The organism is Flavobacterium fragile, assembly GCF_023634865.1.
In the GTDB taxonomy this organism is placed as follows: domain Bacteria; phylum Bacteroidota; class Bacteroidia; order Flavobacteriales; family Flavobacteriaceae; genus Flavobacterium; species Flavobacterium fragile.
Map to the genome: position 1 here is coordinate 1 of NZ_JAMLJN010000009.1, position 57,671 is coordinate 57,671.

The window sequence follows — 57,671 nt, forward strand, 5'->3', positions numbered from 1 at the left end:
ATTATGTTACAGGTTTAACCTATAACTTTACACCAGTAGGACCAACTGTTGATTCAACAGGATTAATTTCAGGAATGACTTTTGGCACTTCTTATGTAGTTTCAGCAAATAATGGAAGTTGTTCTTCAACTGATTCTTCTTCATTTGTTGTTAGTCCTATTTTACCATCTCCAACTTTAGTAAGTATAGTTTCTAATAATGTAATTTGCGAAGGAACTACAGGTTCTCTTACCATTACAGCAACTCCTAATACTATTGTTACTTATAATATTGATGGAGGTGTAAATCAAACGGTTAATATTGACTCTTCAGGATTTACAACGATTACAACTCCAGTTTTATTTGCTGATAGTGTTTATAATGTAATCTATATAGAGTCTACAATAGCTCCTTTCTGTGGTCAATCGCAAACAGGTTCAGCAATAGTTGATGTTAATCCTATACCTAGTGTTACAATAATTCCTGCATTAACTACAATTTGTTCTGGTACTTCAACAAGCATTAATTTGTCAAGTACTGTTTCAAGTACAACTTTTTCATGGGTTGTTTTAAATCAAGTAAATGTTACAGGAGCTTCAGCTTCATCTGGAAATATTATATCGCAAGTATTAACAGCTACATCTGGTACTGTTAGTTATGTTGAATATTCTGTTACTCCAACAGCTAATGGATGTGTTGGACCTGCTCAAACAGTTAGAATTGATGTTTCACCATTGCCGACAGTTGTTCCAAACAATAATAATGCTTCTTTCTGTACAGGAGGTACAACTAATATTCAATTGTCAAGTAATGTTGCAGAAGCAACTTTCTACTGGACGGTTACAGGTGGAAATGTTCAAGGTGCCTCAGGTGGATCTGGTAATTTGATAAATCAAACTTTGACAGTAACACCAGGTACAACTTCTACTGTAGAAGTTGTGTATACCATTATAGCAGAAGCCAATGGTTGTTCAGGAACTCCTGTGGTAGTTAGAGTTAATGTAACTCCAATACCGAATGTTATTGTAGCAAATGATCCAACACCAATATGTTCAGGTGAATCTACTGATATATCTTTTACAGGAGCAGTACCTGGAACAACTTTTAATTGGGTTGTTGTTAGTGGAACTGGTGTTATGGGGGCTACCAATGGTTCAGGAAATGCAATTCAACAAGTTTTAATTGCAACTGGATTAATGCAGGGGTCTGTTACTTATCAAGTAACTCCTACTTTTAATGGTTGTACGGGAACTTCTGAAACAGTTACTATTTTAGTTAATCCAACTCCAGAATTATTTGCTGATCCAATTCATCCTGATCTTTGTAGTGGGATAAATTCTACCAATATTTTCTTAGAAACATTCAATCCTAATACTATTTTTGAATGGACAGTTAGTGAAGTTGGAGTAGATGGAGCTTCAGATGGTTCTAATGCAGGTTTATCGACGGTAATTCAACAAGTATTAACAACAACTGGGGATACCCGTGGTTATGTAGATTATTATATTACTCCACGTTTAGACGATTGTAGAGGACAAACTATAGTGGTCAGAGTTTATGTTAATCCAATTCCACAACCAACCTTAATTGATGGTGTTATTTGTGTTGATGCTTCAGGAAATCCATTTCAAACATTTGTACTAGATTCTGGATTAAGTAGTACTACTCATGACTTTGTATGGTATTTTAATAATAATCCAATTCCAAATTCTAACAATGCTACATATACGGCTGACGAAGTGGGGACCTATGGTGTTATGGCAACTGTTAGAAGTACTAACTGTAGTTCTCAAATAGTTACAGCTACTATTACTTCTTCAACGCCATCAGATGGAATTACTGTTGAACAAAGTAATTACTTTAGTGGAAATGCTACATTAGTAGTAACTGTTACTGGCGGAACAGGAGTTTTAGAATATCAATTGGATAATGGAGCACTTCAATCTTCTAATGTTTTTACAAATGTGAGTTCAGGACCACACACAATTACGGTAGTAGATACTCAAGGATGTACTCATTTAACTTATGATGTTTATGTGATAGAATATCCTCAATATTTTACACCAAATGGTGATGGTTATAATGATACATGGTTCATTGCGGGATTACAAACTACAGATAAAATCAATATATTTGACCGTTATGGTAAATTTATCAAACAATTAAATGGAGAAGAAGGTTGGGACGGAACTTACAACCAAGAACAATTACCTTCGACAGACTATTGGTTTACTGTTGATTTTTCTGAGAATGATACACAAAAACAATTCAAAGCCCATTTCTCTTTAAAACGATAATTGGGAATTCATAATAAAAAAGGCGGAAATTTAAATTTCCGCCTTTTTTATTATTATATATATAGAATCTGGAAAGAATCTGTTTATACTTTTTTACTTCACCTAAAGTTTATTGTAAACTTCTATGGCACTTTTAAGTATTTGTACTGATTTTATTAGATCTTCTTTCTTTAAAACATAAGCAATTCTAACTTCATCTAAACCTACGTTAGGAGTAGAATAGAATCCTGCTGCTGGCGCCACCATAACGGTTTCTCCATTCAAATCATAAGATTCTAGTAGCCATTGTGCAAATTTATCTGCGTTATCTACAGGTAATTTTGCTATGCAATAAAAAGCGCCTTTAGGTTTCGCTACTATAACACCTTCAATTTTATTTAATTCAGTAATTAATGTATCTCTTCGATCTTTGTATTCTGTAATTACATCGTTAAAATAACTTTGAGGAGTATCTAATGCTGCTTCACTTGCAATTTGAGCGTAGGTAGGAGGGCTTAAACGTGCTTGTGCAAATTTCATGGCAGTAGCCATTACTTCTTTGTTCTTAGAAACGATACAACCAATTCTAGCTCCACACATACTGTAACGTTTAGAAACAGAGTCTATCATAATGGCATGGTCTTCTAAACCTGGGACATTCATTACCGAGAAGTGTTTGTCTCCATCGTATGTGAATTCACGATATACTTCATCAGCAATTAAGAACAAATCATGTTTCTTAACAATTTCAGCCAATTTTAAAATTTCTTCTTGTGAATATAAATAACCAGTTGGGTTTCCTGGATTACAAATTAATATTGCCTTAGTTTTAGAAGTAATTAATTTTTCAAATGCTTCAATAGGGGGTAATGCGAAACCAGTTTCAATACCTGAGATAACAGGAACAACTTTTACTCCAGAAGCAGTAGAAAATCCATTGTAATTAGCATAAAAAGGTTCAGGAATAATAATTTCATCACCTGCATCCATAGTGCTTCCCATAGCAAAAAGTAAAGCTTCAGAACCACCAGTTGTGATGATGATATCTTGAGTTTCTATTGGTAAACCATGATTTTTATAATATTGTGAAAGTTTATTTCTATAACTTTCAAATCCAGCAGAATGACTATATTCTAAAACTGATATATCCGCATTTTTTATTGCTTGTAAAGCTACTTCGGGGGTTTTAATATCAGGTTGTCCAATGTTTAAATGATAAACTTTATGTCCTTTTTTCTTTGCAATTTCAGCATATGGGACCAATTTTCTAATTGGAGATTCAGGCATTTGTTGCCCTTTGACAGAAACTTTTGGCATGATTTAGTTTTTTATGATGTGCAAAATTGCGATTTTTTTTTGTGATATTCATAAAACAACCTTTTAAAAAATGTTAAACCAATAATTTGTATTTCTGTTTTTGCTAACTTTAAAGAAAAAATGAAAAAAGTATTACAAGTAACATTATTACTTTTAACTTTACTAACTCAGGCTCAAAATACAACAATTTGGAATTCTAAAAGGGATAAGATTAAGATTCCTTTCCAAATGGCAAACAACTTAATAATTGTAAATGTAATTTTTAACGGAATACATTTAAAAATGATTGCTGATACGGGTGCTTCTAAAAGTATTATTTTTAGTGTTCCACAAAATGATTCAATTGAAATTAAAAAAGCCAAATTAATTACAATTTCTGGTCCAGGTATTAACGAAAAAGTGCAAGGTTATTTATCTCATCAGAATCAATTACAAGTTGGTAATTATATCGATAAAAATTTTGAGGCTATATTTGTTTTCGATCGTGAAATCAATTTTGTAAATCGATTAGGAATACCTGTGAACGGAATTTTAGGAAGTTCTTTTTTTAAAAATTACTTAGTTGAAATTGATTATGAAAGAAGAAAAATTATTCTACATAAAACCAAAAAAATACTAAGAAATACAGATAGATTTGATAAAACAAATGTTGATTTTATAAATGAAAGACCCTACATTAATATTAATTCAAACTTAAACTCTGATGAAATTAATTTGAAACTTTTATTTGATACTGGCTTAAGTGATGGTTTGTGGTTATTTGAAAACGATAACATTAAATGTGGTCCTCAATACATAGAAGATTTTTTAGGAAAAGCAATTTCGGGAGATGTTTATGGTAAAAAATCTAGGGTAAAATCACTAGCTTTTAAAAAAAACATTTTAGAAAACGCTTTGGTTTCTTATCCCGTTGTAAGTTTTTTTGATAAAACTAATTTAGCAGAAAACAGAAATGGAACCCTTGGAGGAGAAGTAATTAAAAGATTTAATTGGATTTTAGATTATGAAAGTAAGATATTTTATTTTGTAAAAAATAAATTTTATGATTTACCTTTCAATTATAACATGTCAGGAATAGAAGTGCAACATAGTGGATTTCAACTTGTACAAGAAAAAGTAGAACAAGCTTTTACGACTAATGTTATAAATGTTAATAAAGATGTTTCAGCAGGAAATCAATCTGAGTTTTATAAATTTGAATTAAAGCCAAACTTTGAAATTTATGCCTTGAGAAAAAATTCACCAGCCGAAAAAGCAGGTTTGTTAATTGGAGATGTAATAGTGAAAATTAACAACAAACCATCTTATAAATTAACTATTCAGAGTGTTGTAGATTTATTCCAATCTCAAGAGGGAAAACAAATTACCCTTTTGGTTGAAAGAAAAGGAAAATACTTTACTTATAAATTTCAATTAGAAAAAGTGTTGTAAATAAAAAAAGTCCCAATTTTGTTGGGACTTTTGCTTATAAATTTGGAAATGTTTTCTTTTTAACTAAAGGGCTAACTTCTTCTTTAACAATTACCGTACCTTTAATTCGTAACGGAATCATACCACTTTCTTTATTAACCGCATTACTTTCAATGGTAATGGTTTTGCTAATCGGACCTGGATTCATATTGTATTGCACTTTGATTTGGCCTTTTCCTCCGGGAGCAATTGGCTCTTTTGGCCATTCTGGAACCGTACAACCACAACTTGATTTCGCATTTTTGATTAATAAAGGAGCATCTCCTGTATTTGTAAATTCAAAAACTCGAATTCCATCATCTTTTCCTTTTTCTACTTCACCATAGTTAATGGTTTCTTCTTTAAATTCAATCTTTGGACCCGTTTGAGCTAAAGAAGTCATCCCAATTAAGACAGTTAAATAAACAAGTAATTTTTTCATCATCTTATAAATTAATAGATTATTGTAAAATTAATTAAATATGAGCAACCAACAAACTACTCCTAACATTTTTTTTATTTTCGTTATATAGTTACTTTTGCAATAAGTAAAACAAAAAGCATACCAAAGTAAGTTTTGGAATGTTAAAACGAACGATTCAACCGTTCAATGATTCAACAATTAAACAAGAAAAAATATAATGATTCCTGCACAATTCAACGCTAAAGAAGTAGAACAAAAGTGGTACGACTACTGGATGAAAAACGATTATTTTACCTCCAAACCCGACCACAGAACGCCGTACACTATTGTAATTCCGCCACCAAATGTAACTGGAGTCTTACATATGGGACATATGTTGAATAATACCATTCAAGATGTATTAATTCGTCGTGCGCGTTTAAAAGGATTCAACGCTTGTTGGGTACCAGGAACCGATCATGCTTCTATTGCAACCGAAGCAAAAGTTGTAGCGAAGTTAAAAGAACAAGGCATCAATAAAAACGATTTAACACGCGAAGAATTCCTAAAACACGCTTGGGACTGGACCGAAAAATACGGAGGAACCATCTTAGAGCAATTAAAACAATTAGGTTGTTCTTGCGATTGGAGTCGTACTAAGTTTACGATGGATGACGATATGTCAGCATCGGTAATTCATTCGTTTGTAGATTTATACAATAAAGGTTTGATTTACCGCGGTTACCGAATGGTAAACTGGGATCCAGAAGCAAAAACTACGTTATCTGACGAAGAAGTAATCTTTGAAGAACGTCAAGGGAAATTATATTTCATCAAATATAAAATTGAAGGTTCGGAAGATTTCTTAACTGTTGCTACTACTCGTCCTGAAACTATTTTTGGTGATACTGCTATTTGTATCAATCCAAATGACGAACGTTTTTCGCATTTAAAAGGGAAGAAAGCTATTGTTCCAATTTGTGGTAGAGTAGTGCCAATTATCGAAGACGAATATGTAGATGTAGAATTTGGTACAGGTTGTTTAAAAGTTACGCCTGCTCACGATACCAATGATAAAACGTTAGGTGATAAACATAATTTAGAAATCATCGATATTTTCAATGAAGATGCGACTTTGAATTCATACGGATTGCATTATCAAGGAAAAGATAGATTCGTAGTTCGTGAAGAAATTGCGAAAGAATTAGAAACGATTGGAGCCTTAGCAAAAACCGAAACGCATTTGAATAAAGTAGGAACTTCTGAAAGAACGAAAGCGGTAATCGAACCAAGATTATCCGACCAATGGTTCTTAAAAATGGAAGATTTAGTAAAACCTGCAATCAAAGCCGTTTTAGAATCAGACGAAATCAAATTATATCCAAGTCGTTTTAATAATACGTATGCACATTGGTTAAACAACATTCGCGATTGGAATATTTCGCGTCAATTGTGGTGGGGACAACAAATTCCGGCTTACTATTTTGGCGATGGAAAAGAAGATTTCGTAGTAGCTGAAAACATCGAAAAAGCACTTGAGCTAGCAAAAGAAAAAACTGGCAACTCAACACTGACCACAGCTGACTTACGTCAGGACGCTGACGCCTTAGATACTTGGTTCTCTTCATGGTTATGGCCAATGGCTGTTTTTGGTGGAGTTTTAAATCCAGAAAGTGAAGATTTTAAATATTATTATCCTACCAATGATTTAGTTACGGGCCCTGATATTTTATTCTTCTGGGTAGCACGTATGATTATTGCAGGTTATGAATATGCAGGTGAAAAACCATTTTCAAACGTATATTTAACCGGATTAGTTCGTGATAAGCAAGGTCGTAAAATGTCGAAATCTTTAGGGAATTCGCCAGAACCGCTAGGACTAATTGAAAAATTTGGTGCTGATGGTGTTCGTGTAGGATTATTATTGAGTGCTTCGGCAGGAAATGATATTTTATTCGATGAAGAATTATGCAACCAAGGAAAAGGTTTCTCTAATAAAATTTGGAATGCTTTCAAACTAATCAAAGGTTGGGAAGTTGCGGATATTGCACAACCAGAAGCTTCAAAAGTAGCGATTGAATGGTACGAAGCGAAGTTGCAACAAACCTTAGCCGAAATCGAAGATAATTTTGATAAATACAGATTGTCAGACGCTTTAATGGCGATTTACAAACTGGTTTGGGACGATTTTTGTTCGTGGTTCTTAGAAATGATCAAGCCAGGTTACCAACAGCCTATCGACCGCGCTACGTTTGAAAAAGCAATTGAAATGTTAGAAAACAACTTGAAATTGTTACATCCGTTTATGCCGTTTTTAACAGAGGAAATTTGGCAACACATTACCGAAAGAACGCCAGAACAAGCGTTAATCGTTTCAGAATGGCCAAAAGCGAAAGCGTTTGATGCAAAATTAATTGCTGATTTTGATTTCGCAACGGAAGTTATTTCTGGAATTAGAACGATTCGTAAAGACAAAAATATTCCGTTTAAAGATACGATGGAATTAAAAGTGGTGAACAACGAAAAAGCTTCAACGTATTTTGATTCGGTGATTCAGAAGTTAGGAAATGTTACGACTTTAGAATACGTTTCAGATAAAGTAGAGGGTGCGTTATCGTATCGTGTGAAATCGAATGAATATTTTATTCCAATTACAGGAAATATTGATGTAGAAGCAGAAATTGCAAAATTAACCGAAGAGTTAAACTACATCAAAGGATTCTTACGCTCGGTGCAAGGGAAATTGTCTAACGAGAAATTTGTAGCCGGCGCACCGGAACAAGTAATTGCCAACGAACGCAAAAAAGAAGCCGACGCTTTAGCTAAAATTGCGACATTGGAACAAAGTTTAGCGAGTTTGAAATAGTATGTTGTCATTCTGAACTTGATTCAGAATCTAAATAATGAATCCCGAGTGTGAGCTCGGGATTTTTTTGTTTTGTGATGGAGTGTTATCTTATTATTCTGGTACTTTGGTATTAATTTAGCTAATCATAAACTTATCATAAAGTTACTATATAGTTATTATAAACTTACTACAAAATAATTTTTTGACCCACTAATTAATTAAGGGATAAAAAGATTGCACATGATTTTTTGGCTTTTCTTGTCTATTTTATTTGGCAATAGTTCTAAAACAAGGGAAGTACTTAGCTTTTATAAATCAATAGTTACACACTTCAAAACCTCGATTATAAGCCAACTAAATTTTATGATTTTGAACTACATCTAAAAAATAAACCTCTCTTAAATTACTTTAAAAGAGGTTGAGTTTTATGTTTTTTGTGACGAAACTTCGGGAACTTTTTAAAAAATGGGAGTTGTGCAACAGTTACCGCTGTTAGCGGTAGTTTAATTTTTTATAAATTTTCTTTCGATACTTTGATTTTTATCATTTGTAATTTTAATAATGTATGTGCCAGTGGCTAGGTCATCTATATTTAGATTGTTTTTTAACTCTGAATTAATCAATAATTGTCCATTAATCGAATAAACTGCTAATACACTATTTTCGTATGCTTTTGGAACTGTGAGGTATAATTCATTTTTGCTTGGATTAGGGTAGAGTGAAAAATCATCTCTGTTGAAATCATCGGTACTTAAATTAGAACTACTTATTTTAATAAACATTATGTCTTGATAACCTTGTGATGTTAAATTCAAAGTATCTAATGAATTATTAATGTATGCATTCCCGTAAAAATCACCAATGTTAAAATAATTTCCAAATGAATCAGCAACAACGGAATTACCAATATCATCTTGATTACTACCTATACATTTTACCCAATTAAAATTTCCAGAGTTAGTGTATTCTGCAATAAAAATGTCAGAACCACCTAGGGTACTATTTATAGCAGTACTATTTCCGCTACTAAAATCACAGGTATTATTAAATTTTCCAGTTATGCATATATTTCCATTAGGATTTATTGTAACAGATGAACCATAGCCATTCCCAATTAGATGTTTTGCCCAAATGAAATCGCCATTTGAATTTAGTTTTAATAGAAAGGGATTATATCCACTATTTGGAGGACAAGTTAAAAAATAGTTATTGATACCCGGATCAAAATCAATAGTTCCAGAAAAATAACCAGTTATGGTTAAGTTGTTTGATTGATCTAGGGCAATACTTTTAGCTGAATTTGGAGCTGAACCCCCCATATTTTTAGCCCATACAAAATTACCATCATTATCTAACTTTAGTACAAAAATATCCGTTGAACCCAATGTATGGGGTGTCATAAAAAATGTGCCAGAGGTACTAGGGTCAAAATCAGTAGTTTCATGAAAGTTTCCACATAAGTATATATTTCCGTTGGAATCTGTTATCATGCTTTCTGAACGTTGCATAATAGAACCAGAACCAATTTGTTTTGCCCATAGCAAATTTCCATTACTATTCCATTTAGCAATAAACATATCATAAATATTATCTTGGCCAACAGTTGGGATAAGTGAAACTGTGTCAGAAAAAAAAGTTTCTTTGTTGAAATATCCGGAAAGATAGATATCACCATTTGAATCTACTTTGAAGCCCGAGGGATCTTTAACACCAAGTCCGCCGATTTTTTTTGCATAGACAAAGTTGCCATTTGAATCGAGCTTTGATAAGTAAATGTCTGAGATTGAATAAGGACCAGGAGTAGCAGTTAAATTAAAAATTCCTGCCCCTGGATTAAAATCTATGGTGTTGAAAAATTTTCCAACTGAATATACATTCCCATTTGCGTCTGTGCCTATATTATAACCGCTACTGTCAAGAGTTCCCGAAAATTTAACCCCCCATAAAATATTTCCATTATTATTGTATTTAGCTAAGAACGCGTCGCTCCCTGAAGTTCCAGTAATAGGGTAATTACCCGCTCCAATATCTAAATCTATATTTGATTGATACCCCCCAGTTATGTAAAGGTTACCACTTTGGTCTACACTTAAGCCCTGTGCACTGTCAAAATAATTACCTCCAATTCTTCCAGCCCATTGTACAGTTGGTGTTTGAGAAAATAATTTTATAAAACTCAGCAAAAATACTATTGTAATTTTTTTCATATAATTATTTTTTATTTAGAAGATGTGTAATAATTGAAATGGTTGCTTTATCTTATAAATTTTTCTGGTTTGTTGATAAATTACCGCTAACTCGTTTATACGCGCTATAAAATAGCGCCAATCTACCCGTTTTTGGGTGTATATATGCTGTAAACTAGCGTTTTCTAAAAATAAAAAAAATTCCTACAAATTAACAAACACTATATTAGTTTGCAATAACTTATAAACAAAAAAATCCCGAGCCTAAACTCGGGATTCTTTATTTTTAATGTTCTTTAATTTTATCTAAAGTGGTATCTAAAACACGTTGTATTTTTTCTAACGCTTCAAAAAAGGCTTTTTCTGGGCTATCGGCTGTTGCGGTAACAGCAATGGGTTGTTTTTTTTCTACTTTGGCTTCAATAACACATTTTTTATCGTTTGGAGTGGATTTATTTCCATTTTCGTCGGATACGTGTACTTCTATTCGGGTTACGATTTCGTCAAATCTTGCTAATTCATTTTTAATTTCGTTGCTAAAGAATTCTGCAAATCGGCTTCCGCCTTCAATGTTTTTGTCGGTGTGAATTTGAACTAACATAGTTGTAAGGATTATAATTAATAATACTTAAAATTACGAATATTCTTTCATTTTTGCAACTTCTTAAAAGTTAAAAATGTTATAATTATTTCTTAGCAGTTCCTCCGTTTATAATTCTAGAAACTAATCCTTTGTCTGAGGTTAGTTCGGCAATTAATATACCTCCAAAGTGCAAAATCATGAATCCTAGCAAATAATACAACGAAAGTTCGTGAATTTCTTCCATAGGTTTTTTGTACTCTTTTGGCCCCAGTTCAATTATCAAACCAGTGATTAATGAAATCGCAGTACAAACATAAAATATCAAATATACCCAATATTGAAATTTCGTTTTAGCATCTAATCCTGCTTTGAAAGGAGAAGCGAATTTCATTTCGCCAAAAAATGGTACCGCTAATCGAATGCAATACAAACCGGTTAGGACATAACCTAAGTAAATATGCCAATCCCACATAGGTTTTCTGATTTTTTTAGCCAACAAAATAGCGTCATCTTCTGGTAAAGCTGCATATCCTTTATCTGCTAAAAATGCTTGAATGATTTCGGCTACGTGATTTTTCTCCATCCAAGTTTTGCGAAGAAAAATAGTAACTAATAACAAGATGAACGAAAAAGCAATCAACCAGTGTAATATTCTATATACTTTTGAATAGTTTCGGGTTCTCATAATTTGTAGTTTTAGTAACTCAAATGTAAGAATAAGTTTTCAGTTAATAAATGGAAACCTAACATAAATTGAAGTTTTGAATTATTTAATCACCAAATCATATTTCTTTAACAAGCCAGCTAAATTTTCAGTTGAAAAAATAGCGCGTTTTAGTTTGTTCTTTTCGGGGTCGATGATGAAATCATAACTAGTTGAAAAATCGGTTTTATTGGCGGTGGTTCCAATGAAAACAGCGTGTCGTAAATTACAGTTGTCGAATAATGCTTCTGTTAAATCACTTTCCATAAAATCAACGGCAATCATGCTACAATTTATGAATTGCATTTTTTTGAGTTTCAAACTGTAGAATTGCGCATAATCCAGTAAGCTATCTTTGAAGTGAAATTCATATAAAATTTGGTCTGTCATCGCAAAATTTACCGAGGTGAAATCACATTTGGTAAACCAAACATCTCGTAACGAAACATGATTGATTTTAGTTCCTTTGAAATTGCAATCCAAGAAATTACAATCGATAAAAGCCACAGCAACAAAAAAGCACGAAGTGAAATCGCAACTCGTAAACGTGCAATTTTCGTATTCTTTGTATTTGATATCGTTTTCGGAAAAGGTAATGTCGTTAAAACTTTGATCGGTAATATAGTCTGCGTGCATGGTAAAATTTTAGAATTGTAAAGCTACTTTAATTTTTTTTGAATAAAAAAGAAATCAAAATATTAAAAAAAAATATTATATTCGTTGAAAGATTGGGGGATTAGCTCATTTGGCTAGAGCGCTACGCTGGCAGCGTAGAGGCGACCGGTTCGAATCCGGTATTCTCCACTAGAATCCTGTTTCGGCAGGATTTTTGTTTTAAAATCCTTCAAAAACGCCTAGTCCAAATAAGGCAAAATCGTATTTTACAGGATCGTTAGGGTCTAATTTTCTTAAATTTTCGTCTAGTTCTGCTAAAGCTTTAGCATCGTTTTGTTTGCGCGTTAACAATTCTAATTTTCGTGCTACATTTCCCGAATGCACATCTAATGGACAAGAGAGTAGCGCAGGAGAGATGCTGTTCCAAATTCCTAAATCTACTCCTTTGTTGTCTTTTCGAACCATCCATCTCAAGTACATGTTTATTCTTTTTGCCGCGGAGCCATTCAACGGATCTGAAATGTGTTTCTCCGTTCGAGCTAAATGAGGAATCTCAAAAAATAATTGTTTGAATTCTGAAATTGTGTGTTGCATGGTTGGATTTTCTTTCGAGAAAACGGCTTCTAATCCGTTATGATTTTGGTAAATATGTTGCAAACCTTTTACAAATCCCACAAAATCTTGTCCGTTAAAAGTACGATGAACGAAATTTTCTAAGGCTTCTAATTGCGCTTCCGAATGATTCATGACAAAATCGTAAGGTGCATTTCCCATCAAATCCATCATTTTCTTGGCGTTGTTGATTATCATTTTACGATTTCCCCAAGCAATTGTTGCTGCCAAAAATCCAGCAATTTCAATGTCTTCTTTCAAAGAATACAAATGCGGAATTTGAATTGGATCACTTTCAATGAAATTCGGATTGTTGTACAACTCGACTTTTTCGTCTAGAAATTCTTTTAACTCGGATTGTGTCATTTTTAATTTAACATATAAGTCATATAAGTTTCTATTTGTAAAGCTTAATTCATTGAAAGTACTTAATGAGTGCATTTAAGCTTATTTGACTTATATGGTTATCGATTTAAATAGTTACGATATTCCCATCTACCATTGTCAGTTTTCGGTCTGCCATGTTGGCTAATTCTTCGTTATGGGTAACGATTACAAAGGTTTGCCCAAATTCATCTCGCAATTTGAAGAACAATTCGTGTAAGTTTTCGGCGGTATGGGTATCTAAATTTCCTGAAGGTTCATCGGCAAAAATAACAGCTGGTTTGTTGATTAAAGCTCTGGCTACCGCAACACGTTGTTGTTCTCCGCCTGAAAGTTCGCTGGGTTTGTGATGCGTTCTTTCGGATAAGCCTAAATAGGAAAGTAGTTTTTTAGCTTCGATTTCTACTTCTTTTTTATCGCGATTGGCTATAAATCCTGGAATGCAAACATTTTCTAAAGCGGTGAATTCTGGAAGTAATTGGTGAAATTGAAAAATGAATCCCAAATGTTGGTTACGAAATTTTGAAAGTTCTTTATCTTTTAAATTCAAAACTGATGAACCATTGATTTCTAAAACAGTATTATTTTGTTTCGCAGGTTCGTCTAAAGTGCCTAAAATTTGAAGTAAAGTCGTTTTTCCAGCGCCCGAAGCACCCACAATAGAAACGATTTCTCCTTTTTTAATGTGTAAATCCACTCCTTTTAGAACATGAAGCGAATCGTAATATTTATGTACATTTTTAGCTGTAATCATAACCTAACATTTTTACAAAGAAACAAAGATTTTTGGCTAATAAAAAAACTATTGCGCATCTATTCGCGTATTTGAAATAATAAAGTTTCGTTAAAATAGAATTTGTGTTTAATTAATTTGTAGTTTTGTTAAACAAAATAACCGAATAGCATTTATGAAAAATACGATCAAAGGGTTATCATTAATTTTGAGTTTTATTTTTAGTTCGTGTACGGCTAAAGAAAAACCTATTGTAAAAGAAGAATTTAAAGAACCTGTAAAAGTAAAAGTGAAAGAAGGTATGGAAGTTGCAACATTTGCCGGAGGCTGTTTTTGGTGCACCGAAGCGGTTTTCTTAGAAATAAAAGGTGTAGAAAAAGTAGTTTCGGGATATATTGGTGGAAAAACGATTAACCCAACGTATAAAGAAATTTGTACAGGAGAAACTGGTCATGCTGAAGCCATTCAAATTACGTTTAATCCCAATGAAGTAGCGTATGAAGATTTGTTGGAAATTTTCTTTGGAACACACGACCCAACCACATTAAATCGTCAAGGGGCTGATGTGGGAACGCAATATAGAAGTGCCATTTTCTATCATTCGGAAGCTCAAAAAACAAAAGCGGAAAACTACATTCAGTTATTAGAAAAAGAAAAGTTGTACGATAAAAAGATTGTGACTAAAGTTTCGTCGGCTACCGAATTTTATCCTGCGGAAGAGTATCATCAAAATTATTACAATCAAAATTCAAGTCAAGGCTATTGCCAAATGGTGATTGCACCGAAATTAGAAAAATTGCGCAACTATTATAAAACGAAATTAAAATAGAAGAGAAAAATTGCTATGAACACTACTATTGAAAAAGAAATATTCGACATTATTGGGGATAATCACCAAATGACATCGGTTGAAACACCTTTACGACCAGATGCTTTTTTTAAATCAGATGCAGAAAAAATGGAAGTGATTGAACACCATTTTGAAATTATCATGAAAGAATTAGGTTTGGATTTAACTGATGACAGTTTACAGGGAACGCCTCATCGTGTGGCTAAAATGTTTGTGCAAGAGATTTTTTCGGGATTGAATCCAGCGAATAAGCCAAAGGTTTCTGTTTTTGATAATTCGTATCAGTATGATAAAATGTTGGTAGAGGCGAATATCAGCTTCAATTCTACTTGTGAGCATCATTTTTTGCCGATTGTTGGAAAAGCACACATTGGTTACGTTTCTTCTGGAAAAGTAATTGGTTTATCAAAATTGAATCGCATTGTAGATTATTATGCAAGACGTCCACAAGTGCAAGAACGTATGATCATGCAAATTTTCAATGAATTGAAATCGGTTTTAGAAACGGACAATGTGATTGTGGTGATGGAAGCAACGCATTTGTGTGTATCGAGTCGTGGTATAAAAGATGAAAGTAGTTATACTTCAACCTTACAATATGGTGGTGTTTTTAACCAGAAAGAATTCCGCGATGATTTTTACAAAATGATTCACAAGGAATAGGTGTAAGAAGTGATATTTGTTTTGTATATTCGTTAGTGAATTTACAAAATTGAAAATGACACCAGAACCAAAAACATCAGAAACTATTCCTCAAAAAAATAACAGAGGTACTATGTTACTTTTGAGTTTGTTGTTTGATGCAGTAGGAATGATGTCTTACATAGTTCCTGTTTTTTCTGAAATTACTGATATTTTTTGGGCACCGGTTTCAGCATTGATCTTAATCTTAATGTACAAGGGGCCTATTGGTAAATTGGCTGGTATTTTTGGTTTAGTAGAAGAGCTTTTGCCAATGGTTGATATGATTCCTACTTTTACTATAACGTGGTTTTATACCTACGTAATTAGAGGATGTAAAGAACAAGAATAAAAAATGGAGCATTTGCTCCATTTTTTATTTTTCTTTTTTATACAAAGTAGTATTGTTAGTGAATTTGTTAATCACAATTTTCGGTTCTCCTAAAAGTTCTATTTCTGATTTTCCTGAAGCGTCTAACGTGAAAGTGCCGCTTACATTAATTGCACTATTTGAATAACTCTCGGCACTTAATTGCATATTAGTAATCAATAATTTCTTTGCAGTTAAACTTGCATAATTATCTAATCGTAATTTTGCTGTACTACTGGTTCCTTCTATAGTTGCCTGACTTTTTTGATACATATCTAATTTAAGATCTGTAGCGGTTATTAGGGCTTTTAATTTTGTGTTTTTACTTAATTCTAATGATGTGTTAGTTGCTTTTGAATTAATTTCAGCTTCCGATTTATCATTTAAAACTAGCGCAAAGTAATTTGATTTGACATTTAAAAATGATTTGGAGTCATCGTAATTTTTAATTGTGATGTTTTCTAATTCTAAATCGGCCAAAGCTTTTATTGCACTTTCATTTTTTGCTGTGATAAGCTTTAATTCATCGGTATAATTGATTCGGATAGCAAATTTTTTCATACCAAAGGCTTCTCGTAAAGAAGAAATTCTTAAGGTTCCACCAGCAACATCATAATTAATAATTTCATGAAGATTGTCATCGGCTTCTATTTCTAAAGAAGGTTTGTCTGATTTTACTAGGAACACTTCGAAATTATCATTAATCTCAATGTTTTCAAAAGTAGGAATTTCTTTAACTGAAACGGTTACAATTTTAGACCCTTTTATTTTTTCTTTTTTTTGAGCAACAGACAGAGTAGTTATCAATAAAAAGGTTAATAGGAAAGATAATTTTTTTGTCATTTTTAATAAATTGATATCGCAAACATACACAAAATTTGTGCTAAATTTTGTTTTTAGTAGCATTAGCAATATAAAATTTTTAAAATTTAGAAAAAAAGCACCAGTTAAACTGATGCTTTCTATTTATATGATTGAATCGACTAAGTTTACTATTATTGTAAAAATAAAGTCTACAACTTGTATTATTAATTTAATCATGAGAGTTGAATTTTAGTTTGTTAATGTAAATTTATAAAATGCATGAAATTTAGTTGTTAATTATTTACTAATTGTTTGTTAATTAGTTAAGTTTCACACTTCCTCCAGAAGCTTCTTCTTTTATTATCTTTCTTGGTTCTTTAACGTAATCAATAGCGCTACCACCAGTAGCTTTTGCATTTAGTAAAACAATTGGGCTTACTGTTATACTACTACCGCTTGAGGATTGAGCTGTAATTTCATTTGAAGCTAATTTTTCAGCATCAATATTACTACCACTAGATGAGCTGGTTGTTAACTTTAATGCTTTACCGCTAATTTTAATTTCACTTCCGCTAGATGATTCACAACTAACACTCTCATATTCTAGCTCGGCTTCAACTTTGCTCCCGCTACTTGTTTTTAAAGATAAGTTAGTTCCAGTTAATTTTTTTAAAGCTTTGATACTAGCTCCACTTGACGCTTCTAATCCTTCAATTGTATTGGTTTTTACACGAACGATTACGTCTTCCATGGTGATAATGTTGTTTTCAATTTTTACCTTTAAAGTTCCGTTTTCAACTTTTGTGATGATGTGTTTCATTACATTATCATCTGCTTCAACTTCAATTTCATATGGAGAACCTTGTTCTACAATTACTTCAATGCCTACACTAGCTTCTATTTTGGTAAAAGAACCATCAATGCTTCTTTTTTCAGTTATGACATTTCCGCTTCCTTCAATTCCGTTAATCAAATTCCAGTTGCCATTACATGATGTTAAGGACAAAGCGAATAGGGAAACGATTAATTTTAGAGATGTTTTCATGTTATTTTTTCTTAGTATTATTCGTCTCGATTAAGACTTCTTTTTTGATACTGTCCAGTTTTGCTTTTTTTGTAGTAGCTGTTTTTTCTTCCGTAGTTTTAACTACACCATTGGTCTCTTTATTAACTACCTTTTTCACTAGGACTCCATTTTCATCATAATAAATAGAAGTAGCAGCATCATCTGTCTCAATTTCGATACTTAAGTCGTTGTTGTTTTCAGATGCTAAACAATTTAAACAATTAATTTCATAAGTATCTACCTGAAAAACAGGGTTTTTAGTATCATACTTGTCTAAATCAAAAAAATCGTCATCACTATTGTCGTAGTTGTTGAAGTTTTCGTCAGTTTGGAAGATAGTTCCTTTTGGTACATACAAATAAATTTCTACTTCTTGACCTCTGAATTTATTCTCCACAGCGGTTAATAGATAATTATCAAGAACAATTGTGTTACCTTCAATTTTGTAATTATAATTAATTTTCTCTGCTCTTTTCTTTGCTATTGAAGCCGATTTTCCTTTGGCTAACTTTTCAATTAACAGATAAGGAACTGTTTCATCGGTGTATTTAATTTCGATAGAAACATTATTCGAATAGATAATTTCGTTATCACTTTCGTTTTGTGTTATTTTGAAATCGTGATTTTTGTGATTGTTTTTTGAGTAAAAATCATTGTTTTTAAATTTGATTTTCAATGTATCGGTTGGAGCAATCGCAATCATTTCTTTTTGAACCGATTTTCCATCAAAAGCTAATTGTGAAGCTTCGTTAATTCCTAACGAAATTATGATTGCAACAGTGATTAACCATACCGCTAACAAACTATATTTTATGTAATTGCCTAAAGATTTTAAGTTGTTAACTATTAGTTTTAATCCTAAAATTAGCAAGAAAAACAACGGAATTCCAAATCCTAGTAAAAATAAGATTCCTTGTGCCCAAAGAGGAGTTTCGAGTCCGATCGGGGTTTCAATATGATTCAAAATATAATTATTAGGCATAGTTGACGAAAACAGCATAATTATACTCGTTACAACAATTGCTAATAAGGCAATTCCTGAAAAGAATACAATAAATGCGCCTATTATTTTGGCAAATACTTTAAAGATAGTTGTGATAACTTCTTCAATAGTAGAACCAATTCTAGTAGCTCCAGATTTAGCTGTGTTAGCGATTTTCTCATGATCGATATTACTAAACTTAGAAGTAATGTCGTCAAAACCTTCCTTTACTTTTTTTTCGATGTTTGAAATGGTTATCGGTTCGCCTTTCATTTCTAGTTTCTGAGTAGTGGTAACTGCTTCAGGGATTAATATCCATAACACAATGTACACAAAAAATCCTGTACCAAAACCAAAGAATAAAATTACCATTATGATTCTTAACCATAGAGCGTCTATTCCAAGATAATGTCCTAATCCAGCCATAACGCCACCAAGCATACCACTTTCTTTGTCGCGATATAATCTTTTTGTTGGATAATAATAATTTGTTGAAGTAGTATTAGATTGATATGATGTGTTTTCATCATCAATTTTGTAATCCTCTGGTTGGCCCATGATGGAAATTACTTCTTCAATTTCAGATAAACCAACTACTTGTTTGTCGCTTTTTATGCGTTCTTGAAAAAGTTCGGCGATGCGACTTTCAATATCTTTCATGATTTCGTCTCTTCCATCAGGTGAAAGTGAACTTTTCACCGCATCAAAATAACGCGATAATTTTTGATAGGCATCTTCATCGATGTGAAAGAAAAAACCTCCTAAATTTATACTTATTGTTTTGTTCATGACCTTTAGTTTTGACTTGTTATTATGTTTACAGCATCTGATAATTCTTTCCAGGTGCCATTCAATTCTTTTAAAAATTCTTTCCCTTCATCGGTTAATCCGTAATATTTTCTTGGTGGACCCGATGTTGATTCTTCCCAACGATAATTTAATAATCCATCGTTTTTAAGTCTAGTTAGTAGTGGGTAAACGGTACCTTCTACCACCAGTAATTTAGCATTTTTTAGCGTGTCCAATATTTCAGAAGTATACGCATCTTTTTCTTTTAATACGGATAAGATACAGAATTCTAAAACACCTTTACGCATTTGTGCTTTTGTGTTTTCAATGTTCATAATTCCACTTGTTTTTTTTAATTAGACTGTTCATTTTTTGATTCTTTTGCTTTCGCATTGATTGATTTGATGATTGAAAAATAGATTACCTATTATTTTCTTATACAAAGATAAGTCTAAAAGCAGGTATTGTGTTACGCATAGTACTAATATTTAACAAATTATTAACATTTAAAAAAATAGTAGGAATGCATAGTATTTTTTGTATTTTTACAACAAAATCAATAGAATATGCAGTTTACACCATCAAAATTAAATGCTTTTATGTTTTTTAAATTGCCTTCTGCTTTTTGGAGTGGGGTAAGAGTAAAATCTATTTCGCCAGAAGTCTGTGAGGTTACCGTGAAGCATCGTTGGTTCAATCAGAATCCATTTAACTCGATGTACTTTGCTGTACAAGCCATGGCGGCAGAGTTTACAACAGGAGTTTTAGTGATGCTTCAAATCCATGAAAGCGGGAAAAGCATTTCTATGTTGGTTGCTCAAAATAAAAGTGTCTTCACTAAAAAGGCTACGGGAAGAATAACTTTTACATGTAATCAAGGGAATTTGATTAAAGAGACCATTCAAAGAGCAATTGCAACTAAAGAAGGGCAAACCATTTGGTTAACTTCAGTAGGTAAAAATGAAAAAGGAGAACAAGTGTCTGAAATGCAATTTGAGTGGACTATAAAAGTCAGAAGTTAACAAATTTAGATTCAATTTTCATCATAAAACTAATCCTAAACATAAGTTAATTAACTTTCATTACTGAATTTTTGATATTAATTTTGAGGCAAAAGGAATAAAAATGACAGTTTTAATTACAGGGGCTACGGGATTGGTTGGTAAAGAATTAGTAAAATTGTTACTTCAAAATGGTTTTACAGTTCATTATTTATCTACTTCAAAATCAAAGTTAGTTTCTCAAAATAATTACAAAGGTTTCTATTGGAATCCTAAAACCTCTGATATTGATTTAAATGCTTTAACAGATGTTGAGGTGATTGTACATTTAGCAGGTGCAACAGTAGCTAAAAAATGGACACCATCTTACAAACAAGAAATTATTGAAAGTAGAGTCCTTTCTACAAGATTGTTATATAAAACGCTTCAAAAAAATGTTCATCATGTAAAACAAATTGTTTCAGCATCTGCCATTGGAATTTACCCAGACGATTTAAACTACATTTATCATGAAACGGATAATCAGGTAGATAATTCTTTTTTAGGTAATGTTGTGCAACAGTGGGAGGAAGAGGTAAATCAATTTGAAAAATTGAATATTAAAGTAGCTAAAATTAGAATTGGAATTGTTTTGGCTAAAAATGGAGGAGCGCTACAAGAAATGGCTAAGCCTATTAAGTTGGGAGTTGGTGCTGCTTTCGGAACAGGAAAGCATTATCAATCTTGGATTCATATTGAGGATTTGGTAGCTATTTTCCAATTTATAATTCAAAATCAACTTTCTGGAGTTTACAATGGTGTTGCACCTTATCCTGTTACGAATACGGAATTAACTAAAGCAATTGCTAAGACCTTAGGCAAACCGTTGTTATTACCAAATATTCCAAAGTTTATGATGAAAATAATTTTAGGTGAAATGCATGAAATGTTATTCTCAAGTCAACACGTAAGTTGCAAAAAGCTTCTCGATTTGAAATTTCAATTCAAATTTGCCTCTTTAGACAAGTCCTTACAAGATTTATTAAAATAAAAAAACCGCCAATTAAATTGGCGGTTTTGCTTTATTATTTTGTTGCTTTTAATTTTACAACTAATTCTATTTCATCATTTACAAACTTGTCTTTTAAATCATCAAAGATAGATTTTGAAGCATAGTTTACATTCCAATGTGTTCTGTTGATTTGGAACGAATCAGAAGTTAATGTCATATTATTTCCCTCATAAGCAACTGTTGCAGGAAATGTAACAGGTTTTGTAATCCCTTTTAGTGTTAAGTTACCGTTTACTGTAGTTTTTCCATTTTCAGACGTTATTGAAGTGATTTCAAACATTCCTTCTGGAAATTTACCTACGTTAAAGAAATGATCTTCTCCTTCTTTGTCTCCGGTTCCTTTTAAGTGAGCCTCTAAATCTTCTTTTCCATCACCTGGTTTTAAATCGGTAACCACAATCGAATTCATATCGATGACAAACTTACCGCTTTGAATGCTGTCGTTTTTAACGGCAACTTCACCTGATTTTAAATTAATGGTTCCATTGTGTTTTCCAGCTGGTTTAGAACCTACCCACTCGATAACTGAAGTTTGCGTATCTACTTTATAAGTAGTGCTTTCTGCTGTTGCAGTTGCAACTTCTCCAGCTTCTCCAGTTTCATTTTTTTCTCCTTTACAAGCTACATTCATCGTAATTGTAGCTAAAACGAATAAACTTAAAATGCTTTTTTTCATATTATAATTTTTTTTGTTTATCACAAACATAATTCTAAATTTTATAAAACTCTCTTAAGAAGTTATTAAAATTTAACTTTCAATAAATTTGCTGACAATTTGACATTTTTTAACTTTTGGCAATACATTTGCAATCTCAATTACTAAAGTAAAAATGTTTAAAAAAATTTTTAAAAATATGAGTCAAGAAAGTACTGAAAACATCGAGAAGGAAAACATTAATACTGAGAATGTTTCAGAAAATCAAGAAATAAATGCTCCTGAACAAACGGTTGAAGAGCAACTACAAGAGGAATTAGCGAAAGAAAAAGATAAATTTTTGAGACTTTTTGCTGAATTTGAAAATTATAAAAAACGCACTACTAAAGAGCGTATCGATTTATTTAAAACAGCAAATCAAGAAGTTTTACAAGCAATGTTACCTGTTTTAGATGATTTTGATAGAGCTTGGGCTCAAATTTCTAAATCACAAGAACAAGCCTTAGTAACCGGAGTACAATTGATTCACGATAAATTAAAATCAACTTTAGTGTCTAAAGGATTAGAAGAAGTGGAAGTGAAAGCAGGAGATGCTTTTGATGCTGATTATGCTGAAGCCATTACACAAATTCCAGCACCTTCAGATGATTTAAAAGGTAAAGTGGTGGACGTGATTGAAAAAGGTTACAAATTGGGTGATAAGATTATTCGTTATCCAAAAGTTGTAGTAGGGCAATAATCCCATTGTAGAGTCAAGTTCTAGCTTGTCTTTACGCTATATTTTATAATAAAAAATAGAATGAAAAAAGATTTTTACGAAATATTAGGCATCACAAAAAGTGCTACTCCTGAAGAAATTAAGAAAGCGTATCGCAAGAAAGCTATCGAATTTCATCCTGATAAAAACCCAGGAAATAAAGAAGCAGAAGAAAATTTTAAATTGGCAGCCGAAGCCTATGAAGTATTGAGCGACCCTGACAAAAAGGCTCGTTATGATCAATACGGACATCAAGCGTTTGAAAACGGTGGTTTTGGCGGAGGTCATCATATGAATATGGATGATATTTTCAATCAGTTTGGAGATATTTTTGGAGGGGCTTTTGGAGGTGGCGGTTTCTCTGGCTTCGGAGGTGGCTTTGGTGGCGGTGGTCAACGTAGAGTTAAAGGAAGTAATCTACGTATCAAAGTAAAATTAACTTTGGAAGAGATTGCTAATGGAGTTGAAAAGAAAGTAAAAGTTAAACGTAAAGTTCAAGCTAACGGGGTTACTTACAGAACATGTCCAACTTGTAATGGTTCTGGGCAAATTATGAAAGTGACCAATACCATTTTGGGTAGAATGCAAACGGCAACTACGTGTCATGTTTGTAGCGGTTCTGGTCAAATTTTAGATCAAAAACCTGCTGGAGCCGATGCACAAGGAATGTTGTTAGAGGACGATACCGTATCAATCAAAATTCCAGCTGGAGTAGTAGATGGTATGCAATTAAAAGTTGCTGGAAAAGGTAACGAAGCGCCAGGAACAAATAGTGTTCCAGGTGATTTAATTGTGGCTATCGAAGAAATTGAGCATGAATTTTTAAAGCGTGAAGGCGAAAATTTACATTACGATTTATACATCAGTTTTGCTGAAGCCGCTTTAGGTGTTTCTAAAGAAATTGATACAGTTTCTGGAAAAGTAAGAATTAAATTAGAAGAAGGAATTCAATCGGGTAAAATTCTTCGATTGAAAGGAAAAGGTATTCCAAGCTTAAATTCTTACGGAAATGGCGATTTATTAGTTCATGTAAATGTTTGGACACCAAAAACTTTAAACAAAGAACAAAAGCAGTTTTTTGAGAAAATGCTTACAGATGAAAACTTTATTCCGAAACCAGAAAAGTCAGATAAATCTTTTTTTGAAAAAGTTAAAGATATGTTTTCATAATTAAATAAATATTAATACATTTGAAACTCACTTTCTTAGGAAGGTGAGTTTTTCTTTTTCATAGCAATTTTTCCCATCCTTTAGCAATAAAGGGTGGGTTTTTTTTGTAACAAAATCAGTATATTTACTACTTACTAATAATACAAATTCATACATTCTATATATGAGCAACATTCTCGAAGTACAAAATGTAGTGAAACAATATGGCGATTATACCGCTTTAAATAATGTGTCACTTCAAGTTCCAAAAGGTAGTATTTACGGACTTTTAGGTCCAAATGGTGCAGGAAAGACATCACTAATTCGAATTATCAACCAAATTACAATGCCTGACAGTGGGGTTGTTTTCTTAGATGGTGAAAAGTTAAATCCAGAACATGTAAAACACATTGGATACATGCCTGAAGAACGTGGTTTGTACAAAACGATGAAAGTGGGCGAGCAATGTTTGTACTTAGCTCAATTAAAAGGTATGCCAGAGGCAGAAGCAAAAAAGCAATTAAAATATTGGTTTGAAAAGTTTGAAATTCAAGGTTGGTGGGACAAGAAAATTCAAGAACTTTCCAAAGGAATGGCGCAAAAAATCCAATTTATTGTAACGGTTTTACATCAACCTAAATTACTGATTCTAGACGAACCTTTTTCCGGTTTTGACCCGGTTAATGCGAATTTAATTAAGGACGAAATTATTGAATTGAATAAAAAAGGAACTTCTGTAATTTTTTCAACGCATCGAATGGAATCGGTAGAGGAAATGTGCGATTATATTGCGTTGATTCACAAATCTAACAAATTAATTGAAGGAAAATTAGATGATGTAAAACGTCAACATCGAACAAATATCTATCAAGTTGGTATCATTACCAATAATATTGAAGGATTAATGGTTAGTTTAACTCAAAAATTTACCATTGGGCAAACCAACTTCAAATCTTTAAATGATGATTTGAAATTGGAAGTACACTTAGAAAATCATTCCTCAAATGAACTGATTTCTATGCTGACGCAATTTGGTCAAGTAACCCATTTTATGGAAAAAATTCCTACCGTTAACGATATATTCATTCAAACCGTAAGTCAATAATCATGAGCGTATTATCTTTAATCATAAAAAGAGAATTTATTGCCAAAGTGCGCAATAAATCATTTATCGTAATGACTTTTTTAGGTCCGTTATTGATTGTAGGAATGACGTTTTTAATTGCTTATTTGTCGAGTGTGAACAAAGGAGATATTAAAATTGTGGGAGTTCATGACAGAGCCAATATCTTTATAAATGATTTTAAAAATTCGGAAGATATAAAATATGTAGATCTTTCCAATTTGCCATTTGATAAAGCAAAAGACTCTGCAAGTAATGCTTTTGAAGGTTTGATTTACGTGCCTCAAGTTGCCAATGTTGATGAGTTAGCCACAAAAACAACCTATATTTCAGATGATAGTCCGAAAATGGATTTCTTAATGAATTTACAAAAGATTATCGATACCAAATTAAACAAAGAGAATCTTAAAAAATTGGGTTTTGATGCTGAAAAGATTGAAAATGCCAAAATTAAATCGGAGGTACAATTTGCAAAGTTTTCAGGTGAAGATGGGTTGAAATTTTTAAATGAAATTAAAATTGGAATTGGTTTTGCTTTCGGCTATTTAATTATGATGTTTATTATCATCTACGGAAATATGGTCATGCGAAGTGTGATCGAAGAAAAAACAAATCGTATTATTGAAATCATCATTTCTTCTGTAAAGCCATTTCAATTGATGATGGGAAAAATCATCGGAACTTCATTAGCTGGAATTTTACAATTCTTAATTTGGATTGTTTTGGGCGTTATTTTAATTTTTTCTTTGTCTGCTGTTTTGGGAGGGCAACAAGAAGCTGTTACTACCGCTCAAGTTTCGGTAGAACAAGCTGAAGTAGCTATGAGTTTTGTAGAAAAATTACAATTGTATATTAATGAAATCCCTGTGTTTACGATAGTTATTTCCTTTGTGATTTTCTTTATTGGAGGTTACTTTTTATATAGTTCGTTCTACGCTGCCATTGGAGCTGCAGTAGATTCTGAAACCGATTCGCAACAGTTTTTAATGCCGATTATCATGCCGTTAATGTTGGCGGTTTATGTTGGTTTTTTAACTGTTATGAATGATCCGAACGGAACAGTAGCAGTGATTTTTTCTTTAGTACCATTGACTTCACCAATTGTAATGTTAATGCGAATTCCATTTGGAGTTCCTTTATGGCAAATTGCGCTTTCTGTGGTTTTATTGTACGGAACGTTTATCTTTGTAGTTTGGTTTGCAGCAAAAATCTACCGAGTAGGTATTTTAATGTACGGAAAAAAACCAAGTTGGAAAGAATTATACAAGTGGTTAAAATATTAAAAGAGGTTAAGAGTTTAAATGTTTATAAGTTTAAGAGTTTTTTCCTTTTAAACTTTTAAACTCTCACCTTTTAAACTAAAAAGAATGAGTAAAATCCTTATCATAGAAGACGAAGCAGCAATTCGTAGAGTATTAACAAAAATACTTTCCGAAGAAAATGATTCGTATAAAGTTGAAGAAGCAGAAGATGGTTTACAAGGAGTTGAAAAAGTCAAAAATGAAGATTATGACTTGATTCTTTGCGACATCAAAATGCCAAAAATGGATGGTGTTGAGGTATTAGAAGCCGTTAAAAAAATCAAACCCGAAATTCCAATGGTGATGATTTCAGGTCATGGTGATTTGGAAACTGCGATTAATACCATGCGTTTAGGAGCATTTGACTACATTTCAAAACCGCCCGATTTGAATCGTTTATTAAATACGGTTCGAAATGCGTTAGACAAAAAACAACTAGTTGTAGAGAACAAAAACTTGAAAAAGAAAGTCTCTAAAAACTACGAAATGATAGGAAATAGCGAAGCCATCAATCACATAAAAACGATGATTGAAAAAGTAGCTCCAACGGATGCCCGAGTTTTAATTACAGGACCAAACGGAACAGGAAAAGAATTGGTTGCGCATCAATTACATGAAAAAAGTCAGCGTTCATCTGCTCCTTTAATTGAAGTGAATTGTGCGGCTATCCCTTCCGAATTAATCGAAAGTGAATTGTTTGGTCATGTAAAAGGGGCTTTTACTTCGGCTGTTAAAGACAGAGCTGGAAAATTTGAAGCTGCCGATGGCGGAACGATTTTCTTAGATGAAATTGGCGATATGAGTTTGTCGGCTCAAGCCAAAGTTTTACGTGCTTTGCAAGAGAATTTAATTCAACGCGTTGGTGCCGATAAAGACATAAAAGTGAATGTTCGTGTGGTAGCAGCTACGAATAAAGATTTGAAAAAAGAAATTGAAGAAGGTAGATTCAGAGAAGATTTGTATCACAGATTGGCTGTTATTTTAATTAAAGTTCCAGCTTTGAATGATAGGAGAGAAGATATCCCAGAATTGATTGAGCATTTTGCTGCTAAGATTGCTTCGGAACAAGGAACTTCTCCAAAATCATTTTCAAAATCAGCCATCAAATTATTACAAGAATACGATTGGACAGGAAATATCCGTGAATTACGAAATGTAGTAGAACGCTTAATTATTTTAGGAGGAAATGAAATTTCAGAACAAGATGTAAAACTGTTTGCGAGTAAATAAATTTGGTAATAGGTAAAAGGTCATGGGTAAAAGGTTACCTATTGCCTTTTACCTTTTACCCTTTACCTAAGAAAAAATGCAATTAAAAAAAATAAATCCCAACCTTCAGAAAGCACTCATAGAAAACGATTTGATTGAAGCAAATGAGTTGCAACAAGAGACATTTTCAACCATTAAAAGTGGAGTCGATGCAGTTGTTCAAGCTCCTAAGAATTCAGGCAAAACAACGACTATTTTGTTGAATGTGATTCAGAAAATGGAAAAGCCTGTTGGAGAAAGTACGAGAGCTTTGATTTTAGTTCAAGACAAAGAAAAAGTATTGGAAGCAGTTGAGCAATTCAAAAAGATGAATCATTACAATAATTTGAGAGTTATCGGAGTCCATGAAAAAGGCGATATCGATTATGATAAGAATGTAATTTCTGCTGGAATGGATGTGTTGATAGGAACTCCCATTCGTATTAACGAGATGTTTTCGTCTGCTGGATTTAACATGACAACCATTAAAATGTTTGTAGTTGATGATGTGGATGAAATGCTTCGTAAGCGTGAAGACGCCATTATTTTGAGACTTTCCATGAGTGCCGAGAAAACCCAACGATTGTTTTTCTGTTCACAAATTACCGAAAGAGTTGAAATTTTAGCGGATAAGATTATGATTGAACCTCTGTTTTTTGAAATGGAAGATTAAGAAATAACAAAAACGCCTGAATTACTTCAGGCGTTTTTTTGTTGTTATTTTACTTGGTCTAAACCTCTTTTTCTAAGTAATGGTGCTGTGCTTGGTTCAGCGCCTCGGAAACTTTTGTAAAGTTCCATTGGATCTTCAGTCCCTCCTTTTTCTAATACATTTTTTCGGAATGATTTAGCGTAATCTTGATTGAATAAGCCGTTTATTTTGAATACTTCAAACGCATCGGTATCTAAAACTCCTGACCAAATATAACTGTAATATCCAGCTGAATAACCACCAGCAAAAATGTGGTTGAAATAGGTACTTCTGTACCTAGGAATGATAGTGCTTGGTAAATTCATTTTGTTCATTGCTGTTTTTTCAAACGTTTCAGCATCAACCGTAATATTGCCTTTTTGAGTGTGATATTGCATGTCTAAAAGAGAAGCTGCTAAATATTCGGTAGTAGCAAATCCTTGATCAAAAGTTCCTGCTTTTTGCATTTTTTCAATTAACGCATCCGGAATAACTTCACCAGATTTATAGTGTTTTGCATACATTTTCATTACTTCTGGTTCGGCAGCCCAGTTTTCCATAATTTGAGATGGTAATTCTACGAAATCTCTTGGGACACTTGTGCCAGCGATGCTTTCATAAGTTACGTTTGATAATAATCCGTGTAAAGCGTGTCCAAATTCATGGAAAAACGTGCTTACTTCATCAAAAGTTAATAAAGCTGGTGCGTTTTCTGTTGGTTTTGTAAAATTACAAACTATAGAAACTACAGGAGCAATTCGTTTTCCGTTCTCCATTTTTTGAGTTCTGTAGGATGTCATCCATGCTCCACCTCTTTTTGATGCTCTTGGGTGGAAATCCATGTATAAGATTCCGACGTGATTTCCGTTAGCTTCTGTAACTTCCCAAACGGTTACGTCTTCGTGGTATTTTGGTACATTGTTTAATTGTTTGAATTGTAAGCCATATAAATTTTTACAAACCGTAAAAACACCTTCTCTTGTTTTTTCTAAACTGAAATAGGGTTTCATTTCTTGTTCGTCCAAATCAAAACGCTCTTTTCTTATTTTTTCAGCGTAATATCTCCAATCGTAAGGTTGAACTTCATCTTTAATTCCGTCTTTTAACATCATTTCTTTGATGTCAGCTGCTTCTTTGTTCGCCATGTTTAAAGCTGGAGTCCATAAATCCATTAATAATTTAGTAGCGGTTTCAGGATTTTTAGCCATTGACTTTTCCAAAACATAATCTGCATGAGTAGCGTATCCTAAAAGTTTTGCTTTTTCACTTCTTAAGTTTGCAATTTGGATCGCTAATGCTTTGTTGTCTTTGTCATTGTTATTGTTTGCTCTCATTTGGTAAGCATTCCAAATTTCCTGACGTAATTTTCTATTCGAACTGTATTGTAAGAAAGGCATCACGCTGGAATTTGATAACGTAAATACCCATTTTCCAGCTTTTCCTTTTGCTTTAGCATCAGAAGCAGCCGTTTCTATAAGTTCGTTTGGTAATCCAGTTAAATCATTTTTATCTGAAATTACTAATTCATACGAATTGGTTTCGGCTAAAATATTTTGTCCGTATTTTAAAGTAGCAACTGCCATTTCAGAGTTGATTTCTCTTAATCGTTTCTTGTTTTCTTCTGATAAGTTGGCACCGCTTCTCACAAAGTTTTTATAAAGATTCTCAAGAATTTTAGCTTGCTCTTTGTTTAATTTGAAGTCTTTTTGGTTGTCCCAAATAGTTTTAACTCTCTTGAATAAAGCATCATTTAAATAAATATTATCATTATGAGCTGATAATTTTGGTGCTAATTCTTTTGCAATTGCCTGAATTTCTTCATTTGTATTCGCACTATTAAGATTGTAGAACACTGTACTAGCTTTAGAAAGTAACTTTCCTGAGTTTTCCATTGCAAGGATTGTATTCTCAAACGTTGGTTTTTTCTTGTTAGATACAATAGCATTGATTTCAATTTCATGTTTTTTGATTCCTTCTAAAATTGCAGGTTTAAAGTGCTCATTTTTAATTAAGTGAAAAGGAGGAACCTCATAAGGTGTAGTGTACTTTTCAAAAAACGGATTCATTGTACTTTGTTTTTTGTCTTGTGCATTAACTGACATGGCAGTAGTTAGTGCCGAGAATAATAGTATAGTTTTTATTTTCATTTTGGGTAATTTTTAAAATGTAAAAATAGAAGTTTTTGTACTGAAAGACTAATACTTAACTATATTTTATGAAATCAGAAAGTTGTTTTCTAAAATCAGAATTTAAAATCTATCTTTGCGCCTTCAAAAATTTAAGGAATTACTTAACCTTATCTACCTTAAAATTTTAAACTTACATTATGATAACAGTTAATGATGTTGCCGTAGAATTTGGCGGAACGACTCTTTTTAGTGAAATTACTTTTGCTATTAATGAAAATGATAAAATTGCCTTAATGGGTAAAAATGGAGCTGGAAAATCTACATTATTAAAGATTGTAGCAGGAGTGAACAAGCCTACAAGAGGGGGAATTTCAGCTCCAAGTGATGCCGTAATTGCGTATTTGCCACAGCATTTATTAACTACTGATAATTGTACCGTAATGGAAGAAACTTCAAAAGCTTTTTCTGAAGTTTTGGACATGAAAAAAGAAATTGATGCTATCAACGAACAATTAACGGTTCGTACTGATTACGAGAGTGATGATTACATGAAGTTAATCGAACGTGTTTCAGAGCTTTCAGAAAAATATTATTCGATTGAAGAAGTTAATTATGAGGCGGAAGTAGAAAAGGTTTTAAAAGGTTTGGGTTTTGAAAGAGAAGATTTTACTCGATTAACTTCTGAATTTTCTGGAGGTTGGAGAATGCGTATTGAACTAGCTAAAATCCTTTTGAAAAAACCTGATTTGATTCTTTTAGATGAGCCAACGAACCATTTGGATATGGAGAGTATTCAATGGTTAGAAGAATTTTTGATGAATCAAGCTAAAGCGGTAATGGTAATTTCTCACGATAGAGCGTTTGTAGATAACATCACCAATCGAACTATTGAAGTTACGATGGGCAGAATTTACGATTACAAAGCGAAATATTCCGATTATTTAGTGTTGCGTCAAGATAGACGTATTCATCAACAAAAAGCTTACGATGAGCAACAAAAATTCATTGCTGAAAATCAGGCTTTTATTGAGCGATTTAAAGGAACATATTCTAAAACAGAGCAAGTACAATCGCGCGTTCGAATGCTAGAAAAATTAGTTCTTGTGGAAGTGGATGAAGTAGATACATCGGCTTTGAAGCTCAAATTTCCTCCATCGCCACGTTCAGGTCAATATCCTGTGGTGGTGAGCGAACTTACAAAAAAATATGGAGATCATGTGGTTTTCAATAATGCGAATTTGGTGATTGAGAGAGGTCAGAAAGTGGCATTTGTTGGAAAAAATGGAGAAGGAAAATCTACCATGATTAAAGCAATTATGGGTGAAATTGATTATGATGGTGGAAAAGTAGAAATTGGTCACAATGTACAAATTGGCTATTTCGCTCAAAATCAAGCCGCTCTATTGGATGGAGAATTAACCGTTTTTGATACGATAGATCGCATTGCTGTAGGTGATATTCGTACGAAAATTAAAGATATGTTAGGCGCTTTCATGTTTAAAGGGGACGATATTCAGAAGAAAGTAAAAGTACTTTCTGGAGGTGAGAAAACACGTTTGGCCATGATTAAATTATTGTTAGAACCTGTGAATGTTTTAATTTTGGATGAGCCTACGAATCACTTGGATATGAAAACAAAAGATATTATCAAAGATGCCCTTCGTGATTTTGATGGAACCTTAATTTTAGTTTCTCACGACCGTGATTTCTTGGATGGATTAGCGGAAAAAGTATTTGAATTTGGACACAAACGAGTAAAAGAACATTTCGAAGATATCAAAGGATTCCTAGCATATAAAAAAATGGAGTCCTTAAAAGAGATTGAAAAATAATTAAACAATAGTTAAAAGCTCCGATAGGAGCTTTTTAATTTTTCATTACAATCGGTAAATGAATATATTTGTTATTCTAAAGTTTATAAAAATGAAATATAGTTGTTTACTGATAGTTTTTGCTTTTTTATCGTGTTCTAAAAATATAACATCTGACAGAACTTGGATGCCCTATGACGAAACTGCCCAGATAGAAAGTTTAGCCAATACTAAAAACGAAAGAATGCGATTTAAACTCATTCAATCTAAAAATTTAGATAAAAATGAAATGTTTAAGTCTATTCAGAGTCAACTTGGAAATTTTAATGAACAGGATTATATCCAAATGCTTCCTTATATTTTGGATAAAGATATTTTAAGCCTTCAGAAAAGCATAGACGAGAAAAAGTTGAATTATGAGCAATTGACAAAATGGTATTTGTATCGAATTCTGAAATTTGAAAGTAATCAAGAAACCTTTTTGAATGCGATACTTACCATTAATAAAAATGCAGTTCAAGAAGCCAAGTTATGTGATAAAAGAAGAACTAAAAGTAAATCACATCCAATTTATGGTATGCCTATTTTATTAAAAGATAACATCAATACTGATGGAATGCCCACGACAGCAGGAGCTGTGGCTTTAAAAGATAATAAAACAAATGATGCTTTTGTTGTTAAGCAATTAAAAGCCAAAGGTGCTATCATTTTAGGAAAAGCTAATTTGAGTGAATGGGCATATTTTCTATGTGATGGTTGCCCAAGTGGTTATAGCGCTCTAGGAGGACAGACTTTAAATCCTTATGGAAGAACTATTTTTGATACAGGAGGTTCAAGTTCGGGTAGTGGTGTTTCAGTGGCAGCAAATTATGCTGTTGCAGCTGTTGGTTCTGAGACTTCGGGTTCAATTATATCACCTTCGAGTCAAAATTCTATAGTGGGACTAAAACCAACTATTGGTAAAGTTAGTAGAACAGGAATTATTCCTATTTCATCTACTTTAGATACTGCTGGTCCAATGGCAAAAAATGTAACTGACACCGCAATTTTGTTGTCGGTAATTATGGGATACGATGGTGAAGATAGTACCACCATCAAATCAGAAGCGAATTATGTTTGGACTACATTTTCTGATAACGAGTTAAAAGGGAAACGTTTCGGAGTTTTTAAATCCTATTTGAGTAACACAATTTACCAAAAGACAATCGAAAATTTAAAGTCGCACGGAGTTGAAATTATTGAAATTGAACCACAAAATGTCAATTTTAATGGTTTCGTCACTTTTTTAAATGCGGACATGAAAGTAGATTTACCAAAATACTTAAAATCGCATTCTTCCGTTTATGATTTGTTTCAAACTGTTGATGATATTGTAGTATTCAATAAAAAAGAGGCTGCTTTACGAATTCCTTATGGTCAAGCTTTGTTTGAAGGAATTGTGGCTGAAACTATTTCTGAAGAGGACTTTGCAAAATTGAAGGGAACCTTTTATAGTGAAGCTGTTTCCTTTTTCGAAACTCCTATGAAAACTCATAATTTAGATGCTATAGTGTCGATAAATAATTACAATTCGGGTCATGCTGCTATGGCAAAATATCCTTGTTTGGGTGTTCCTATGGGCTACAGTGAAACTGGAGAGCCAGTTGGGATTACTTTTATTGCAAGACCTTTTGAAGAAGAAAAGTTATTACGAATAGGATTTGCGTTTGAAAAGATACATCCCGTTAGAAAAGCTCCAAAAGGATATAATTGATTTATTTGTTGTTACGATTTTTCCATTTTTCAAATCCTAAAATACTAGGTCTAATTTCTTTTTGCCATTGCTTTCCATAGGTTTTATTCAAAAATTCAAAAACCAATTCATTTTTAGCTTCATATTCATCAAAATTTATCGGTGGAATGCAACCAAAATCATGAAATTTAACATTGTATTTTTTCGCGAAAGCCAAATCATCTTTAGTGATTACAGATGCAATTCCGCCTAACACATAAATAGTTTTTGTATTCGAATTGATTTCAATTTTGATGCTATCGTTTTGTTTCTTCTCTTGAGCATGAAGAGTTAAGCTGAGAAAAAAAGCAATGATGATTAGTCTATAGTTCATCTTTATATTCGTTGTAGATTTTTATTAGATTTTCTTTTGAGATATTTTTAGTAATAATAATGATTACACCAAATTTTCCTTTTTCACCATATAATGATTTAGCTTTTTCATCTTTCCAAACGGTTATAGATTCAATGTCATTAGGATTTAAATATTCTATAACTTCATATTTTAAAATGGAATCATTTACTACAATTAGAGGTTTATCTCTCTTAACTATGTTTGTGGACTTTTTTGGTTGATTCATTATGGTATCTTGACTGAAACTTAAATGAGAAGTCAAAAAAGATAGAAATAAGAATAGGATTAATTGTCTTTTCATAATTTGAATTTTAAATTGTTATTGCTATTTCTTAATCGAAATAATCACCACACCTTTTTCTCCTTTTTTACCATAAATTTTTACGGCATCTGAAGGTTTGATGACTTCAATTTTTTCAATTTTTTGTTTACTTAAAGGCGCATACGGACTCGTGGGTTTTTCTCCAAACAAGGATTCTTCTGAATATTCCACACCGTTGATAAAATAAATAGGTTCTTTTAGTTCGATAATCGATTCAATTTCTTCTGGATTGATATTGTCTAGTGATTTTTCACTCATTTTACCATCAATCAAAAGTAAATCGTCGTTGGTTGTTTTTTTATCTTTATTCTGATTAGTTTTGGCTAAATTCATTGTGAAATCATAACGCTTCCCTTTTGCTAAATTTCCCGAATCATTTGTAGAAGCCGAATTCAAAATGGTATTGTTATATGTTGGAACCAAACTCGTTTTTGCCATTTCTTGAACTTCTTCCTTAACAATAAATTTTGGAATCATCATTTCTTTTTTTGATGCGTAATTGAAGGTATCGTTAATTACAATATTGTTTTGAATTACAATTTGTTGTTGTAAAATTTGTTCCGCTTCTTTTTTAATTTCAGGAGTTGTATTTACAAATCCATTAGCCGATTCTGGTGTTGGAATCACGTTTTTTGATGAATCAATAGTAGTAACTGTGTTTTCAGGAACAATTATAGTTTCTTTTTCTTGTAGTAAGAAAAAAGTTAACGTTCCTACCAAAACTATTGATGCTGCAACCGCTAATTTTTTCCACAAATGTTTCTCCTTTTGAAGCGTTTGGGTTTCTAATTTGTCTTCCACGCGCGCCCAAATCTTCTCCATGCCTGGAAAGTCTTTTTGCTCGGCGTTTTCGGCAGCTTGTTGTATTTTTTTATATAATTTTTCTTCTGTTCCCATGACTATTTTGCTTTTTGATAATAAAAAGTTCTTACCAATTCTTTTAATTTACTTTTCGCCGCATTCAATTGCGATTTCGATGTTCCTTCACTAATGCCAAGTTGTTCTGCAATTTCTTTGTGTGAATAACCTTCAATCACAAATAAATTAAAAATCGTTTGGCATCCATCAGGAATATACTGGAGTAAATTGAGCAAATCTTCTTCTTCTAAATCGGTGACTTCATCTGCTAAGGGTTGCGAATTGTAGCTTACATCTTCTAAATACAAATTAAAGTTGATGTTTTTTTTAATTTGTAAAAGGCAATTATTTACCGTTATTTTTCGCGCCCAAGCTTCAAAAGCCAAATCCTCTTTTAGTTGTTCGATTTTTGTAAATAGGGTAAAAAAAGCATCGGCCAATACTTCTTCAATTTCTTCCTCCTTTTTTAAATACCGTTTACACAAACGATAGAGTTTTGGTGCCATAATTTCATACACCATGCGTTGCGCTTCGCGGTGTTGTTTTCGGCAGCCTTGTATGTGTTTTACATCCATTGGTAAACTTGCTTTTTTATATAGAGCAGAAAAGTTGGGAAAAGGTTGGGAAGGAAGTAAAAAAAATTATTTTTTCAATGTTAATTGGTAAATTGTAGTTTCTAAAGTCTCCGTATCATTGTCTTCGCATAATAAAAACTTAATTTCAGTTTCTGATTCTTTGTAAAGCGTAATACCTTCAAATTTCTGATGTTTCGATAATAATTGCACATTAATAATTTCAAATGTCGGTGCATGCATGATTCCTAAAACGGTTCCTAAGACTTCGCCATCTTCATAAGTAGATTCGGTGTTTTCGGCGCAAGCCAAGAAATAAATTTTATCGCCAATTAAAATCGCATCGGTAAAAGTGGTTTCAATATCATCTAATGTTGGAAGTGAAATCGGTATAAATCGAATGCCTTCTTCTTGGTTATTTGGAATAATAAAAATTCCATTTCGACTGTTTTTTGAATTTCCTCTCTGAAACAATAACATCGTTTGATGCGCATAAATAGCACCTTCAATATTCAGTTGGTTGTCGGTAAACGAACCAATGGTTTTTAATTTTTGGTACAAAGCAGTTAAATCTTGCGTTTTTAAGGTATCGGTTCCTAAATCTAAAGTGAACATCGAATTTCGTTTTTGGGTTGAACCCGAACCTAGCATTATTAACTGATTTCCATGTTGCGTGATGCTTTCTAAATCGGGTTTGTTTTCTTTTTCAATGTTTTCTTTTGCGTTTTTTACTAATGGAAATTTTAGCAAAAGTTTTCTGTCGATGTCGAATTGGTATAAAAAACTACTAGAATCAGATATTACGAATAAAACATTTTGGGAATAAACCAATCCTGAAGCAGCCGAAATACCTTTTATAGTGAAGTGGTTAGTAAGTTTGAAATTTTCCATATTTTTACAAAAGAGTTAACAATTTTTAATGCAAATTAGTTTCTAAAAGTAGTATTTTTACGGCTGTTAACATAAAAAATGAATGTTATTTTCAAATGCTTACTCTAAGTATTTGAGTTATTAAAATTTAAAGATGAAAGTATACACAAAAACAGGCGATACCGGAACCACAGCTTTATTTGGTGGTACGCGTGTGCCAAAACACCATATTCGTATTGAAAGTTATGGAACGGTTGATGAATTGAATTCGCATATTGGATTAATTCGCGACCAAGACATCAATGCTTTATACAAAAATGTTCTCATTGAAGTACAAGACCGGCTATTTACCGTTGGAGCCATTTTAGCAACACCACCTGAAAAGGAAATCATGAAAAATGGTCAGCCTCGTTTGCAAAACTTAGGTATAGTCGAATCAGATATCGAATTTTTAGAAAATGAAATTGATACTATGGAAGAAGCGTTACCACCCATGACACATTTTGTTTTGCCGGGTGGACATACAACCGTGTCATATTGTCATATTGCTCGATGCGTTTGTCGTAGAGCGGAACGTTTAGCCGTACATTTGAATGACATAGAACCCACAGACGAGCGCGTGATTAAGTACCTAAACCGACTTTCTGACTACCTTTTTGTGTTGGCACGAAAGTTGTCACATGATTTGAACGCTGATGAAGTGAAATGGATTCCTAGAAAGTAACATTCAGAAATCAGGTATAGTGTTCAATATACCTTAAAATAAAGATGAAAAGTCATGTTTTGAACACTCAAAAAAAACGTTCTTAAATTTTAGTAAAAAAAGTAAAAAAAAACTTGACTTTTTAAGTAATAAATTTATTTTTGCATAAACTTAAATCGATAAAAAGATGTATTGGACTTTAGAATTAGCATCCTATTTGAGCGATGCACCATGGCCAGCGACCAAAGACGAACTTATCGACTACGCTATTAGAACTGGAGCTCCATTAGAAGTGGTAGAGAATTTACAGTCTATAGAAGACGAAGGTGAAATCTACGAATCAATGGAAGAGATTTGGCCAGATTATCCTACGGACGAAGATTATCTTTGGAATGAGGACGAATATTAAAAATAAATAAACACAACAGAAATAAGTCTCCTTACCGAGGCTTTTTTTGTGGTTTTATCTGCAAACTATATATTGAAAATAAAAAATTATGAGTATCATAAATTCCATATTGAAGGCTTTTGTGGGGGACAAATCGGAGAAAGATGTAAAAGCGATTCAACCTATAATCAATAAAATTAAATCATTTGAAGGCGCGTTACAAGCTTTGTCTCATGATGAACTACGTGCCAAGACAGCTGAATTCAAGGCGAAAATTCAAAATGCTCGCGCTGACAAGGACGCTAAAATAACTTCCTTAAAACTAGAAGCTGAACAAACTACCGATATCGATGCTCGTGAAGATATCTATCTAGAAATAGATAAAATTGAGAAGGAAGCTTATGAAATTTCTGAGAAAGTATTAAATGAAATTCTTCCAGAAGCGTTTGCGGTGGTGAAAGAAACCGCTCGTCGTTTTAAAGACAATACCACTATTACTGTAACGGCTACACCAAAGGATAGAGAATTATCGGCTACAAAACCATACATTACTATTGAAGGTGATACAGCTACTTGGGCTAACTCTTGGGATGCTGCTGGAAAAGCCATCACTTGGGACATGATTCACTATGATGTTCAGTTAATTGGTGGGGTAGTTTTACATCAAGGTAAAATTGCCGAAATGCAAACAGGAGAAGGTAAAACTTTAGTTGCCACACTTCCTTTATACTTAAATGCGTTGACAGGTAATGGTGTGCATTTAGTAACGGTGAATGACTATCTAGCAAAACGTGATAGTACGTGGAAAGCTCCTTTATTTGAGTTTCATGGTTTAACGGTTGATTGTATTGATAATCATCAGCCAAACTCTCCTCAACGAAGAAAAGCATATGAAGCGGATATTACTTATGGAACAAATAATGAATTTGGTTTCGACTATCTTCGTGATAATATGGCGCATGCTCCAGAAGATTTGGTACAGCGCAAACATAATTATGCGATTGTCGATGAGGTTGATTCGGTTTTAATTGATGATGCTAGAACACCATTGATTATTTCTGGACCGGTGCCACAAGGAGACCGTCATGAATTTTTAGAATTAAAACCTAAAGTTGAAAACTTAGTAACACTTCAACGTAAATTAGCTACGGATTGTTTAACTGAAGCAAAACGTTTATTCAAAGAAGGAAATACTAAAGATGCTGGTTTTTATTTATTGCGTTCACATAGAGCTTTACCAAAAAGTAAAGCGTTAATCAAGTTCTTATCTGAAGAAGGAGTAAAACAATTACTTCAAAAAACGGAAAATCAATACATGCAAGATAACAACAGAGAAATGCCAAAAATTGATGAGGCATTATACTTTGTTATTGAAGAAAAAAACAATCAAGTTGAGCTAACGGATAACGGAATCCAATTCCTATCTACTGATACCGATTCTCAATTCTTCGTTTTACCAGATATTGGAACAGCAATTGCCCAAATCGAAAGAGAGAATTTAGCTCCAGAAGAAGCAGCAGAGAAAAAAGAAGAATTATTCCGTGATTTCTCTGTAAAATCTGAACGTATTCACACCTTAACACAATTATTAAAAGCTTACACTTTATTTGAAAAAGATACGGAATACGTTATCATGGACAATAAAGTAATGATTGTAGATGAGCAAACAGGACGTATCATGGATGGTCGTCGTTACTCAGATGGTTTACACCAAGCAATCGAAGCTAAAGAAAATGTAAAAATCGAAGCAGCAACGCAAACTTTCGCAACCATTACGTTACAGAATTATTTCCGTATGTATAATAAGTTGGGAGGTATGACGGGAACAGCTTCAACAGAAGCAGGAGAGTTCTGGGAAATCTATAAATTAGATGTGGTAGAAATTCCAACCAACCGTCCAATTGCTCGTAAAGATAAAGACGATTTAATTTACAGAACGGTTCGTGAAAAATTCAACGCCGTTATTGAAGATGTAGTGCAATTGTCAAATGCAGGAAGACCTGTATTGATTGGAACAACATCAGTAGAGATTTCGGAATTATTAAGCCGAATGTTGAAATTAAGAGGTATTAAACACAATGTATTGAATGCTAAAATGCATAAAAGCGAGGCAGAAATTGTAGCAGAAGCAGGAAAACCTGGAGTAGTTACAATTGCAACGAATATGGCGGGTCGTGGTACCGATATTAAATTATCTGACGAAGTTAAAAAAGCAGGTGGTTTGGCTATTATCGGAACAGAACGTCACGATTCACGTCGTGTAGACCGTCAGTTAAGAGGTCGTGCGGGTCGTCAAGGAGATGTCGGTAGTTCTCAATTCTACGTTTCTTTGGAAGATAACCTAATGCGTTTGTTCGGTTCTGAAAGAGTAGCGAAAGTTATGGATAGAATTGGTCTGAAAGAAGGTGAAGTAATTCAACATTCGATGATGACAAAATCTATCGAAAGAGCTCAGAAAAAAGTAGAAGAAAACAACTTTGGTGTTCGTAAACGTTTGTTAGAATATGACGACGTAATGAACGCACAAAGAGAAGTAGTATACAAAAGAAGACGTCACGCTTTACATGGTGAACGTTTGAAAGTGGATATTGCCAACATGATGTATGACACTTGCGAATTAGTAGTGGAACAAAATAAATTAGCAGATGATTTCAAAAACTTCGAGTTTGAATTAATTCGTTATTTCTCAATTAGTTCACCAGTTTCTGAATCAGATTTTGGAAAACTTTCTGCTAGAGAAATTACTGGAAAACTGTATAAGGCTGTTTTAGCTCATTATGAGGAAAAAAACACTAGAGATGCTCACGAAGCGTATCCGATCATCAAAAATGTGTACGAAAATAACAATGGTCAGTATCAAAGAATTGTAGTTCCTTTTACGGATGGTATCAAAACTTTGAATGTAGTAACTGATTTAGAAAAAGCGTATACTACAGAAGGACGTTCGTTAGTGACTGATTTCGAGAAAAACATCACATTAGCTATTGTAGATGAAGCTTGGAAAAAGCATTTGCGTAAAATGGACGAATTGAAACAATCGGTTCAGTTGGCTGTTCATGAACAAAAAGATCCATTGTTGATTTACAAATTTGAAGCATTCAACTTGTTTAAAAAAATGATTGACGATGTAAATAAAGAAGTGATTTCATTCTTATTCAAAGGTGATTTGCCACATCGTAATGAAAACATTCAAGAGGCAAGACAAGAAACACGTCAAGAAAAATACACTGAAACTAAAGAGGATTTAGACTCGCCAGCTTCAGAAGCCAAAAAAGCAGGAGAAATGGCAAGTCAAAGACCTCCAGTTACTGAGACGATTACTAGAGAAATGCCAAAAATCAATCGTAATGACACTGTTACTATCAAACATGTAATGAGTGGCAAAAGCGAAACCATGAAATACAAAAAAGCTGAAAGTTTATTAGCTTCAGGTGAATGGGTTTTGGTTAACGAATAATTTTAAACACAAATAAAGGAATCCTCAATTACAAAAGTAGTTGGGGATTTTTTTTATCACGAAATGAATTAAAGTAACTATCTTTGAAAAGACAATTTAATTTAAAAATGAACGAAAACACTATTGTTTACACCGAATTTTTCAATCATGTTAACGAAAGTATCACCAACGGAACTTTCGCTAAACTCACTTTAGCCAAAACTATCGGAAAACCTGAATTACAAAATATCTACGTGAGAACCATTGCGCAAGATGGCGTTTTGAAGCTATCCGTTACGTTTAAGATTTACAACGAAGGTTTACAAGAAGTAGAAAAGATTATCAAAATGGAGGAAATGGAAGCGGAGCTAACGCCTTATATTGCCAATCCGTTTATGTCGGTTTTATTGTTTACTACGGATGCTGATATTACCATGAAAATCAACAAAAAAAGAAACGCCAGTATTATCGAACAACCACCAACGTTTAAAAATGCAGATGCCAATTTGATGGAGTTTTTAGGGAAGTAATTTTTTGACTATTCCCCATCCGGAAAAATCTTCCCAGGATTCAATACATTATTCGGGTCAAAAATAGCTTTAATTCGCTCCATCAATTCTAAATGTACTTTTGAAAACGCAATATCCATATAGTTTTTTTGCACTAAACCAATGCCGTGCTCACCTGATAAAGTTCCTTTTAAACCAACAGTCAATTCAAAAATTTCACGAATTCCTTTAGGAACTTCCGTTTTCCAATTCTCATCGGTCATGTTGCCTTTGATGATGTTTACGTGTAAATTACCATCGCCCGCATGGCCATAACACACGGATTGAAAGCCATGTTTTGCTCCAATTTCTTTGATTCCTTTTAATAGTTTTGGTAATTCATATCTTGGCACAACCGTATCTTCTTCTTTGTAAATCGAATTTGCTTTTACTGCTTCCGCTACAGAACGGCGCATTTTCCAAAGGGCATTTTTTTGTTCGTCAGTATCGGCAAATAATACTTCGTCGATTTCAAATTGTTCAACTACTGCCAAAATTTGTTCGGCTTCTTGCATCAAAATTTCTGGATAATTCCCATCTACTTCAATCAACAAATGCGCTTGAACGTTGTCTTTTACTTCCACATTCAAATCCTCGACAAATTTCAACGTCCAATCAATCGCATCACGTTCCATAAACTCTAGAGCACTTGGAACAATTCCTGCTCTAAAAATCGCTGAAACCGCTTCACACGCTTGCTCTGCTTTATAAAACGGAACCAAAAGTAAAACGTTGTGTTTGTTTTGAGGTAATAATTTCAATACAATTTTGGTTACGATTCCCAAAGTTCCTTCGCTACCCACCATCAATTGCGTTAAATTATAACCAGTGGAATTTTTTAAAGTATTAGCGCCTGTCCAAATGATATCGCCTGTTGGTAAAACGACTTCTAAATTTAATACATAATCTTTGGTAACACCATATTTCAAAGCCCTCGCACCACCAGAGTTTTCGGCAATATTGCCACCTATAAAACAACTTCCCATACTACTTGGATCAACAGGATAAAACAAGTCTTTTTCAGCAACAGCTTCTCTTAACACTTGCGTAATTACTCCAGGTTCGGTAGTAACTTGAAGGTTTTTCTCATCAATTTCAATGATTTTATTAAAGCGTTCCATTGAAATCGCAATACCTCCATAAATCGATAAAGCGCCACCACTCAAACCCGTACGTGCACCAATCGGCGTTGTCGGAATTTTATAAGTGTTGGAAACTTTTAAAATTTGCGCCACTTCTTCTGTATTTGCAGGTTTCACCACAACATGAGGCGGAAAACTCAAATCTTCCGTTTCGTCATGACCATACGTTTTACGAGTAGCTTTATCAGTAAAAATATAAGCCGAACCTACAATGTTTTCAAGTGCCAGTAATATTTCAGGATTCATAGTGTAAAATTGATGTGTAAAGATAATTAATTTTATATTTTTTGGAACACAGAATTTTTCGCTCGCAAAGTCGCTAAGTCGCAAAGAGTTCAAAAAAAACTTGGAGGAACTTTGTGTCAAGCTTAGTGCAACTTTGTGATACTAACTCAAAACCCAATACCAAAAAGCCACCGTCAACAACGACAATGGTATTCCAATTCCAATCATCATACTGCTTAATTTCGGTTTTAATCCGTAGTTAGAGGCTAAAATCGCACCTGTAATCATTGGTGCCATGGCAGATTCCATAATGGAAACATCAATTTCTAAACCTTTTCCACCTAATACGATTTTGTATAGCAAGAAGAAGAAAGCTGGCATCAATATCAATTTAAAAAGTAATCCTAAGGTTAAAAAACGCCAATGTTTACTTCGAGTATCAATTTTTAATTGCAATCCAACCGCTACTAATGCGACAGGTGTTACCGTGTTTCCGATTCGTAAAAACGAGTTTTGCAATGCTTCAGGAAATTCTAATGAAAATAGTGTGCAACAAAGTGCAATCGTAAAGGCAATAAAAGGTGGAAATTTTACAATTTTCAATACGATTTCAGTAGTACTTAAATTGCCTCTTGAAAAACTCGCTGCGACTAAAATTCCTAAAGTCGTTACGACTACGAATGAACCGGGTTGGTCAACGATGATAGCGGTTTTCAATCCTTCGGCGCCAAATAAAGCTTCGATGATGGGAAAGCCTACGAAAGAAGTATTGCTCAATCCGCCTGTCAAAATCAAACAGCCGATTAGCTTTTTCGACCATTTGAAATACGTTCCCAAAGTATAGAAAAATACAAACGATAATCCGAAACCTAACCACGCAATTCCTAATGGATAAAGTAAAGCTAATGAAATAGTGATTTTTGGAATATAATACAACGCCATGGCCGGAAGCGAAACGTAAATCACGTATTGATTCAAACTCTGATAAGCGTTTTTAGGAAATTGCGGTACTTTTTGAAGCGCAACACCCAAAATCAAACATAAAAATAATAGAATGATGTTTTCCATATGTCGAAAATCGAGAATACAAAGGTAATTAAACCTTGAGATTTCGATGTTTCATATTCCTACATTTTTTGTATTTTTACACAAAGCAAAACTCTTTTGAAAACACCTAATAAAAAATCGGCACTTTCAGAAATTCACGGCGTGGACCAACCCGAAACGTTGAGCACGGTTGTAGCGCATCAAATTCAACAATTTCGAAGAAAACAACCTTCGGCAGAGGAATTGATTGCTGGAATTTTAAAAGGAGACAAAACCGCTTTGAGTCGCGCTATTACTTTGGTTGAAAGTACGAATCCTGAACATTTAGCCAAAGCGAATGAAGTGATAAAAGGTTGTTTGCCACATGCAAATAACTCGGTTCGTATAGGAATTACGGGAGTTCCAGGTGTTGGAAAAAGTACATTCATTGAAGCTTTTGGAAAATATTTAACTTCTATCGGAAAGAAAGTAGCTGTTTTGGCGGTTGACCCGAGTTCGTCTATCAGTCATGGAAGTATTTTGGGCGATAAAACCCGAATGGAAGAATTGGTCAAGGATGAAAACGCTTATATTAGACCAAGTGCTTCGGGCGATACGTTAGGTGGCGTTGCAAGAAAAACCCGCGAAACTATTATTTTGTGTGAAGCTTGTGGTTTTGATACGATTATCATTGAAACCGTTGGAGTAGGGCAAAGCGAAACTGCCGTTCATAGTATGGTTGATTTCTTTTTGTTGTTGAAAATTTCAGGCGCTGGCGATGAATTGCAAGGGATCAAACGCGGTATCATGGAAATGGCGGATACAATCGTAATCAATAAAGCCGATGGCGATAATGTTGCGAAAGCCAAATTAGCGAAAACCGAATTTAATAGAGCCTTACATTTATTTCCAGCCAAATCTTCAGGTTGGATTCCAAAAGTAACAACTTGTAGTGCTTATGAAAAAACAGGAATTGATGGTATTTGGGAAATTATTTCAGAATACTTTGAATTGGTAAAATCGAATCATTATTTCGAAGAAAAGCGTCACAATCAAAACCAGTTTTGGATGATGGAAACGATTAATGAACAATTGAAATCGCATTTTTACAATCATCCGAATATCATTCAACTCTTAGAAGAAAACAAAAAAGCCGTGCAAAACAATGAAATCTCACCTTTTGCAGCGGCTATGCATTTATTGGAACAATATTTTAAAAAATAATTTTTGGTAGCGACAAGTCAATGACTTGTCGCTACGGGAATCATAATCAAAGATTATTCCTGCTCGTAACGCTCCATTTCTCTATCGTAGAATTCTCCGGCAATGGTAATTAAATGTTCCATTTCCGATTCTAATTCTTTTTCGTCTTCTTCTTCGATGTCTTCTAAAAATTCTACTTCGTCATCTTTTAAATTGATTACGAATCTTGGATATTCTAAATGGATTACGAAAATATCTTCTGGAAAATCGGTATTGTCACCGATAACAAATTTTGGTAAGTTCATGTTTTTTATATTTAATTGAGACAAGTCAATGACTTGTCTGTACGTTATTAATTTTTAATTAATTTTTTTGTTAAGTAATTAAAGCGAATATACAAAAATATTGCGGCTGCTGTTAATCCAGCTAAAAGTCCAATCCATACTCCAACGGCTTTTAATTCGGTTTCTAATCCTAAGTAAATCGATATTGGAAAACCAATTACCCAATACGCAACAAATGTGATATACATCGGAATTTTTGCATCTTGTAAACCACGAAGTGCTCCTAAAACTACGACTTGTAAGCCATCTGAAATTTGGAAAATCGCTGCTACTAAAAGTAAATTGGCTGAAATTGCGATTACTTCTAAGTTTTCGGTTAGGTTTTTTACATCGTTGATATCTACGAAAATATATGGTAAGCTTGTGTGTAAAACCACAAACAATAAAGCAAAAACCACTTCGATAATTACCGTTAATAAGAAGATGGAAATCGCTACTTTTCGTAAGGTAACATAATCATTCAACCCTTTTTGATTTCCAACTCGAATCATCGCAGTAACACTCAATCCCATCGCAAACATAAAGGTTAACGAAGCTAAACTCAATGCAATTTGATTTGCTGCTTGACTTGTAGTTCCAATCATTCCGCACAACCAAATGGCTCCTGTAAACAAAGCTACTTCAAAGAACATTTGCATAGCAGAAGGCATTCCAATTTTGATGATTTTTTGGTTGACTTCTTTTTTGATTTCTTTTAAGCTAAAACCTTTAAAATAGGGATGAAATTTCGGTTTTAAATTCATCATGTAGTGCATAAAACCTAACATCACAAAACGAGAAGCAATAGTTCCTATTGCAGCTCCTACGATGCCCCATTTTGGAAAAATCCAAATTCCGTAAATAAGAAAATAGTTGATAACTACATTGGTAATATTTCCAATAATAGTTGCCCACATCGAATATTTTGTTTCGCTTAATCCATCAGCAAATTGTTTGTACGCTTGGTACATAATTAAAGGAATCAATGAAAAACCAACGATATCTAAATACGGTTTTGCCATTTCTACCACTGCTTCGGGTTGCCCCATGTAAGCAATTAATGGTTTCGAAAAGAAAATCAAGGTAAATAAAGCAACCCCTAAAATCGTACACAAATACAAGCCATGATGAAAAGCCGAACGACCTCCAGCAACATCATTTTTTCCATCGGATTCCGCTACTAATGGTGTAATGGCTGTTGAAAATCCGATTCCTAATGACATGGCAATGAATACAAAACTGTTTCCTAATGATACAGCGGCTAATTCCGTTGGGCCTAATTTTCCGACCATTATATTGTCTACAATACCAACTAAAGTATGTCCCATCATGCCTAAAATAATGGGATAGGCGAGTTTTAAGTTTTGTGAAAATTCTTTAGAGTAGTCGGAAAAAGTCATTTTGGCAATTTTGAGCAAAGGTAGTTATTTTGAAAAAGATTTTTCAATAATAAAATATTACTTAATGAACTTGATTACTAGAAATTTTCTCTTCAAGAAATGAGTAAATATCATTTGTGTCATGAAAAGTAAATTGTTTTCCCTTTGTGAATTTATTTGGATGAGAATTTTCTATATCCGATACAAAAATTGTTTTTAAAGTAAATAGACTTTTTGAATTTGGTTTTTTAGTTTCAAAATAAGAAACTGAACCATATCCATTTCCAATTGTATCGTAAATTCTAAATGTTTTAATTTCAGAATATTTCAATTCTTTTCTGCTAAATGGAACTTTTCGTATTATAGAATCATTAGTTAATATTATTTTAGATTTTATAATAAAAAATATTATATAAGGTGATAATAAAATAAAGGGTAAAGTGAAAAAAGATATTTTCCAATATCCATCTTTAATTAAAGTATATGCAAAAATTGAAGCAATTACCGATACTGCAAGTCCAATGATAGTCCAAAAAAGTGTGACAAATGATTTTACATTTACTGCCGAATATATCTTTATTACATTATTCATTTATGCAATTGAGGATTGAAAGTAACTTTACTTTTTAATATTCGGATTTTGTGAATCACTTTCAATAAGTCCGTCGCGTAAACGAATGATTCTGTGAGCGTAAGCAGCAATATCTTCTTCATGCGTTACCAAGATTACGGTGTTTCCATTGGCGTGAATTTCGTTGAATAAATTCATAATTTCCACCGACGTTTTACTATCTAAGTTTCCAGTTGGTTCATCGGCTAAAATGATAGAAGGTTTGTTTACCAAAGCTCTAGCAACCGCCACACGCTGACGTTGACCACCCGATAACTGATTCGGTTTATGATCCATACGGTCTTGAAGTCCCACTTGCGTCAATACTTCAGTAGCTCTTTCAACACGTTCGGATTTGGAATGACCCGCATACACCATTGGTAAAGCTACATTATCCAAAGCCGTTGTTCTTGGCATTAAGTTAAAGGTTTGAAAAACGAATCCAATTTCTTTATTGCGAATTCCTGCCAATTCATCGTCTTGCATTTCGCTCACCTGTTTTCCGTTCAAAATGTAAGTTCCAGAAGTGGGCGTATCCAAACAACCTAAAATGTTCATCAAAGTGGATTTTCCAGAACCCGAAGGTCCCATTAATGCTACATATTCGCCCTTATTGATTTCTAAATCGATGCCTTTTAATACATACACGATTTCGTTTCCTAGAGGAAAATCTCTTTTGATATTGGTTATTTTGATTAACGGATTTGCCATAATGAAATTAGAATTTAGCCTCTCGACTTCACTCGAGATGACACTATTATTGATATAACACTATTATAAGTAGAAAAACAAAGGAATTTGTTACAATTAAAAACGAATTCTTTCAAACAAGTGAGAACTAATCGTTTTATTCGGATTGATGATGAAATCTTCTTTTTGTTGTTCGGCTCTAAAAAACACAATTCCCCATTGAAAAGTATCAATTGTCACGGAAACTTTTGGATGCTTTTTTATGATTTCCCAAGCTTCTTCCATATCAGCTGACCAATGAATATCATCGAAAATCCAAACGGAATCATTTGAAATGGTTGGAAGTAAAGCCTCAAAATAATCTAAAGTCGCTTTTTTGGAATGGTTGCCATCAAAATAGATTAGGTGATGGGTGATGGGTGAAAGGTCAAGGGTTTTAAAATAGCTTGAAAATTCTGTAGTCACAAAATTCACATTTGGTTTTGGATAGCTGAAATCTCTACCATTTGCAACTTCAAATTGTTTATCAAAATTCTTTTTTGCTTCATCTTGAGTGTTTTTACATCCTTCTAAAGTAGTTACTATAGCATCAGGATTTCCTAGCGCTAAAGAATTTGTAGCTAATCCCAATGAAGTGCCAATTTCTAAAACGCTTTTTGGTTGAAAATAACGAAGGATTCTGAAAAGTAGTTCTGCATTTTTTGGAGTAATTCCAGCGGTTTGGGCAATTTTTGAAATTTCTCTAACATTCGAATTAAAAACTCGAGAACCAGCACCAAAATCAGTAACTTCAATCGTGTTTTTATTCGCTAAAAGCGATTTTCGGTACGATTTTAAGGTTTCGTATTCTGGATATTTGGTAGTATCATAAAAGCATTTCGTAACCAAATCAAATACAAATGGCGAATGCACTCCATGTTCGTTTTTGGAGTGAAAAAGGAATTTTAGATATGATTTGATTATAGTCACAGTTTTCAGTCACAGTTTTCAGTCACAGTTTTCAGTCACAGTTTTCTCTGCACACTGCGACTGAATACTAATTATTATTCCATTTTCGAACTCAACTCAAACCAGCGTTCTTCTTTTTCTTCTAAAGTTTGAATGATTTTTTGCAATTCATTAGCTTTCGCTTCAATTTTATCATCCGAAACTTTTCCGTCGGCGAATTCTTGTTCGATTTGTTTTTTGTTGTATTCTAAATCTTTGATTTCTTTTTCAATTTTATTGAATTCCTTTTGTTCGTTGAAACTCAAACCTGTTGAAGCCGTTTGTTTTTCTTTCCAATTTGTTTTTTCAGTGCTAACCGAATTCAAAACTTTAGGTTCCGCCGAATCTTCATAGGCTCTAAAATCCGAGTAATTTCCTGGGAAATCTTCAATCTCACCTTCGCCTCTAAAAACAAATAAGTGATCTACAATTTTATCCATGAAATATCTATCGTGACTCACCACTAACAAACAACCTGGATAATCTAAAAGGAAACTTTCTAATACATTCAAAGTTACAATATCCAAATCATTTGTAGGTTCATCTAAAATTAAGAAGTTCGGATTTTGAATTAAAACCGTACACAAATACAAGCGTTTCAATTCGCCACCACTCAATTTTTCTACGAAATCGTATTGTTTTTTTGCATCGAATAAGAAGCGTTCCAATAGTTGCGAAGCCGAAATAATTTTTCCTTTCGTTAGCGGAATATATTCGCCGTATTCTTTGATGATATCAATAACTTTTTGTCCCGGTTTTGGATTGATTCCGCTTTGCGTGTAGTATCCGATTTTGATGGTATCACCAATAATCACTTTACCCGAATCAGGTTGCATGGTTTGGGTTAAAATGTTCAAGAAAGTTGATTTTCCTGTTCCGTTTTTACCAATTATTCCAATGCGTTCACCACGTTGAAACGAATAGCTGAAATCTTTTAAAATGGTTCGATCAGGGAAGTTTTTATTCACTTTTACCATTTCGATAATCTTGCTTCCCATGCGTTCCATGTTGATTTCGAGCTCCACCACATTTTCTTTTCTTCGGCTTTCCGCCACCGCTTTTATTTTGTAAAAATCATCTTGACGTGATTTTGATTTGGTGGTTCTTGCTTTTGGTTGACGGCGCATCCATGCCAATTCTTTTACAAATAAATTCTGCGCTTTATCGATACTCGCATTTTCAGAAGCTAAACGCTCTTCTTTTTTGGCTAAGTAATAGGAATAATTCCCTTTGTATTGATAGATTTTTCCGTTGTCTAATTCGATGATTTCGTTACAAACTCGTTCCAAAAAGAAACGATCGTGTGTCACCATAAACAGCGTGATGTTTTCTTTTGCAAAATAATCTTCTAACCATTCAATCATCTCTAAATCCAAGTGATTGGTTGGCTCGTCTAAAATTAATAAATCAGGTTTGCTAATTAAGATAATCGCTAACGAAAGACGCTTTTTTTGTCCACCCGACATGTTTTTGACTTTCATTTTTAAGTCTTCCAACTTCAGTTTGAACAAAATTTGCTTGAATTGCGTTTCAAAATCCCAAGCATTATGACGGTCCATATCGTCAAAAGCTCTTTGATAGGCTTCTTCATCATTAGGGTTTTCTAAAGCTTTTTCGTATCGCTCAATTACTTTCAGAATTTCATTATCTGAAGCGAAAATATTTTCTTCAATGGTTAATTCGTCCTGCAAATTATTGTTTTGCGATAAAAACGCCATTTTAATGTCTTTTCGAATGATAACTTGACCCGTGTCAGGTTCGTCCAAACCATTAATCATGTTCATAATGGTGGTTTTTCCTGAACCATTTTTAGCGATAAAAGCTATTTTTTGATCCTTGTTAATTCCAAACGAAACGTTGTCAAATAGCACACGTTCGCCATAGGATTTCGATATATTTTCGACTGATAGGTAATTCATAGTAATTTAGAATTCAGAAATTTGAATTTAGAAGTGCAAAAGTAGACTATTGCAATCGATAGTACAATTTTTTGGATTAAATAAAAAGCCATCATTTCTGACGGCTTTGGGTTAATTATTTTAAAATTTCCACTTCTAAATGACTTTCTTCAAAGATTTTAATAAAAGCCCTAGTGTAATCTTGTTTTTCAGCCAAATATGGATTTTCTAAAAATTTCTGTGGGTTAACAGCAATTAACGGATACCATGTACTTTGTACTTGAATTTGAATTTTATGTCCTTTTTTGAAGCTGTGTAATACATCTTGCAATCTAAAGTTAACTTCCGCAGTTGCATTTGGCGTTAAAGCTTCTGGTTTTTCGAAACTATTTCTAAAACGAGCAGGCATCACTTCGCTACGAACCATTTGATGGTAATTGGCATAAAGTACGTTAGGTTTGTCCTTATTTTGAGGTTCGTCTGCGGGATATACATCGATTATTTTCACAATAAAATCAGCATCCGTTGCAGTTGAAGCAATTTTTAATTTAGCCATAATTTCTCCTGCTAACGTTATATCTTCTGTTAAGTAATCAGTAGTAAATGTAACAACGTCTGGGCGACTTAAAGCGAATCTTTGGTCTTCGGTCATGTAATTTCTTGGTGTAAAACCATTATATTCAGCATAATTGATACTACTTGGAACTGGATTATTTGGATCGCTGTAGTATTCACTGAAATTTGCTGATTGACCTTTTTGGGTATCTAATTTTCCGTTAGAACTTAGATAAAAATTTAGTTTAGTACTTTCTTTTGGAGGCCAATTTTGGAATGTTTTCCATTCTTTTTTTCCGGTATCAAACATATAAGCTTCAGGAAGTTGAGCAGCTTCTTTTGATTTTCCTTTCAAGTAATGATTGAAGAATGTATGTTCGATATTCTTTTGATAGAAAGTAGCGATACTGTCTCCAAAATAAATATCGTTGTGATAATGCTTTCCAGCTTCTCTCGACCATCCTCCGTGAGAAAAAGGTCCCATTACGATGGTATTTTTTGCTTTAGGATTGTTTTTTTCAATTGTTTTGTAAATGTTTAGTGGTCCTGCTAAATCTTCTGCATCGTACCAACCTCCAACAGTCATCACCGCGTGATCGATTCCTTTTAAGTGCGGTAATAAATTTCTAGATTTCCAGAATTCATCGTAATTAGGATGATTTACAATTTCTTGCATGAAAAAATTGTCTTTGTAATAGTTGTCTACAGCTTCTTTTAAAGTCCCCATTTCTCTGTAAAAAATGGAACCATCTCTTGAAATTGTTTTGATGTTTTGGTCTGTATACCAAGCTTTGTTTTCTGCTTTATTTTTTTGAACTCCAAACACTGGGAAGGTTTTAAAATATCCCATTACAAAAGCACCATTGTGATGAAAATCGTCAAAAAAGAAGTCAGAAATAGGGGCTTGAGGTGACGAAGCTACTAGAGCTGGATGATTGGATAAAGTACCTGCGGCAGTGTAAAATCCTGGGTACGAAGTTCCGTATTGTCCAACTTTTCCGTTATTATTTTTGATGTTTTTAATTAACCAATCAATGGTGTCATAAGTATCCGTACTTTCATCAACATCTTTCTTTGATTTTTTGGAAACTTGAGGTGTCATGTTGGTAAAAGTACCTTCGCTCATGTATCTTCCTCTCACATCTTGATAAACAAAAATGTACTTGTCTTTTTGTAAAAAAGCGTTAGGACCAAGTGTTTTTTTGTAATTGTCTTCACCGTATGGCGCTATACTATAACACGTTCTTTGCATTAAAATTGGATATTTTTTGCTAGAAGAAATATCTTTTGGAGTGTAAATAGCCGTAAAAAGTTTTGTTCCATCACGCATTGGGATGTAAACTTCCTTTTTGTCATAATTTGCTTTTGTGTCTTCTTGTGAGAAAATAGAAAATGATGCCAAGAATACAATCAGGGTAATTATTTTTTTCATGTAACGAATTTTAATTTTCGAAGATATTAAGTTTTTGTTCAAAACAGAAATTGACTAATGTTAAAATTAAACTTTTAATTATATTCGCATCATGCAATTATCTGTAATCATCTTAAATTATAATGTCCGCTATTTTTTAGAGCAATGTGTTCTTAGTGTTCAAAAAGCATTGGAAGGCATTGATGGAGAAATTATTGTCATCGATAACGCTTCATCAGATGATAGTTGTGAGATGATGAAAACCAAATTTCCACATATCAAACTCATCGAAAACGTTACAAATTTAGGTTTCCCAAAAGGAAATAACATCGGAGTTGCTGAAGCTAAAGGAGAATACATTAGCATTTTAAATCCAGATACGGTTGTAGCGGAAGATACTTTTGCTAAAATACTGAACACTAAAAACTGGACGCTGAACACTGGTATTATCGGTTGTAAATTAATTGACGGTGCTGGAAATTTTCTTCCCGAGAGTAAACGTGGCGTTCCAACTCCTTGGGTGGCTTTTACAAAGATTTTCGGATTATATAAAATCTCCAATTATTTCGGAAAATATTACGCCCAACATTTATCGGAGAACGAATCTGGGAAAGTAGATATTTTAGTTGGTGCTTTTATGATAATGAAGCGCGAATTGTACCTCGAAGTCGGTGGTTTTGATGAAAATTGCTTCATGTATTCGGATGATATCGATTTGAGTTATTTGGTTTTGAAAACTGGGAAATCGAATTATTATTTTCACGAAACTTCTGTGATTCATTATAAAGGAGAAAGTACCGTTCGAGATGGTACGTATATGAAACGTTTCAGAGAAGCGATGCAGTTTTTCTATAAAAAACACTTCAAGAAATCAGGGTTTTTTGATATAATGATGCAAGTTGGAAGTTTTGTTTTTAGTCTTTTGAAGAAGAATCAACAAAAGAATGAAGTTCGGATTATTAATGAATATATAGTTTTTTCAAGAGAAAATTTAGAATTGAATCTATCAAAAAAAGCAACTTATTTAGCTGATTTTAATCAATTTGTGAATCAACCTCAAAAAAACATTGAAATAATATTTGATACGACTACTTTTAGTTTTGCCGAAATTATTACTTTTATGCAGTTAAATAAGAGTAAAAATCTAAGTTTTAAGAATTACATTTCGAGTTCCAATTACTTGATTGGAAGTAATAATTCGAACGATAGAGGACAAATAATTTTGTTGTAAAAAATTATTGAAATGAAATTCATCTAACACCAATTCCAAATTTTAAAAAAGTTAGATAATTGTTTAAAAAACGAATGAAAAATTAGTATTTTTGCAAACCAAATACAAAAACACAACTTTAGTTTAAAGATATGGCAAAGTTTGAATTGAAATTACCTAAAATGGGTGAGAGTGTTGCGGAAGCAACTGTTACCAACTGGTTAAAAAAGGTTGGAGATAAAATTGAAATGGATGAAGCAGTACTTGAAATTGCTACTGATAAAGTAGATAGCGAAGTGCCTTCAGAAGTTGCAGGAACACTTGTTGAAATTTTATTTAATACTGATGATGTAGTTCAAGTAGGACAAACTATCGCTATTATCGAAACGGAAGGTGGTGCCGTTGCAGCAACTCCAGAAGCTAAAGCAGACGCTCTAGTTGCAGTTTCAGAAGTAGCAAAAGCAGTAGAAGTAGCAAAAGAAACTGTAGCGCCAGCTGATTTTTCGGCATCAGATAAATTCTTTTCACCTTTAGTTAAAAACATTGCGAAAGAAGAAGGAATTTCTTTAGCTGAATTAGAGTCTATCGCTGGTTCTGGTAAAGATGGTCGTGTAAATAAAGAAGATTTATTAAATTACATCAAAAATAGAGGAAATCAACCTGGAGTTGTTGCGACTCCAGTGGTGGCTCCAAAAGTAACTCCAGTTCCAGTAGCTCAAGCTGTTCCTGTTTCTGTAAATGGTGGAGACGAGATTGTGGAAATGGACAGAATGCGTAAGTTGATTTCGAAATACATGGTGGAATCAGTTCAAACTTCGGCTCACGTTCAGTCGTTCATTGAAGTTGATGTTACTAACATTGTAAAATGGAGAGATAAAGTGAAAAATGCTTTCGAAAAGAGAGAAGGTGAGAAGTTAACTTTTACACCAATTTTCATGGAAGCAGTAGCAAAAGCATTGAAAGATTTCCCAGGAATGAACATTTCAGTTGATGGCGATTACATCATCAAACGTAAAAATATCAATTTAGGTATGGCAGCAGCTTTACCAAACGGAAACTTAATCGTTCCTGTAATTAAAAATGCAGACCAATTAAATTTAGTTGGAATGGCAAAAGCAGTTAACGATTTAGGAAACCGTGCAAAAGCAGGAAAATTAAAACCAGACGATACGCAAGGGGGAACTTATACGGTTACGAATGTGGGAACATTTGGTTCTGTTTTCGGAACTCCAATTATCAACCAACCACAAGTAGGTATTTTAGCTTTGGGTGCGATTAGAAAAGTGCCTGCAGTTATCGAAACTCCAGAAGGTGATTTTATTGGAATCCGTCAAAAAATGTTCTTATCTCACTCGTATGACCACAGAGTGGTTGATGGAGCGTTAGGAGGAAGTTTCGTAAAACGCGTTGCGGATTATTTAGAAGCTTGGGATATCAATAGAGATATTTAATCATGATAGTATTCTAAATAAATATAAACCCGATAGTGTTAAAAGCTTTCGGGTTTTTTTATCTTTGTCACATATAAAATCGCTATGGAATTAAAATTAACACGCCCCATCTGCTTTTTCGACCTTGAAACTACAGGAATTGATGTAGCACGAGACCGAATTGTAGAAATCTCAATATTTAAAGTATATCCAAACGGAAATAAAGAAAGTAAAACTTGGTTGGTAAATCCGACCATTCCAATTCCTCCACAAACTACAGCGGTTCACGGAATTACGGATGAGAAAGTAGCGAATGAGCCAACATTCAAAGAATTAGCTTCTCAAATCCATAACATGATAAAAGATTCGGATTTGGCTGGATTTAATTCGGACCGATTTGATATTCCGCTTTTAGCTGAAGAATTGTTGCGTGCTGAAGTTGATTTTGATATGAAAAACCGAGTTTCAGTTGATGTGCAAACTATTTTTCATAAAATGGAAGAACGAACTTTAAGTGCGGCTTACAAATTCTATTGCGGACAAAGTTTAGAAAATGCTCACAGTGCCGAAGCGGATACTATGGCTACATATGAAATTTTAAAAGCGCAATTGGATCGCTACGAAAATTTGGAAAACGACATCAAATCATTAGCCGAATTTACGACTAGAAAAAAATCGGTTGATTTTGCAGGATTTATTGCTTTAAACAATGAAGGTAAAGAAATTTTTACTTTTGGAAAACACAAAGGGGCTTTGGTAGACGATGTTTTTGATAAAGAACCGGGTTATTTTGGATGGATTCAAAATGCGGATTTTCCATTGTATACTAAAAAAGTTTTGACAGGAATTAAATTAAGAAAGTTAAATACGAAATAAGGTAAAAGGTAATGGGTGAAAGGTAAAATGTTTTGCCCATTACCCTTAACCATTTACCCTTAACCCAATAAAAATGAAAATAATCTGTGTCGGACGCAATTATGCTGACCATATTTCGGAATTAAATAATGAAAGGCCTACTGAACCAGTTATCTTCTTGAAGCCTGATTCTTCTATTTTACCTAACAAAAATCCTTTTGTGATACCGGCTTTTAGTAATGATATCCATCATGAAGTGGAAATTTTGGTTAAAATTTGCAAAGTGGGAAAACATATTGATGCTAAATTTGCTCATAAATACTATGAAGAAATCGGTTTAGGAATCGATTTTACAGCT

General features: G+C 33.3%; 53 protein-coding genes and 1 tRNA gene (1 of these 54 running past the window's edge). 26 read left to right on the forward strand and 28 right to left on the reverse strand.

Annotated elements, in window-relative coordinates:
* A partial coding sequence (locus tag NAT47_RS10305; protein WP_250582478.1) for a PKD-like domain-containing protein occupies positions 1–2,276 on the forward strand: 2,276 nt, incomplete at its 5' end.
* Positions 2,277–2,378: 102 nt separating this feature from the next.
* On the opposite strand, the gene NAT47_RS10310 is transcribed toward NAT47_RS10305, so the two are convergent.
* Positions 2,379–3,572, reverse strand: coding sequence for a pyridoxal phosphate-dependent aminotransferase (locus NAT47_RS10310; protein ID WP_250582480.1), 1,194 nt, complete (start codon positions 3,570–3,572; stop codon positions 2,379–2,381).
* A 120-nt stretch (positions 3,573–3,692) separates the two neighbouring features.
* Between NAT47_RS10310 and NAT47_RS10315 the strand changes: the two genes are divergently transcribed.
* On the forward strand, positions 3,693–5,003 hold the full coding sequence (locus NAT47_RS10315) for a PDZ domain-containing protein (RefSeq protein ID WP_250582482.1): 1,311 nt from the start codon (positions 3,693–3,695) through the stop codon (positions 5,001–5,003).
* A gap of 34 nt (positions 5,004–5,037) precedes the next feature.
* Here NAT47_RS10315 and NAT47_RS10320 read toward each other — a convergent pair whose 3' ends face one another.
* The gene (locus NAT47_RS10320; protein ID WP_250582484.1) at positions 5,038–5,463 is read right to left on the reverse strand and encodes a DUF1573 domain-containing protein; all 426 of its coding nucleotides are present in this window, start codon (positions 5,461–5,463) and stop codon (positions 5,038–5,040) included.
* A gap of 196 nt (positions 5,464–5,659) precedes the next feature.
* Here NAT47_RS10320 and NAT47_RS10325 point away from each other — a divergent pair, with 196 nt between their 5' ends.
* Complete coding sequence (locus NAT47_RS10325; RefSeq protein WP_250582642.1) at positions 5,660–8,290, forward strand: valine--tRNA ligase; 2,631 nt, start codon at positions 5,660–5,662, stop codon at positions 8,288–8,290.
* 485 nt (positions 8,291–8,775) lie between these two features.
* On the opposite strand, the gene NAT47_RS10330 is transcribed toward NAT47_RS10325, so the two are convergent.
* The 4 genes from NAT47_RS10330 to NAT47_RS10345 form a co-directional block, all read right to left on the reverse strand.
* Complete coding sequence (locus tag NAT47_RS10330) at positions 8,776–10,479, reverse strand: T9SS type A sorting domain-containing protein (protein ID WP_250582486.1); 1,704 nt, start codon at positions 10,477–10,479, stop codon at positions 8,776–8,778.
* A 265-nt stretch (positions 10,480–10,744) separates the two neighbouring features.
* Complete coding sequence (locus NAT47_RS10335) at positions 10,745–11,059, reverse strand: HPF/RaiA family ribosome-associated protein (RefSeq protein ID WP_250582488.1); 315 nt, start codon at positions 11,057–11,059, stop codon at positions 10,745–10,747.
* Between the two features lie 85 nt (positions 11,060–11,144).
* Entirely contained in the window at positions 11,145–11,726 is a 582-nt protein-coding gene (locus NAT47_RS10340) for a cytochrome b/b6 domain-containing protein (RefSeq protein ID WP_250582490.1), read from the reverse strand.
* Between the two features lie 81 nt (positions 11,727–11,807).
* A complete protein-coding gene (locus NAT47_RS10345; RefSeq protein ID WP_250582492.1) occupies positions 11,808–12,380 on the reverse strand; it encodes a pentapeptide repeat-containing protein in 573 nt (190 codons plus the stop codon).
* 94 nt (positions 12,381–12,474) lie between these two features.
* Between NAT47_RS10345 and NAT47_RS10350 the strand changes: the two genes are divergently transcribed.
* A tRNA-Ala gene (locus NAT47_RS10350) sits at positions 12,475–12,548 on the forward strand.
* Positions 12,549–12,578: 30 nt separating this feature from the next.
* Here NAT47_RS10350 and NAT47_RS10355 read toward each other — a convergent pair.
* Both NAT47_RS10355 and NAT47_RS10360 read right to left on the reverse strand, forming a co-directional pair.
* Complete coding sequence (locus NAT47_RS10355) at positions 12,579–13,337, reverse strand: TIGR02757 family protein (protein ID WP_250582494.1); 759 nt, start codon at positions 13,335–13,337, stop codon at positions 12,579–12,581.
* A gap of 106 nt (positions 13,338–13,443) precedes the next feature.
* Positions 13,444–14,109, reverse strand: a complete 666-nt coding sequence (locus tag NAT47_RS10360; protein WP_250582496.1) for an ABC transporter ATP-binding protein — start codon at positions 14,107–14,109, stop codon at positions 13,444–13,446.
* A gap of 280 nt (positions 14,110–14,389) precedes the next feature.
* Between NAT47_RS10360 and msrA the strand changes: the two genes are divergently transcribed.
* Genes msrA through NAT47_RS10375 form a run of 3 tightly spaced genes read left to right on the forward strand, consistent with a single transcriptional unit; the run spans position 14,390 to position 15,971 of the window.
* Positions 14,390–14,917: a peptide-methionine (S)-S-oxide reductase MsrA gene (msrA, locus tag NAT47_RS10365; protein ID WP_250582644.1), complete on the forward strand. Its 528-nt coding sequence runs from the start codon at positions 14,390–14,392 to the stop codon at positions 14,915–14,917.
* A 15-nt stretch (positions 14,918–14,932) separates the two neighbouring features.
* Positions 14,933–15,601 (forward strand): GTP cyclohydrolase I FolE, encoded by a 669-nt coding sequence (gene folE / locus NAT47_RS10370; RefSeq protein WP_250582498.1) that lies wholly within the window; start codon positions 14,933–14,935, stop codon positions 15,599–15,601.
* 55 nt (positions 15,602–15,656) lie between these two features.
* Complete coding sequence (locus tag NAT47_RS10375) at positions 15,657–15,971, forward strand: hypothetical protein (protein WP_250582500.1); 315 nt, start codon at positions 15,657–15,659, stop codon at positions 15,969–15,971.
* Positions 15,972–15,995: 24 nt separating this feature from the next.
* Here NAT47_RS10375 and NAT47_RS10380 read toward each other — a convergent pair whose 3' ends face one another.
* From NAT47_RS10380 to NAT47_RS10395, 4 genes are all read right to left on the reverse strand, one after another.
* The gene (locus NAT47_RS10380; protein WP_250582502.1) at positions 15,996–16,832 is read right to left on the reverse strand and encodes a GIN domain-containing protein; all 837 of its coding nucleotides are present in this window, start codon (positions 16,830–16,832) and stop codon (positions 15,996–15,998) included.
* 280 nt (positions 16,833–17,112) lie between these two features.
* Positions 17,113–17,838 (reverse strand): head GIN domain-containing protein, encoded by a 726-nt coding sequence (locus tag NAT47_RS10385; protein ID WP_250582504.1) that lies wholly within the window; start codon positions 17,836–17,838, stop codon positions 17,113–17,115.
* Between the two features lies 1 nt (position 17,839).
* Entirely contained in the window at positions 17,840–19,630 is a 1,791-nt protein-coding gene (locus NAT47_RS10390) for a PspC domain-containing protein (protein ID WP_250582506.1), read from the reverse strand.
* A gap of 5 nt (positions 19,631–19,635) precedes the next feature.
* Complete coding sequence (locus NAT47_RS10395; RefSeq protein WP_250582507.1) at positions 19,636–19,965, reverse strand: PadR family transcriptional regulator; 330 nt, start codon at positions 19,963–19,965, stop codon at positions 19,636–19,638.
* A 231-nt stretch (positions 19,966–20,196) separates the two neighbouring features.
* Between NAT47_RS10395 and NAT47_RS10400 the strand changes: the two genes are divergently transcribed.
* Positions 20,197–20,652 carry a DUF4442 domain-containing protein gene (locus tag NAT47_RS10400; RefSeq protein WP_250582509.1) on the forward strand — a complete coding sequence of 152 codons (456 nt, stop codon included), beginning with the start codon at positions 20,197–20,199 and terminating at the stop codon, positions 20,650–20,652.
* 103 nt (positions 20,653–20,755) lie between these two features.
* Positions 20,756–21,661, forward strand: coding sequence for a TIGR01777 family oxidoreductase (locus NAT47_RS10405; RefSeq protein WP_250582511.1), 906 nt, complete (start codon positions 20,756–20,758; stop codon positions 21,659–21,661).
* Between the two features lie 34 nt (positions 21,662–21,695).
* Here the strand turns inward: NAT47_RS10405 and NAT47_RS10410 are convergent, their stop codons facing one another.
* Positions 21,696–22,358, reverse strand: coding sequence for a YceI family protein (locus tag NAT47_RS10410; protein ID WP_250582513.1), 663 nt, complete (start codon positions 22,356–22,358; stop codon positions 21,696–21,698).
* 178 nt (positions 22,359–22,536) lie between these two features.
* Between NAT47_RS10410 and NAT47_RS10415 the strand changes: the two genes are divergently transcribed.
* The 6 genes from NAT47_RS10415 (at position 22,537) to NAT47_RS10440 (ending at position 28,588) form a co-directional block, all read left to right on the forward strand.
* Positions 22,537–23,076, forward strand: coding sequence for a nucleotide exchange factor GrpE (locus tag NAT47_RS10415; protein ID WP_408610608.1), 540 nt, complete (start codon positions 22,537–22,539; stop codon positions 23,074–23,076).
* Between the two features lie 60 nt (positions 23,077–23,136).
* Entirely contained in the window at positions 23,137–24,264 is a 1,128-nt protein-coding gene (gene dnaJ / locus NAT47_RS10420; RefSeq protein WP_250582517.1) for a molecular chaperone DnaJ, read from the forward strand.
* Between the two features lie 163 nt (positions 24,265–24,427).
* Complete coding sequence (locus NAT47_RS10425) at positions 24,428–25,348, forward strand: ABC transporter ATP-binding protein (protein ID WP_250582519.1); 921 nt, start codon at positions 24,428–24,430, stop codon at positions 25,346–25,348.
* Positions 25,349–25,350: 2 nt separating this feature from the next.
* A complete protein-coding gene (locus tag NAT47_RS10430; protein WP_250582521.1) occupies positions 25,351–26,649 on the forward strand; it encodes an ABC transporter permease in 1,299 nt (432 codons plus the stop codon).
* An 84-nt stretch (positions 26,650–26,733) separates the two neighbouring features.
* Entirely contained in the window at positions 26,734–27,897 is a 1,164-nt protein-coding gene (locus NAT47_RS10435) for a sigma-54-dependent transcriptional regulator (RefSeq protein WP_250582523.1), read from the forward strand.
* 76 nt (positions 27,898–27,973) lie between these two features.
* Positions 27,974–28,588: a DEAD/DEAH box helicase gene (locus NAT47_RS10440; RefSeq protein ID WP_250582524.1), complete on the forward strand. Its 615-nt coding sequence runs from the start codon at positions 27,974–27,976 to the stop codon at positions 28,586–28,588.
* Between the two features lie 44 nt (positions 28,589–28,632).
* Here NAT47_RS10440 and NAT47_RS10445 read toward each other — a convergent pair whose 3' ends face one another.
* Positions 28,633–30,753, reverse strand: a complete 2,121-nt coding sequence (locus NAT47_RS10445; RefSeq protein WP_250582526.1) for a M3 family metallopeptidase — start codon at positions 30,751–30,753, stop codon at positions 28,633–28,635.
* Positions 30,754–30,932: 179 nt separating this feature from the next.
* Here NAT47_RS10445 and NAT47_RS10450 point away from each other — a divergent pair, with 179 nt between their 5' ends.
* Positions 30,933–32,567, forward strand: coding sequence for an ABC-F family ATP-binding cassette domain-containing protein (locus tag NAT47_RS10450; RefSeq protein WP_250582528.1), 1,635 nt, complete (start codon positions 30,933–30,935; stop codon positions 32,565–32,567).
* 91 nt (positions 32,568–32,658) lie between these two features.
* Positions 32,659–34,299: an amidase family protein gene (locus NAT47_RS10455; protein ID WP_250582530.1), complete on the forward strand. Its 1,641-nt coding sequence runs from the start codon at positions 32,659–32,661 to the stop codon at positions 34,297–34,299.
* A 1-nt stretch (position 34,300) separates the two neighbouring features.
* On the opposite strand, the gene NAT47_RS10460 is transcribed toward NAT47_RS10455, so the two are convergent.
* From NAT47_RS10460 to NAT47_RS10480, 5 genes are all read right to left on the reverse strand, one after another.
* Entirely contained in the window at positions 34,301–34,651 is a 351-nt protein-coding gene (locus NAT47_RS10460; RefSeq protein ID WP_250582532.1) for an FEKKY domain-containing protein, read from the reverse strand.
* On the reverse strand, positions 34,641–34,973 hold the full coding sequence (locus NAT47_RS10465) for a hypothetical protein (RefSeq protein ID WP_250582534.1): 333 nt from the start codon (positions 34,971–34,973) through the stop codon (positions 34,641–34,643). Before NAT47_RS10465 ends, NAT47_RS10460 begins: the two co-directional genes overlap by 11 nt.
* A 24-nt stretch (positions 34,974–34,997) precedes the next feature.
* A complete protein-coding gene (locus NAT47_RS10470) occupies positions 34,998–35,891 on the reverse strand; it encodes a hypothetical protein (RefSeq protein WP_250582536.1) in 894 nt (297 codons plus the stop codon).
* Between the two features lie 2 nt (positions 35,892–35,893).
* Positions 35,894–36,427: an RNA polymerase sigma factor gene (locus NAT47_RS10475; protein WP_250582538.1), complete on the reverse strand. Its 534-nt coding sequence runs from the start codon at positions 36,425–36,427 to the stop codon at positions 35,894–35,896.
* Positions 36,428–36,493: 66 nt separating this feature from the next.
* Entirely contained in the window at positions 36,494–37,315 is an 822-nt protein-coding gene (locus NAT47_RS10480) for a DUF6929 family protein (protein ID WP_250582540.1), read from the reverse strand.
* A 133-nt stretch (positions 37,316–37,448) separates the two neighbouring features.
* On the opposite strand from NAT47_RS10480, the gene NAT47_RS10485 reads away from it, so the two are divergent.
* The 4 genes from NAT47_RS10485 to NAT47_RS10500 all read left to right on the forward strand — a co-directional run bounded on the left by NAT47_RS10485 (position 37,449) and on the right by NAT47_RS10500 (position 42,351).
* Positions 37,449–38,018 carry a cob(I)yrinic acid a,c-diamide adenosyltransferase gene (locus NAT47_RS10485; protein WP_250582542.1) on the forward strand — a complete coding sequence of 190 codons (570 nt, stop codon included), beginning with the start codon at positions 37,449–37,451 and terminating at the stop codon, positions 38,016–38,018.
* A gap of 166 nt (positions 38,019–38,184) precedes the next feature.
* Complete coding sequence (locus NAT47_RS10490; RefSeq protein WP_002986941.1) at positions 38,185–38,406, forward strand: DUF2795 domain-containing protein; 222 nt, start codon at positions 38,185–38,187, stop codon at positions 38,404–38,406.
* 88 nt (positions 38,407–38,494) lie between these two features.
* On the forward strand, positions 38,495–41,842 hold the full coding sequence (gene secA / locus NAT47_RS10495) for a preprotein translocase subunit SecA (protein WP_250582544.1): 3,348 nt from the start codon (positions 38,495–38,497) through the stop codon (positions 41,840–41,842).
* Positions 41,843–41,949: 107 nt separating this feature from the next.
* Positions 41,950–42,351 carry a hypothetical protein gene (locus NAT47_RS10500; protein ID WP_250582546.1) on the forward strand — a complete coding sequence of 134 codons (402 nt, stop codon included), beginning with the start codon at positions 41,950–41,952 and terminating at the stop codon, positions 42,349–42,351.
* Positions 42,352–42,359: 8 nt separating this feature from the next.
* Here the strand turns inward: NAT47_RS10500 and NAT47_RS10505 are convergent, their stop codons facing one another.
* On the reverse strand, positions 42,360–43,757 hold the full coding sequence (locus NAT47_RS10505) for an FAD-binding oxidoreductase (protein ID WP_250582548.1): 1,398 nt from the start codon (positions 43,755–43,757) through the stop codon (positions 42,360–42,362).
* 141 nt (positions 43,758–43,898) lie between these two features.
* Positions 43,899–44,804 (reverse strand): AEC family transporter, encoded by a 906-nt coding sequence (locus NAT47_RS10510; RefSeq protein ID WP_250582550.1) that lies wholly within the window; start codon positions 44,802–44,804, stop codon positions 43,899–43,901.
* A gap of 96 nt (positions 44,805–44,900) precedes the next feature.
* On the opposite strand from NAT47_RS10510, the gene meaB reads away from it, so the two are divergent.
* Positions 44,901–45,986 carry a methylmalonyl Co-A mutase-associated GTPase MeaB gene (meaB, locus tag NAT47_RS10515; protein WP_250582552.1) on the forward strand — a complete coding sequence of 362 codons (1,086 nt, stop codon included), beginning with the start codon at positions 44,901–44,903 and terminating at the stop codon, positions 45,984–45,986.
* Between the two features lie 53 nt (positions 45,987–46,039).
* Here the strand turns inward: meaB and NAT47_RS10520 are convergent, their stop codons facing one another.
* From NAT47_RS10520 to NAT47_RS10550, 7 genes are all read right to left on the reverse strand, one after another.
* Positions 46,040–46,270: a hypothetical protein gene (locus NAT47_RS10520; RefSeq protein WP_231841985.1), complete on the reverse strand. Its 231-nt coding sequence runs from the start codon at positions 46,268–46,270 to the stop codon at positions 46,040–46,042.
* A gap of 47 nt (positions 46,271–46,317) precedes the next feature.
* Positions 46,318–47,688, reverse strand: coding sequence for an MATE family efflux transporter (locus NAT47_RS10525; protein WP_250582554.1), 1,371 nt, complete (start codon positions 47,686–47,688; stop codon positions 46,318–46,320).
* A 61-nt stretch (positions 47,689–47,749) separates the two neighbouring features.
* On the reverse strand, positions 47,750–48,259 hold the full coding sequence (locus tag NAT47_RS10530; RefSeq protein ID WP_026724594.1) for a hypothetical protein: 510 nt from the start codon (positions 48,257–48,259) through the stop codon (positions 47,750–47,752).
* Positions 48,260–48,286: 27 nt separating this feature from the next.
* Positions 48,287–48,988 (reverse strand): ABC transporter ATP-binding protein, encoded by a 702-nt coding sequence (locus NAT47_RS10535; protein ID WP_250582556.1) that lies wholly within the window; start codon positions 48,986–48,988, stop codon positions 48,287–48,289.
* Between the two features lie 96 nt (positions 48,989–49,084).
* The gene (locus tag NAT47_RS10540; RefSeq protein ID WP_250582558.1) at positions 49,085–49,936 is read right to left on the reverse strand and encodes an O-methyltransferase; all 852 of its coding nucleotides are present in this window, start codon (positions 49,934–49,936) and stop codon (positions 49,085–49,087) included.
* A gap of 74 nt (positions 49,937–50,010) precedes the next feature.
* A complete protein-coding gene (locus NAT47_RS10545) occupies positions 50,011–51,873 on the reverse strand; it encodes an ABC-F family ATP-binding cassette domain-containing protein (protein WP_250582560.1) in 1,863 nt (620 codons plus the stop codon).
* A 115-nt stretch (positions 51,874–51,988) separates the two neighbouring features.
* Positions 51,989–53,839, reverse strand: coding sequence for a CocE/NonD family hydrolase (locus NAT47_RS10550; protein WP_250582561.1), 1,851 nt, complete (start codon positions 53,837–53,839; stop codon positions 51,989–51,991).
* A gap of 91 nt (positions 53,840–53,930) precedes the next feature.
* On the opposite strand from NAT47_RS10550, the gene NAT47_RS10555 reads away from it, so the two are divergent.
* The 4 genes from NAT47_RS10555 to NAT47_RS10570 all read left to right on the forward strand — a co-directional run.
* Complete coding sequence (locus tag NAT47_RS10555) at positions 53,931–55,049, forward strand: glycosyltransferase family 2 protein (RefSeq protein WP_250582563.1); 1,119 nt, start codon at positions 53,931–53,933, stop codon at positions 55,047–55,049.
* Between the two features lie 131 nt (positions 55,050–55,180).
* Positions 55,181–56,479 (forward strand): dihydrolipoamide acetyltransferase family protein, encoded by a 1,299-nt coding sequence (locus NAT47_RS10560; protein ID WP_250582565.1) that lies wholly within the window; start codon positions 55,181–55,183, stop codon positions 56,477–56,479.
* 84 nt (positions 56,480–56,563) lie between these two features.
* Positions 56,564–57,334, forward strand: coding sequence for a 3'-5' exonuclease (locus tag NAT47_RS10565; RefSeq protein ID WP_250582566.1), 771 nt, complete (start codon positions 56,564–56,566; stop codon positions 57,332–57,334).
* Between the two features lie 73 nt (positions 57,335–57,407).
* A protein-coding gene (locus tag NAT47_RS10570) for a fumarylacetoacetate hydrolase family protein (RefSeq protein ID WP_250582569.1) crosses the window boundary here: on the forward strand, positions 57,408–57,671 show its 5' end (the start). It continues 348 nt past the right edge of the window; the window shows 264 of its 612 coding nt (coding positions 1–264); it begins with the start codon at positions 57,408–57,410; its stop codon lies off the right edge, out of view.

What these genes read in the sequence shown, in the direction of transcription:
- NAT47_RS10310 (WP_250582480.1), bottom strand. Translation starts at nt 3,572, where the DNA reads ATGCCAAAAGTTTCTGTCAAAGGGCAACAAATGCCTGAATCTCCAATT.
- NAT47_RS10315 (WP_250582482.1), top strand. Translation starts at nt 3,693, where the DNA reads ATGAAAAAAGTATTACAAGTAACATTATTACTTTTAACTTTACTAACT.
- NAT47_RS10320 (WP_250582484.1), bottom strand. Translation starts at nt 5,463, where the DNA reads ATGAAAAAATTACTTGTTTATTTAACTGTCTTAATTGGGATGACTTCT.
- NAT47_RS10330 (WP_250582486.1), bottom strand. Translation starts at nt 10,479, where the DNA reads ATGAAAAAAATTACAATAGTATTTTTGCTGAGTTTTATAAAATTATTT.
- NAT47_RS10335 (WP_250582488.1), bottom strand. Translation starts at nt 11,059, where the DNA reads ATGTTAGTTCAAATTCACACCGACAAAAACATTGAAGGCGGAAGCCGA.
- NAT47_RS10340 (WP_250582490.1), bottom strand. Translation starts at nt 11,726, where the DNA reads ATGAGAACCCGAAACTATTCAAAAGTATATAGAATATTACACTGGTTG.
- NAT47_RS10345 (WP_250582492.1), bottom strand. Translation starts at nt 12,380, where the DNA reads ATGCACGCAGACTATATTACCGATCAAAGTTTTAACGACATTACCTTT.
- NAT47_RS10355 (WP_250582494.1), bottom strand. Translation starts at nt 13,337, where the DNA reads ATGACACAATCCGAGTTAAAAGAATTTCTAGACGAAAAAGTCGAGTTG.
- NAT47_RS10360 (WP_250582496.1), bottom strand. Translation starts at nt 14,109, where the DNA reads ATGATTACAGCTAAAAATGTACATAAATATTACGATTCGCTTCATGTT.
- msrA (WP_250582644.1), top strand. Translation starts at nt 14,390, where the DNA reads ATGGAAGTTGCAACATTTGCCGGAGGCTGTTTTTGGTGCACCGAAGCG.
- folE (WP_250582498.1), top strand. Translation starts at nt 14,933, where the DNA reads ATGAACACTACTATTGAAAAAGAAATATTCGACATTATTGGGGATAAT.
- NAT47_RS10375 (WP_250582500.1), top strand. Translation starts at nt 15,657, where the DNA reads ATGACACCAGAACCAAAAACATCAGAAACTATTCCTCAAAAAAATAAC.
- NAT47_RS10380 (WP_250582502.1), bottom strand. Translation starts at nt 16,832, where the DNA reads ATGACAAAAAAATTATCTTTCCTATTAACCTTTTTATTGATAACTACT.
- NAT47_RS10385 (WP_250582504.1), bottom strand. Translation starts at nt 17,838, where the DNA reads ATGAAAACATCTCTAAAATTAATCGTTTCCCTATTCGCTTTGTCCTTA.
- NAT47_RS10390 (WP_250582506.1), bottom strand. Translation starts at nt 19,630, where the DNA reads ATGAACAAAACAATAAGTATAAATTTAGGAGGTTTTTTCTTTCACATC.
- NAT47_RS10395 (WP_250582507.1), bottom strand. Translation starts at nt 19,965, where the DNA reads ATGAACATTGAAAACACAAAAGCACAAATGCGTAAAGGTGTTTTAGAA.
- NAT47_RS10400 (WP_250582509.1), top strand. Translation starts at nt 20,197, where the DNA reads ATGCAGTTTACACCATCAAAATTAAATGCTTTTATGTTTTTTAAATTG.
- NAT47_RS10405 (WP_250582511.1), top strand. Translation starts at nt 20,756, where the DNA reads ATGACAGTTTTAATTACAGGGGCTACGGGATTGGTTGGTAAAGAATTA.
- NAT47_RS10410 (WP_250582513.1), bottom strand. Translation starts at nt 22,358, where the DNA reads ATGAAAAAAAGCATTTTAAGTTTATTCGTTTTAGCTACAATTACGATG.
- NAT47_RS10415 (WP_408610608.1), top strand. Translation starts at nt 22,537, where the DNA reads ATGAGTCAAGAAAGTACTGAAAACATCGAGAAGGAAAACATTAATACT.
- dnaJ (WP_250582517.1), top strand. Translation starts at nt 23,137, where the DNA reads ATGAAAAAAGATTTTTACGAAATATTAGGCATCACAAAAAGTGCTACT.
- NAT47_RS10425 (WP_250582519.1), top strand. Translation starts at nt 24,428, where the DNA reads ATGAGCAACATTCTCGAAGTACAAAATGTAGTGAAACAATATGGCGAT.
- NAT47_RS10430 (WP_250582521.1), top strand. Translation starts at nt 25,351, where the DNA reads ATGAGCGTATTATCTTTAATCATAAAAAGAGAATTTATTGCCAAAGTG.
- NAT47_RS10435 (WP_250582523.1), top strand. Translation starts at nt 26,734, where the DNA reads ATGAGTAAAATCCTTATCATAGAAGACGAAGCAGCAATTCGTAGAGTA.
- NAT47_RS10440 (WP_250582524.1), top strand. Translation starts at nt 27,974, where the DNA reads ATGCAATTAAAAAAAATAAATCCCAACCTTCAGAAAGCACTCATAGAA.
- NAT47_RS10445 (WP_250582526.1), bottom strand. Translation starts at nt 30,753, where the DNA reads ATGAAAATAAAAACTATACTATTATTCTCGGCACTAACTACTGCCATG.
- NAT47_RS10450 (WP_250582528.1), top strand. Translation starts at nt 30,933, where the DNA reads ATGATAACAGTTAATGATGTTGCCGTAGAATTTGGCGGAACGACTCTT.
- NAT47_RS10455 (WP_250582530.1), top strand. Translation starts at nt 32,659, where the DNA reads ATGAAATATAGTTGTTTACTGATAGTTTTTGCTTTTTTATCGTGTTCT.
- NAT47_RS10460 (WP_250582532.1), bottom strand. Translation starts at nt 34,651, where the DNA reads ATGAACTATAGACTAATCATCATTGCTTTTTTTCTCAGCTTAACTCTT.
- NAT47_RS10465 (WP_250582534.1), bottom strand. Translation starts at nt 34,973, where the DNA reads ATGAAAAGACAATTAATCCTATTCTTATTTCTATCTTTTTTGACTTCT.
- NAT47_RS10470 (WP_250582536.1), bottom strand. Translation starts at nt 35,891, where the DNA reads ATGGGAACAGAAGAAAAATTATATAAAAAAATACAACAAGCTGCCGAA.
- NAT47_RS10475 (WP_250582538.1), bottom strand. Translation starts at nt 36,427, where the DNA reads ATGGATGTAAAACACATACAAGGCTGCCGAAAACAACACCGCGAAGCG.
- NAT47_RS10480 (WP_250582540.1), bottom strand. Translation starts at nt 37,315, where the DNA reads ATGGAAAATTTCAAACTTACTAACCACTTCACTATAAAAGGTATTTCG.
- NAT47_RS10485 (WP_250582542.1), top strand. Translation starts at nt 37,449, where the DNA reads ATGAAAGTATACACAAAAACAGGCGATACCGGAACCACAGCTTTATTT.
- NAT47_RS10490 (WP_002986941.1), top strand. Translation starts at nt 38,185, where the DNA reads ATGTATTGGACTTTAGAATTAGCATCCTATTTGAGCGATGCACCATGG.
- secA (WP_250582544.1), top strand. Translation starts at nt 38,495, where the DNA reads ATGAGTATCATAAATTCCATATTGAAGGCTTTTGTGGGGGACAAATCG.
- NAT47_RS10500 (WP_250582546.1), top strand. Translation starts at nt 41,950, where the DNA reads ATGAACGAAAACACTATTGTTTACACCGAATTTTTCAATCATGTTAAC.
- NAT47_RS10505 (WP_250582548.1), bottom strand. Translation starts at nt 43,757, where the DNA reads ATGAATCCTGAAATATTACTGGCACTTGAAAACATTGTAGGTTCGGCT.
- NAT47_RS10510 (WP_250582550.1), bottom strand. Translation starts at nt 44,804, where the DNA reads ATGGAAAACATCATTCTATTATTTTTATGTTTGATTTTGGGTGTTGCG.
- NAT47_RS10520 (WP_231841985.1), bottom strand. Translation starts at nt 46,270, where the DNA reads ATGAACTTACCAAAATTTGTTATCGGTGACAATACCGATTTTCCAGAA.
- NAT47_RS10525 (WP_250582554.1), bottom strand. Translation starts at nt 47,688, where the DNA reads ATGACTTTTTCCGACTACTCTAAAGAATTTTCACAAAACTTAAAACTC.
- NAT47_RS10530 (WP_026724594.1), bottom strand. Translation starts at nt 48,259, where the DNA reads ATGAATAATGTAATAAAGATATATTCGGCAGTAAATGTAAAATCATTT.
- NAT47_RS10535 (WP_250582556.1), bottom strand. Translation starts at nt 48,988, where the DNA reads ATGGCAAATCCGTTAATCAAAATAACCAATATCAAAAGAGATTTTCCT.
- NAT47_RS10545 (WP_250582560.1), bottom strand. Translation starts at nt 51,873, where the DNA reads ATGAATTACCTATCAGTCGAAAATATATCGAAATCCTATGGCGAACGT.
- NAT47_RS10550 (WP_250582561.1), bottom strand. Translation starts at nt 53,839, where the DNA reads ATGAAAAAAATAATTACCCTGATTGTATTCTTGGCATCATTTTCTATT.
- NAT47_RS10555 (WP_250582563.1), top strand. Translation starts at nt 53,931, where the DNA reads ATGCAATTATCTGTAATCATCTTAAATTATAATGTCCGCTATTTTTTA.
- NAT47_RS10560 (WP_250582565.1), top strand. Translation starts at nt 55,181, where the DNA reads ATGGCAAAGTTTGAATTGAAATTACCTAAAATGGGTGAGAGTGTTGCG.
- NAT47_RS10565 (WP_250582566.1), top strand. Translation starts at nt 56,564, where the DNA reads ATGGAATTAAAATTAACACGCCCCATCTGCTTTTTCGACCTTGAAACT.